This is a genomic window from Streptomyces sp. MJM8645, assembly GCF_001625365.1.
Lineage (GTDB): Bacteria > Actinomycetota > Actinomycetes > Streptomycetales > Streptomycetaceae > Kitasatospora.
The window spans coordinates 2612501-2670171 of record NZ_LJJF01000001.1; the positions used below are offsets into that span (position 1 = coordinate 2612501).

General features: G+C 72.2%; 50 protein-coding genes (1 of these 50 cut by a window edge). 7 read left to right on the plus strand and 43 right to left on the minus strand.

Going from position 1 to position 57671, the window contains the following annotated elements:
• From A6F73_RS11110 to A6F73_RS11150, 9 genes are all read right to left on the minus strand, one after another.
• Window positions 1-1428, minus strand: the 5' portion of a protein-coding gene (locus A6F73_RS11110) for a CoA-acylating methylmalonate-semialdehyde dehydrogenase (protein ID WP_063347648.1). The gene continues 96 nt to the left of window position 1, outside the view; 1428 of the gene's 1524 nt are visible here — the first part of the coding sequence; the start codon lies at window positions 1426-1428; the stop codon falls past the left edge of the window.
• Window positions 1429-1747: 319 nt separating this feature from the next.
• Complete coding sequence (locus A6F73_RS11115) at window positions 1748-2560, minus strand: nucleotidyl transferase AbiEii/AbiGii toxin family protein (RefSeq protein ID WP_063347649.1); 813 nt, start codon at window positions 2558-2560, stop codon at window positions 1748-1750.
• 71 nt (window positions 2561-2631) lie between these two features.
• Complete coding sequence (locus A6F73_RS11120) at window positions 2632-3063, minus strand: hypothetical protein (protein WP_063347650.1); 432 nt, start codon at window positions 3061-3063, stop codon at window positions 2632-2634.
• Window positions 3064-3244: 181 nt separating this feature from the next.
• Window positions 3245-4639, minus strand: a complete 1395-nt coding sequence (locus A6F73_RS11125; RefSeq protein WP_063347651.1) for an FAD-dependent oxidoreductase — start codon at window positions 4637-4639, stop codon at window positions 3245-3247.
• A 63-nt stretch (window positions 4640-4702) separates the two neighbouring features.
• Window positions 4703-5506 (minus strand): ABC transporter permease, encoded by an 804-nt coding sequence (locus A6F73_RS11130; protein ID WP_063347652.1) that lies wholly within the window; start codon window positions 5504-5506, stop codon window positions 4703-4705.
• Window positions 5506-6435, minus strand: a complete 930-nt coding sequence (locus A6F73_RS11135) for an ABC transporter permease (protein WP_063347653.1) — start codon at window positions 6433-6435, stop codon at window positions 5506-5508. Before A6F73_RS11135 ends, A6F73_RS11130 begins: the two co-directional genes overlap by 1 nt.
• Window positions 6432-7574 carry an ABC transporter ATP-binding protein gene (locus tag A6F73_RS11140; protein ID WP_063347654.1) on the minus strand — a complete coding sequence of 381 codons (1143 nt, stop codon included), beginning with the start codon at window positions 7572-7574 and terminating at the stop codon, window positions 6432-6434. The genes A6F73_RS11135 and A6F73_RS11140 overlap by 4 nt, the downstream gene beginning before the upstream one ends.
• 47 nt (window positions 7575-7621) lie before the next feature.
• Window positions 7622-8872, minus strand: a complete 1251-nt coding sequence (locus tag A6F73_RS11145) for a spermidine/putrescine ABC transporter substrate-binding protein (protein ID WP_063347655.1) — start codon at window positions 8870-8872, stop codon at window positions 7622-7624.
• A gap of 67 nt (window positions 8873-8939) precedes the next feature.
• On the minus strand, window positions 8940-10451 hold the full coding sequence (locus tag A6F73_RS11150; protein ID WP_063347656.1) for a gamma-aminobutyraldehyde dehydrogenase: 1512 nt from the start codon (window positions 10449-10451) through the stop codon (window positions 8940-8942).
• 356 nt (window positions 10452-10807) lie between these two features.
• On the opposite strand from A6F73_RS11150, the gene A6F73_RS11155 reads away from it, so the two are divergent.
• Complete coding sequence (locus tag A6F73_RS11155) at window positions 10808-12463, plus strand: PucR family transcriptional regulator (RefSeq protein WP_063347657.1); 1656 nt, start codon at window positions 10808-10810, stop codon at window positions 12461-12463.
• 60 nt (window positions 12464-12523) lie between these two features.
• Here A6F73_RS11155 and A6F73_RS11160 read toward each other — a convergent pair whose 3' ends face one another.
• From A6F73_RS11160 to A6F73_RS11170, 3 genes are all read right to left on the minus strand, one after another.
• Complete coding sequence (locus tag A6F73_RS11160; RefSeq protein ID WP_063347658.1) at window positions 12524-13723, minus strand: spermidine/putrescine ABC transporter substrate-binding protein; 1200 nt, start codon at window positions 13721-13723, stop codon at window positions 12524-12526.
• A 68-nt stretch (window positions 13724-13791) separates the two neighbouring features.
• A complete protein-coding gene (locus A6F73_RS11165; RefSeq protein ID WP_063347659.1) occupies window positions 13792-15150 on the minus strand; it encodes an aspartate aminotransferase family protein in 1359 nt (452 codons plus the stop codon).
• Window positions 15151-15371: 221 nt separating this feature from the next.
• Window positions 15372-16817: a gamma-aminobutyraldehyde dehydrogenase gene (locus A6F73_RS11170; RefSeq protein WP_063347660.1), complete on the minus strand. Its 1446-nt coding sequence runs from the start codon at window positions 16815-16817 to the stop codon at window positions 15372-15374.
• Window positions 16818-17118: 301 nt separating this feature from the next.
• Between A6F73_RS11170 and A6F73_RS11175 the strand changes: the two genes are divergently transcribed.
• The 4 genes from A6F73_RS11175 to A6F73_RS11190 all read left to right on the plus strand — a co-directional run bounded on the left by A6F73_RS11175 (window position 17119) and on the right by A6F73_RS11190 (window position 21136).
• On the plus strand, window positions 17119-17592 hold the full coding sequence (locus A6F73_RS11175; RefSeq protein ID WP_030243538.1) for an Lrp/AsnC family transcriptional regulator: 474 nt from the start codon (window positions 17119-17121) through the stop codon (window positions 17590-17592).
• Complete coding sequence (locus A6F73_RS11180; protein ID WP_063347661.1) at window positions 17589-18983, plus strand: aspartate aminotransferase family protein; 1395 nt, start codon at window positions 17589-17591, stop codon at window positions 18981-18983. The genes A6F73_RS11175 and A6F73_RS11180 overlap by 4 nt, the downstream gene beginning before the upstream one ends.
• 212 nt (window positions 18984-19195) lie before the next feature.
• A complete protein-coding gene (locus A6F73_RS11185; RefSeq protein ID WP_063347662.1) occupies window positions 19196-19951 on the plus strand; it encodes an ATP-binding cassette domain-containing protein in 756 nt (251 codons plus the stop codon).
• Between the two features lie 27 nt (window positions 19952-19978).
• The gene (locus A6F73_RS11190) at window positions 19979-21136 is read left to right on the plus strand and encodes a hypothetical protein (RefSeq protein WP_063347663.1); all 1158 of its coding nucleotides are present in this window, start codon (window positions 19979-19981) and stop codon (window positions 21134-21136) included.
• Window positions 21137-21198: 62 nt separating this feature from the next.
• On the opposite strand, the gene rlmN is transcribed toward A6F73_RS11190, so the two are convergent.
• The 6 genes from rlmN to rpsB form a co-directional block, all read right to left on the minus strand.
• Window positions 21199-22299 (minus strand): 23S rRNA (adenine(2503)-C(2))-methyltransferase RlmN, encoded by a 1101-nt coding sequence (gene rlmN, locus A6F73_RS11195; protein ID WP_063347664.1) that lies wholly within the window; start codon window positions 22297-22299, stop codon window positions 21199-21201.
• A 133-nt stretch (window positions 22300-22432) separates the two neighbouring features.
• Window positions 22433-23617: a phosphatidate cytidylyltransferase gene (locus tag A6F73_RS11200; protein WP_107453025.1), complete on the minus strand. Its 1185-nt coding sequence runs from the start codon at window positions 23615-23617 to the stop codon at window positions 22433-22435.
• 293 nt (window positions 23618-23910) lie between these two features.
• Window positions 23911-24468 (minus strand): ribosome recycling factor, encoded by a 558-nt coding sequence (gene frr / locus A6F73_RS11205; protein WP_063347665.1) that lies wholly within the window; start codon window positions 24466-24468, stop codon window positions 23911-23913.
• A gap of 98 nt (window positions 24469-24566) precedes the next feature.
• On the minus strand, window positions 24567-25331 hold the full coding sequence (gene pyrH / locus A6F73_RS11210; protein ID WP_063347666.1) for a UMP kinase: 765 nt from the start codon (window positions 25329-25331) through the stop codon (window positions 24567-24569).
• Window positions 25332-25592: 261 nt separating this feature from the next.
• A complete protein-coding gene (tsf, locus tag A6F73_RS11215) occupies window positions 25593-26432 on the minus strand; it encodes a translation elongation factor Ts (protein ID WP_063347667.1) in 840 nt (279 codons plus the stop codon).
• A gap of 129 nt (window positions 26433-26561) precedes the next feature.
• A complete protein-coding gene (gene rpsB, locus A6F73_RS11220; protein ID WP_063347668.1) occupies window positions 26562-27464 on the minus strand; it encodes a 30S ribosomal protein S2 in 903 nt (300 codons plus the stop codon).
• A 909-nt stretch (window positions 27465-28373) separates the two neighbouring features.
• Between rpsB and A6F73_RS43030 the strand changes: the two genes are divergently transcribed.
• The gene (locus A6F73_RS43030; protein ID WP_244293357.1) at window positions 28374-28721 is read left to right on the plus strand and encodes a M23 family metallopeptidase; all 348 of its coding nucleotides are present in this window, start codon (window positions 28374-28376) and stop codon (window positions 28719-28721) included.
• A 40-nt stretch (window positions 28722-28761) separates the two neighbouring features.
• On the opposite strand, the gene A6F73_RS11230 is transcribed toward A6F73_RS43030, so the two are convergent.
• The 18 genes from A6F73_RS11230 to proS all read right to left on the minus strand — a co-directional run bounded on the left by A6F73_RS11230 (window position 28762) and on the right by proS (window position 45674).
• The gene (locus tag A6F73_RS11230) at window positions 28762-29346 is read right to left on the minus strand and encodes a helix-turn-helix domain-containing protein (RefSeq protein WP_063351115.1); all 585 of its coding nucleotides are present in this window, start codon (window positions 29344-29346) and stop codon (window positions 28762-28764) included.
• A 286-nt stretch (window positions 29347-29632) separates the two neighbouring features.
• Complete coding sequence (gene whiG, locus A6F73_RS11235) at window positions 29633-30583, minus strand: RNA polymerase sigma factor WhiG (RefSeq protein ID WP_244293358.1); 951 nt, start codon at window positions 30581-30583, stop codon at window positions 29633-29635.
• Window positions 30584-30934: 351 nt separating this feature from the next.
• On the minus strand, window positions 30935-32104 hold the full coding sequence (dprA, locus tag A6F73_RS11240; protein ID WP_244293617.1) for a DNA-processing protein DprA: 1170 nt from the start codon (window positions 32102-32104) through the stop codon (window positions 30935-30937).
• Between the two features lie 5 nt (window positions 32105-32109).
• A complete protein-coding gene (locus tag A6F73_RS11245) occupies window positions 32110-33939 on the minus strand; it encodes a YifB family Mg chelatase-like AAA ATPase (protein WP_079135599.1) in 1830 nt (609 codons plus the stop codon).
• 1 nt (window position 33940) lies between these two features.
• A complete protein-coding gene (locus tag A6F73_RS11250; RefSeq protein ID WP_063351118.1) occupies window positions 33941-34423 on the minus strand; it encodes a YraN family protein in 483 nt (160 codons plus the stop codon).
• A gap of 252 nt (window positions 34424-34675) precedes the next feature.
• Window positions 34676-35002, minus strand: coding sequence for a DUF2469 domain-containing protein (locus tag A6F73_RS11255; RefSeq protein WP_030056781.1), 327 nt, complete (start codon window positions 35000-35002; stop codon window positions 34676-34678).
• 55 nt (window positions 35003-35057) lie between these two features.
• Entirely contained in the window at window positions 35058-35531 is a 474-nt protein-coding gene (locus A6F73_RS11260) for an NUDIX domain-containing protein (RefSeq protein ID WP_063347669.1), read from the minus strand.
• A gap of 112 nt (window positions 35532-35643) precedes the next feature.
• Window positions 35644-36399, minus strand: coding sequence for a signal peptidase I (lepB, locus tag A6F73_RS11265; RefSeq protein WP_063347670.1), 756 nt, complete (start codon window positions 36397-36399; stop codon window positions 35644-35646).
• Between the two features lie 145 nt (window positions 36400-36544).
• Entirely contained in the window at window positions 36545-37561 is a 1017-nt protein-coding gene (gene lepB / locus A6F73_RS11270; RefSeq protein WP_208869071.1) for a signal peptidase I, read from the minus strand.
• Between the two features lie 240 nt (window positions 37562-37801).
• Window positions 37802-38656: a signal peptidase I gene (lepB, locus tag A6F73_RS11275; RefSeq protein WP_063347672.1), complete on the minus strand. Its 855-nt coding sequence runs from the start codon at window positions 38654-38656 to the stop codon at window positions 37802-37804.
• A gap of 184 nt (window positions 38657-38840) precedes the next feature.
• Window positions 38841-39494: a signal peptidase I gene (lepB, locus tag A6F73_RS11280; RefSeq protein WP_279634895.1), complete on the minus strand. Its 654-nt coding sequence runs from the start codon at window positions 39492-39494 to the stop codon at window positions 38841-38843.
• Window positions 39495-39844: 350 nt separating this feature from the next.
• Window positions 39845-40195 (minus strand): 50S ribosomal protein L19, encoded by a 351-nt coding sequence (gene rplS / locus A6F73_RS11285; protein ID WP_063347674.1) that lies wholly within the window; start codon window positions 40193-40195, stop codon window positions 39845-39847.
• A gap of 154 nt (window positions 40196-40349) precedes the next feature.
• On the minus strand, window positions 40350-41168 hold the full coding sequence (gene trmD / locus A6F73_RS11290) for a tRNA (guanosine(37)-N1)-methyltransferase TrmD (protein ID WP_063351119.1): 819 nt from the start codon (window positions 41166-41168) through the stop codon (window positions 40350-40352).
• Window positions 41169-41203: 35 nt separating this feature from the next.
• Window positions 41204-41845: a ribosome maturation factor RimM gene (gene rimM / locus A6F73_RS11295; protein ID WP_079135601.1), complete on the minus strand. Its 642-nt coding sequence runs from the start codon at window positions 41843-41845 to the stop codon at window positions 41204-41206.
• A 130-nt stretch (window positions 41846-41975) separates the two neighbouring features.
• On the minus strand, window positions 41976-42215 hold the full coding sequence (locus A6F73_RS11300; RefSeq protein ID WP_063347675.1) for an RNA-binding protein: 240 nt from the start codon (window positions 42213-42215) through the stop codon (window positions 41976-41978).
• 2 nt (window positions 42216-42217) lie between these two features.
• Window positions 42218-42646 carry a 30S ribosomal protein S16 gene (gene rpsP / locus A6F73_RS11305; RefSeq protein WP_063347676.1) on the minus strand — a complete coding sequence of 143 codons (429 nt, stop codon included), beginning with the start codon at window positions 42644-42646 and terminating at the stop codon, window positions 42218-42220.
• Window positions 42647-43284: 638 nt separating this feature from the next.
• Window positions 43285-43863, minus strand: a complete 579-nt coding sequence (locus A6F73_RS11310) for a hypothetical protein (protein ID WP_063347677.1) — start codon at window positions 43861-43863, stop codon at window positions 43285-43287.
• A 398-nt stretch (window positions 43864-44261) separates the two neighbouring features.
• A complete protein-coding gene (proS, locus tag A6F73_RS11315) occupies window positions 44262-45674 on the minus strand; it encodes a proline--tRNA ligase (RefSeq protein ID WP_063347678.1) in 1413 nt (470 codons plus the stop codon).
• Between the two features lie 274 nt (window positions 45675-45948).
• On the opposite strand from proS, the gene A6F73_RS11320 reads away from it, so the two are divergent.
• A complete protein-coding gene (locus A6F73_RS11320) occupies window positions 45949-46773 on the plus strand; it encodes a class I SAM-dependent methyltransferase (RefSeq protein WP_079135602.1) in 825 nt (274 codons plus the stop codon).
• 182 nt (window positions 46774-46955) lie between these two features.
• Here A6F73_RS11320 and ftsH read toward each other — a convergent pair whose 3' ends face one another.
• The 7 genes from ftsH to A6F73_RS11355 form a co-directional block, all read right to left on the minus strand.
• Complete coding sequence (ftsH, locus tag A6F73_RS11325) at window positions 46956-48899, minus strand: ATP-dependent zinc metalloprotease FtsH (protein ID WP_063347680.1); 1944 nt, start codon at window positions 48897-48899, stop codon at window positions 46956-46958.
• 170 nt (window positions 48900-49069) lie between these two features.
• Entirely contained in the window at window positions 49070-49612 is a 543-nt protein-coding gene (locus tag A6F73_RS11330) for a GNAT family protein (RefSeq protein ID WP_063347681.1), read from the minus strand.
• A gap of 59 nt (window positions 49613-49671) precedes the next feature.
• The gene (gene ffh / locus A6F73_RS11335) at window positions 49672-51237 is read right to left on the minus strand and encodes a signal recognition particle protein (RefSeq protein ID WP_063351120.1); all 1566 of its coding nucleotides are present in this window, start codon (window positions 51235-51237) and stop codon (window positions 49672-49674) included.
• Window positions 51238-51436: 199 nt separating this feature from the next.
• Window positions 51437-53860 carry a [protein-PII] uridylyltransferase gene (locus tag A6F73_RS11340; protein WP_063347682.1) on the minus strand — a complete coding sequence of 808 codons (2424 nt, stop codon included), beginning with the start codon at window positions 53858-53860 and terminating at the stop codon, window positions 51437-51439.
• A gap of 201 nt (window positions 53861-54061) precedes the next feature.
• Window positions 54062-54400 carry a P-II family nitrogen regulator gene (locus tag A6F73_RS11345; protein WP_063347683.1) on the minus strand — a complete coding sequence of 113 codons (339 nt, stop codon included), beginning with the start codon at window positions 54398-54400 and terminating at the stop codon, window positions 54062-54064.
• Complete coding sequence (locus A6F73_RS11350) at window positions 54397-55824, minus strand: ammonium transporter (RefSeq protein ID WP_063347684.1); 1428 nt, start codon at window positions 55822-55824, stop codon at window positions 54397-54399. Before A6F73_RS11350 ends, A6F73_RS11345 begins: the two co-directional genes overlap by 4 nt.
• Before the next feature lie 309 nt (window positions 55825-56133).
• The gene (locus tag A6F73_RS11355; protein ID WP_063347685.1) at window positions 56134-57588 is read right to left on the minus strand and encodes a hypothetical protein; all 1455 of its coding nucleotides are present in this window, start codon (window positions 57586-57588) and stop codon (window positions 56134-56136) included.
• Between the last annotated feature and the right edge of the window lie 83 nt (window positions 57589-57671).

Here is a 57671-nt window from a genome sequence, read left to right on the forward strand (position 1 = left end):
GTCCGGACCGTACGCGTGGGCGTCGCCGAACAGGGAGGCCTTCCACCCGCCGAAGGAGTAGTAGGCGACCGGGACCGGGATCGGCACGTTGATGCCGACCATGCCGACCTCCACCTCGAACTGGAAGCGCCGGGCCGCGCCGCCGTCGTTGGTGAAGAGGGCGGTGCCGTTGCCGTACGGGTTGGCGTTGATCAGTGCCAGGCCCTCGTCGTAGGAGGCGACGCGCACGACGGAGAGGATCGGGCCGAAGATCTCGTCGTTGTAGACGGACATGCCCGGCTTCACGTGGTCGAACAGCGTGGGGCCGAGCCAGAAGCCGTCCGAGGTCGGGGCGCCGTTCTCGTCCTCGGCGGTGACCGGGTGCTTGCGGCCGTCCACGGCAAGCTCGGCGCCGTCGGCGACACCGGACTCGACGTAGGAGGTGACCTTGTCGCGGTGCTGGCCGGTGACCAGCGGGCCCATCTCGGAGTCGCCGTTGCAGCCGGGGCCGACCTTCAGGGTGGCGATCCGCTGCTTGATCTTGTCGACCAGCTCGTCGCCGATCGGGTCGACCGCGACCAGGACGGACACGGCCATGCAGCGCTCGCCGGCCGCGCCGAAGCCCGCGTTGACGGCGGCGTCGGCGGCCAGGTCGAGGTCGGCGTCGGGCAGGACCAGCATGTGGTTCTTGGCACCGCCCAGGGCCTGCACGCGCTTGCCGTAGCGCGTACCGGTCTCGTAGACGTAGCGGGCGATCGGGGTGGAGCCGACGAAGCTGACGGACTTGACGTCCGGGTGCTCCAGCAGGCGGTCCACGGCGGCCTTGTCGCCGTGCACGACGTTGAAGACGCCGTCCGGCAGGCCTGCCTCCTTCCACAGCCCGGCGAGGAAGTTGGCGGCGGACGGGTCCTTCTCCGAGGGCTTCAGGACGACGGTGTTGCCGGCCGCGACGGCGAGCGGGAAGAACCACATCGGCACCATGGCCGGGAAGTTGAACGGCGAGATGATCGCGACCGGGCCGAGCGGCTGGCGGATCGAGTAGACGTCGACGCCGGTGGACGCCTGCTCGGTGAAGCCGCCCTTGACGAGCTGCGGGATGCCGCAGGCGTACTCGACGACCTCCAGGCCGCGGGCGATCTCGCCGAGCGCATCGGAGTGGACCTTGCCGTGCTCGGACACGATGATCGCGGCCAGCTCGTCGCGGCGGGCGTTCAGCAGCTCGCGGAAGGCGAACAGCACGGTGGTGCGCTTGGCGACCGAGGCGGTGCGCCACTCGGCGAAGGCCGAGGCGGCGGCGGCCACGGCCTGGTCGACCTCGGCGATCCCGGCGAAGTCGACCTGGCCGGCGACCTGGCCGGTGGCCGGGTCGAAGATGTCACCGCGGCGGGGCGCCGCGCCGGCGGTGGCGACGGGCTCGCCGCCGATCCAGTGAGTGATGTGCTTGCTCAAGTCCGTCTGCCTCCGAAGTCCCGGGCGGCGTCCTGCCGCCGGTCCTGTCTGGCGCCGCCCGCGAGTGGGCCGGGCGACGGGATTCACGGGGCTACCGCGTTCGTCTCCAGTCTGGTGCCCGCCGCGCCAGGCCTCAACGAACAGGCTGACGGGGATCGCGGATTCAGCCTTACAGGTCGTCCGGTTGCTCGGCCGAATGCGTGAGGGGGCACGAACGAACGTGTGAAGCCGGACCCGCAAAGACGACCCCGCAAGACGAACGCGCCAGGACGAACGCGGCAGGACGAACGCGCGAGGACGAAGCGCCGCCACCCCGCGTTCAGGACTCCTCGTCCTCCAGGTACGGGTCGTGCAGACCGTCGGCCGCCTCCTGGGTCTCCAGCAGGTCCAGCCGCAGGTCCTGGGCCCAGGCGAGCGCCCACCGCTTCAGCCCGCCGACCGCGCGTGCCGCGACACCCCGGGCCCGGAACCGGCCGTCCGCCGCCTCGGCCAGCGTCTCCAGCCGGTCGGCGAGCGCCGCGGGCTGGAAGTCCGCATCCAATTCGCCTGCCAGCGCGATGAGTTCGCCCTCCCGGTAGCAGTCGGTGAGGGCGTGCACGTCGACCAGGTCCCGCGGCATGCCACGGTCCACCAGCAGCGCGGTGGTGAGCGCGGCGACGTCCTCCAGGGCGACGACCGGCAGCACAACTGGCAGGACGACCGGCAGCGCCACCGGCAGGGCCGCCGGCAGCGCCACCGCCGGCTCGCCGGGCGGGGGCGCGGCGAGGTCGAAGCGCACCGGCCGGTGGGCCAGCGGCTCCTTCCGCAGCTCCACCGAGTGCGACCGCCCGCCGAGCGCGAGCCGGACGGTGAGCTGCTCCAGCCGCGGCGTGCCCGGGCGTTCGGCGACCCCGCCGCCGGCCGCGCGGTAGGCCTCGCCCAGCGCGGCGGCCACCTCCGGCAGGTCGGCCCCGCCGGTCACCAGGGTGAGTCCGTCCTGCGGGCAGGCCGCGACACCGTGGGCGCGCAGCGCGTGCCCACCGGCCAGGGCGAGCCCGTACCGGTCGCAGACGGGGGCCGCCAGTGCGGCGAGGCGCAGCTGGGTGTGGCCCGGTCGAAGGGGCGCGTCGACGGCGTCCGGGGCGGTGGTCACGTTTCCAGTCTGACGCGACCGCCCGCTCCGCGCGCCACCGCCGGCCGGGGGCCGGAGTCCGGACCGGGGGATCACCAGCCGCTGAGCCCGGCCGCGGCCTCGTGCAGGGCGAGCTCCAGCAGCACCGGGTCGTTGAGCCGTCCGGAGCCGTCGGGCGGGACGAGCCAGCGCACCCCGCGGCTGCGGCGCTCGGGGTGCGGGACGACGATCCAGGTGCCCTCCCCCGCGCTGCGCACGCCCGTCCCGATCCAGCGGGCGGCGGTGCCGACGGGGACCAGGAAGCTGACGTGTTCGTCCCCGAAGTCGGTGAGGACGGGGCCGCAGGAGCCAGGGTCCAGGATCTCCAGGGCCGGGCGCCCGAGCCGTCCGGGGACGGAGAGGACGTCCCAGCGGCGGCCGGCCGGTAGCAGCATCAGCCCCAGCCCGGTGCGCTCCCATTGCTCCCGGAAGGCCTCCGGGTCCGCTGCCACCTGAGCGAGCCAGTGCAGTCCGGTGCTCTCCATGTCTGTCCCCGCTTCTCGCCGCTGGTTCCGGTCGGGTCGTCCTGGTCGGGACGCGGCGGGGAGACCGAGACCCGCCGTCACCAAGGAGAGGCGGACGGCGGGTCTCTCTTACACGGATAGCAGGGATAGCACGGATAGCAGGGATAACACGGATGGCGAGGTCAGCTCACGGACAACGAGGTCAACTGTCGAAGCCGAGCCCCATGCGGTCGAGCGTGCGCAGCCAGAGGTTGCGGTGGCCGCCGTTGCGGTCCGCGCGCTCCAGCGAGCGGGTGGTGATCTCGATCCCGGCCCAGCGCACCGGCTCGGGCGGGAACGGCAGCGGCTTGCTGCGCACCATGTCCAGCGAGGTGCGCTCGGTGCGCTCGCCGGACAGCAGGTCGAGCATCACCTCGGCGCCGAAGCGCGTCGCGCCGACGCCGAGCCCGGTGTACCCGGCCGCGTACGCGACCTTGCCCCGGTAGGCGGTGTCGAAGAACGCCGAGAACCGGGTGCAGGTGTCGATGGCGCCGCCCCAGGCGTGGGTGAACCGCAGGCCCTCCAGCTGCGGGAAGCAGCGGAAGAAGTGGTTCGCCAGCGTGCGGAAGGTCTCCGGCCGCTGGTCGTACTCGTGCCGGACGTGGCCGCCGTAGTGGTAGACGGCGTCGTAGCCGCCCCACAGGATCCGGTTGTCGGCGGAGAGCCGGAAGTAGTGGAACTTGTTGGCGCTGTCGCCGAGTCCCTGCCGGCCGCGCCAGCCGATCGCGGCGAGCTGCTCGTCGCTGAGCGGCTCGGTCATCAGCGCGTAGTCGTACACCGGCACGATGTACGGCCGGACCCTCTTGACCAGCGACGGGAACACGTTGGTGCCGAGTGCGACGCGCCGGGCGAAGACCCGTCCGTACGGGGTGCGGACGGCCATGCCGCTGCCGTACTCCCGCAGGTCGGTGGCCCGGGTGTGCTCGAAGATCCGCACGCCCTGGCCGAGGCAGGCGTCCCGCAGGCCCCAGGCGAGCTTGGCGGGGTGGACCATCGCCACGCCCTCCTTGTCCCAGAGGCCGCCGAGGAAGGTCGGCGAGTCGACCTCGGCGCGCAGCTCGTCGGCGTCCAGGACGGTGATGTCGAAGCCGTACCGGGCGACGGCCTCGGCGATCTCGTGGAGTTCCTCGACCTGGTGCGGCTGGGTGGCGACGTCGATCTCGCCGGTGCGCTCCCACTCGGCATCGATGCCGTAGCGCTTGAGGGTGGCCTCGATGCCGTCCAGGTTGGCGGCACCGAGGCGTTCCAGCTGGGCGAGTTCGGCGGGCCAGCGTTGCAGGCCGTTGCCGAAGCCGTGGGTGAGGCTGGCCGCGCAGAATCCGCCGTTGCGCCCGGACGCGGCCCACCCGACCTCGTTGCCCTCGACCAGCACGACGTCCAGCGAGGGGTCGCGTTCCTTGGCGATGAGGGCGGTCCAGAGGCCGGAGTAGCCGCCGCCGACGACCAGCAGGTCGCAGGTGGTGTCGCCGACCAGGGCGGGCAGTGCCGCCGGCCGGCCCGGATCCTCCAGCCAGAAGGGGGTGGGCCTGGCGTCACTGAGTGCGCGGGCGGAGTCCATGCATTATCAGCCACTTTCTGTACTTAGGCGATGGTTTGTTCGGCCACCACACCCGACCGTACGTCAGGCGGTGGCCTTCCGGCGGTTGCCCAGCCACTGGCCGGCGACGGTCAGCGCGACGGCGGCGATGAACATCGCGGTGCCGATGACGTTGACCTGTACCGGGATGCCGCGCTGCGACGCGCCCCAGACGAACATCGGGAAGGTGACCGTGGTCGGGCCCGAGTTGAACTGGGTGATGATGAAGTCGTCGAAGGAGAGCGCGAAGCTGAGCAGCGCTCCCGCCGCGATGCCGGGGGCGGCCAGCGGCAGGGTGACCCGCAGGAAGGTCTGGGTGGGGGTCGCGTAGAGGTCCTGGGCGGCCTGTTCGAGCCTCGGGTCCATGCTCATCACGCGGGCCTTGACGGCCGTCACCACGAAGCTGAGGCAGAACATGATGTGCGCGATGAGGATGGTGGTGAAGCCGAACGGGATGCGCATGTTGAGGAACAGGGTCCCGAGCGAGGCGGCCATGACCACCTCGGGCATGGCCATCGGCAGGAAGATCATCGCGGTGGTGGCCGAGCGGCCGCGGAAGCGGTAGCGGGCCAGTGCGAAGGCGACCATGGTGCCGAGCACGGTGGCGCCGATGGTGGCGAGCACCGCGATCTGCAGGCTGAGCGAGAGCGACTGGCACATGTCGGCCACGCCGCAGGGGTTGGTCCAGGCGTCGGTGGAGAACTCGTTCCACTCGTAGTTGAACTTGCCGACCGGCTTGTTGAACGAGAAGGCGAGCACGACCAGGTTGGGCAGCACCAGGTAGGCGAGGGCCAGCACGCCGGCCAGCACCACCAGGTGGGCGCGTATCCACTTGGTAATCCGGGACATCAGACCAGTTCCTCCGTCCCGGCCTTGCGCATGTAGACCGTCACCATGCCCAGGATCAGGGCCATCAGGATGAAGCTCAGTGCGGCAGCCGTGGGGTAGTCGAGCACGTTCAGGAACTGCTTCTGGATGCCGTTGCCGACCATCTGCTCGCTCGGCGAGCCCAGCAGCTGGGCGTTGATGTAGTCGCCGGAAGCCGGGATGAAGGTGAGCAGGGTGCCGGCGACCACGCCGGGCAGCGAGATCGGGAAGGTGACCTTGCGGAAGGTGGTGAACGGCCGGGCGTACAGGTCGCCGGCCGCCTCGTGCAGGCGGGGGTCGATCCGCTCCAGCGAGGTGTACAGCGGCAGGATCATGAACGGCAGGAAGTTGTAGGTGAGACCGCAGACCACGGCGAGCGGCGTGGCGAGCACCCGGTCGCCGGAGGTGAGGCCGAGCGCGTTGGTGACGTCCAGGACGTGCAGGGTGTTGAGCACCCCGACCACCGGCCCGCCGTCGGACAGGATGGTCTTCCAGGCCAGCGTGCGGATCAGGAAGCTGGTGAAGAACGGCGCGATGACCAGGATCAGGATGACGTTGCGCCAGCGCTTGCCGGCCTTGAAGGCGATCGTGTACGCGAGCGGGTAGCCGACGGCCAGGCAGAGCACGGTGGCGATGCCCGCGTAGGAGAACGAGCGGACGAAGTGCCACTTGTACTCGACCAGGGCGTCCCAGTAGGTCGCGAGGTGCCAGGTGACCTTGAAACCCGCTTCGAGCGAGCCGGTCTGCAGCGAGGTGGACGCCTGGTAGACCATCGGGACGGCGAAGAAGACGACGAGCCAGGCGATGCCGGGCAGCAGCAGCCAGTACGCGGTGAGCTTGCGCTTCGGCTTCCGTGCCGGTTCCGCGAGCGGTATGACCTGTGACGGAGCGGCCGGGGTGGTGGTGGTCATGCGGCCTCCTCCGCGGTGCCCGCGTCGATCGCCTGCGCGGCGTCCAGGGCGAAGGAGTGCGCCGGGTTCCAGTGCAGCAGGACGGACGCGCCGGGGACGATCCGGGCGTCGCGCTCCATGTTCTGCTCGAAGACGGTGACCTCCTGGCCGCCGTCGGTGCGCACCACGTACTGGGTGGAGACGCCGATGAAGCTGGAGTCGAGGACGGTGCCGGCCAGCCGGTTGCGGCCGTCGGCGACCTCGGCGGAGGCGTGCGCGATGGTGATCTTCTCCGGGCGCACGCCCAGGTGGACCTGCCTGGCCTCGGTGGCGCAGCGCGCCTTGGGCACGGCGAGGCGGACGCCGGCCGCGGTGAGCAGCAGGTCGCCGCCGTCGGTGCCGGTGACCTCGGCGGGCAGCAGGTTGGACTGGCCGAGGAAGTTGGCCACGAAGGTGGTGGCGGGGTTCTCGTACAGCTCGGCGGGGGCGCCCAGTTGCTCGACCCGGCCGCCGTTCATCACCGCGATGGTGTCGGCCATCGTCATGGCCTCCTCCTGGTCGTGGGTGACGTGCACGAAGGTGATGCCGACCTCGGTCTGGATCCGCTTGAGCTCCAGCTGCATCTGGCGGCGGAGCTTGAGGTCGAGTGCGCCGAGCGGCTCGTCGAGGAGCAGCACCTGGGGGTGGTTGATCAGGGCGCGGGCGACGGCGACGCGCTGCTGCTGGCCGCCGGAGAGCTGGTGCGGCTTGCGCCGGGCGTACTGGCCGAGTTCGACCAGCTCCAGCATCTCCTCGACCTGCTTCTTGACGTCCTTGCGGCCGCGGCGGCGCAGGCCGAAGGCGACGTTCTCGAAGATGTCGAGGTGCGGGAAGAGCGCGTAGCTCTGGAAGACGGTGTTCACCGGCCGCTTGTACGGGGGCAGGGCGGTGACGTCCTGGCCGCCGATCAGGACGGTGCCGCTGGTGGGCTCCTCCAGGCCGGCGATCATGCGCAGGGTGGTGGTCTTGCCGCAGCCGGAGGCGCCGAGCAGGGCGAAGAAGGAGCCCTGCGGGACGGTGAGGTCGAGCGGGTGGACGGCGGTGAAGGCGCCGTAGGTCTTGCCGATGCCGGTGAGGCGGACGTCGCCGCCGGCGGCCGCGTCGCGCTGCTGGTCTGTCATGGGTGTCTTCCTGGGTTCTCTGCCGGGAGTGGGCCGCGCGTGGGGGGTCAGGCGCCGATGAGCTTGGAGAACTTCTGCTCGAAGTCGCTCTCCTCGGTCTCGGTGAGGGTGCGGAACACGTGCGACTTGGCCGCCATCTCGGGGGTGGGTACGACCAGCGGGTTGGCCGCGCTGTCCGGGGCGAGGGCGGCGAGTTCGTCCTTCATCCCGGTGACGGCGGAGACGAAGCCGATGCCCGCGACCAGCTGCGCCGCGATCTTCGGCTGATAGTAGAAGTCGATCAGCTTTTCCGCGTTCGCCTTGTGCTGCGCCCGGGCCGGGATCAGCATGTTGTCCGTCGAGGAGACGTAGCCCTTCTCCGGGATGACGAACTCGATGTCCGGGTTGTCGGCGCGCAGTTGGATCAGGTCACCGCCCCAGGCGACGCAGGCCGCGATGTCGCCGGAGGACAGCTCCTGGCCGTAGTCGTTGCCGGTGAAGCGGCGGATCTGCTTGCTGTCGACGCCCTTCTGCAGCCGGGCGACGGCGGCGTCGTAGTCGTCGGCGGTGAACTTCGCCGGGTCCTTGCCCAGGTCCAGCAGGGTGATCCCGATGCTGTCGCGCATCTCGGAGAGGAAGGTGACCCGGCCCTTGAGGTCGGGGTCGTCCAGCAGTTGGGAGACGCTGGTGACCTCCTTCCCCTTGGTCGCCTTCTTGTTGTAGGCGATGACGACCTGGATGCCGGCCCACGGGTAGGAGTACAGCCGGCCCGGGTCCCAGTCGGGGGCGCGGAAGCGGGAGTCGATGGTGGTGATCGCGGTGGTGACGTTCGCCGGGTTGAGCTTCTGCGCCCAGCCGAGCCGGATCATCCGGGCGGCCATCCAGTCGGTGAGGACCATCAGGTCGCGGCCGGTGTCCTGGCCGGCCGCGAGCTGCGGCTTGACCTTGCCGAAGAACTCGACGTTGTCGTTGACGTCCTCGTTGTACCTGACCTTGACGCCGGTGGCCGCGGTGAAGGCGTCCAGGGTGCCGTGCTTCTCCTTGTCCTTCTCGTCGGTGTCGATGTACAGCGGCCAGTTGGAGAAGTTGACCACCTTCTCGGTGTCCGAGAGGTCCTTGGCGGCGTTGGCGGTCGAGTCGCCGCCGACGGTCCTGGCCGCCGGGATCCCGCAGGCGGCCAGCGTGCCCGCACCGGCGGTCAGCGCGGCGGCCCGCAGCAGGGTGCGGCGGCCGATCGCGGCCCGGCCGCTGGTCAGGCTGCGTTCCCAGGCCTTGCGGACCGGTTCGGGCAGACCGTCGGTGAACTCGTTGAACGCCATGGAACGGGCCTCCTGGGGGTAAGAGGTCGAATCGGGGCGCCCTGAGGGCGGCGCCCCTGGGCAGGGGTTATCTGTCTCCGAAGACGGTGCGGTGCCAGTCCTTGCGGGCCACCGCGGTGGTGTCGAACATGACGTGCTTGACCTGGGTGTACTCGTCCAGCGAGTACTGGGACATGTCCTTGCCGTAGCCGGACGCCTTGTAGCCGCCGTGCGGCATCTCGCTGATGATCGGGATGTGGTCGTTGACCCAGACGCACCCGGCCGCGATCTCCCGGGTGGCGCGCAGCGAGCGGTGCACGTTGCCCGTCCAGGCGGAGGCGGCCAGGCCGTAGGGGGTGTCGTTGGCCAGCCGCAGGCCCTCGTCGTCGGTGTCGAAGGGCAGCACGACGAGCACCGGGCCGAAGATCTCGCCCTGGACCACCTCGCTGTCCTGGGCGGCGCCGGTGATCAGGGTGGGCGCGTAGTACGCGCCGCGGGTGAGGTCGGTGCCGTCGTGGCCCTTCTCCGGCGCGCGGCCGCCGGTGACCACGGTGGCGTAGGAGCGGGCGCGTTCGACGAAGCCGGCCACCCGGTCCCGGTGGGTGTACGAGACCAGCGGGCCGAGGTCGGTGTGCGGGTTGAGCGGGTCGCCGATCCGGATCGCGGCGTACAGCTCGGCCACGCCGGCCACGAACGCGTCGTACAGCGGGCGCTGGACGTACGCGCGGGTGGCGGCGGTGCAGTCCTGGCCGCCGTTGATCAGCGAGGCGGCGACCGCGCCGTGCACGGCGGCGTCGAGGTCGGCGTCGTCGAAGACCACGAACGGGGCCTTGCCGCCGAGCTCCAGGTGGGTGCGCTTGACGCTCGCGGTGGCGAGTTCGGCGACCCTGCGGCCGACCGGAGTGGAGCCGGTGAAGGACACCATGGCGACGTCCGGGTGCGCGACCAGGTGCTCGCCGGTGGTGCGTCCGGCGCCGGTGACCACGTTGACCACGCCGTCGGGGATGCCCGCCTCGGTGCAGGCCCGGGCGAACATCAGCGAGGTGAGCGGGGTCAGCTCGGACGGCTTGAGCACGATGGTGTTGCCCGCCGCGATCGCCGGCAGGACCTTCCAGGCGGCCATCTGCAGCGGGTAGTTCCACGGCGAGATCGAGCCGACCACGCCGATCGCCTCGCGGCGCACGTAGGAGGTGTGGTCGCCGGAGTACTCGCCGGCCGCCTTGCCCTCCAGGTTGCGGGCGGCGCCGGCGAAGAACGCCACGTTGTCGATGGTGCCGGGGACGTCGAACTCGGTGGCCAGCTTGACCGGCTTGCCGGTCTGCGCGGTCTCCACCCGGGCGAGGTCGGCGCTCGCCGAGGTCAGGACGGCGGCCAGTGCGGTCAGCGCCTCGGAACGGGCGCCGGGGGTGGCGCGGGACCAGCCGGGCAGGGCCGCCTTCGCGGCGGCCACGGCCGCGTCGACCTCGCCGGTGGTGGCCAGGGCGACCTGCTCGACCACGCTGCCGTCCGCGGGGTTGACGACCTGGAAGGGCTCGCCGCTCCCCCGGGTCTGACGGCCCGCGATGTACTGCGCGCCCGCGCCGAAGTCGGTCAGGTCCATCTGGTTCCTCCAAGTGCCGGTGGGTCGACTGCCACGGCGATTCTCACGGTTGTGCGGTGGGGGAATCCGACCGGCTGATCACCGGGGTTGCGCGATCCTGGCAGTCCGGCGGACTCCGGACAAGGGATTCCGCTGTTGCATTCCGGCAACGCGATGGATTCCGGCGTGAGGTCTGTTTTTCGCCACAGCCGACCCGCTGACCATGCCCGGTGCCGCCCCGGCGTGACAAGGGTCACTCCGACAACCTCGGTGGGTAGGGCCTTACAGGGTGCAAGGGTTCACCGAGGGCGACAGGTCGTCGCCGCGATGGATGATTTACCTGACACTCTGGTCCCTCAAGGCCCTGGAGGCCCGCGATGCTCCCCACCGTCGCCCGCGTGCTCGACCTGGAGGTGATGCGGCGCGGCCTGCCCCAGGTCGTCGCCGGCGCCGACCACCTGGAGCGGCCGGTCCGCTGGGTCCACGTGAGCGAACTGCCCGACGTCGCCGGGATGCTCCAGGGCGGCGAACTGGTGCTCACCACCGGCATCGCGCTGCCCGACGACCGCGAGGGCCTGGCCCGCTACGTCCGCGAACTGGACGAGGTGGGGGTCGCCGGACTGGTCGTCGAGTACGGCCGGCGCTACTTCGACTCGCTGCCCCGCGCCCTGGTGCACGCCGCCGAACAGCGCGGCCTGCCGCTGATCACGCTCCGCCGCGAGCTGCGCTTCGTCGCCGTCACCGAGGCCGTGCACGCGCTGGTGGTCAACGCCCAGCTGGAGCAGCTGCGCGTCTCCGAGGCCGTCCACCAGGTGTTCAACGAGCTGGTGGTGGAGGGCGCCGAGCCGCCCGAGGTGATCCGCCAGGTGGCCCGGATGGCGGGCGCGCCGGTCGTCCTGGAGAACCTCGCGCACCAGGTGCTCGCCCACGACACCGCAGGCCGCCCGGAGGTCGAACTGCTGGAGGACTGGGAGCGCCGCTCCCGCGGGGTCCGCCCGCCCGGCCGCACCGGGCACGACCCGCGCAGCGGCTGGCTGGTGACCACGGTCGGCGCCCGCGGCCAGGACTGGGGCCGGCTGGTGCTGGTGCAGGATCCGGGCCCGCTGCCCGAGAACGAGGCCCACCCGCACACCATGCTGCTGGAACGCGGCGCCTCCGCCCTGGCGCTCAACCGGCTGGTGGTGCGCGACCGGGAGAGCCTGGAGCGGCAGACCCACCGCACCCTGCTGTCCGGCATCCTCACCCACGCGCTGACCGTCTCCGAGGTGGCCCTGCGCGCCCAGGCGCTCGGCGTCCCGCTGGAGGGCCGCCGGCTGGTCGGAGTGGTGCTGCGGCAGCGGCGCGGCCCGATCCCGGCCGCCCTGGAGGCGCAGGCCCGGCTGCGGGACTTCACCGAGCTCGCCGCGGGAGCCGTCCGGGCCTGCCGGCTCTCCGCCCTGGTCGGCGCGCTGGACGACGAGGGCGTCGGCGTGCTGATCACGCTCGGCACCCAGCAGGACGAGCACGCCGCCCTGGACGCCTTCTCGGCCACGCTGCGCCGGATGTCGGCCGAGGCCGGCCGGGACGACGCCGCCGCCGCACCCGCCCCGGTGGTCGCGGTCGGCTCCTCGGTCGGCTCCGTCCGGGACGCCCGGCGCACCCTGCTGGAGGCCACCCAGGTCGCCGACGCGGCCCTGCACGACGCGCCCGGCGGCCGGGCCGCCTCGTACTACCGGCTGCCGGACGTCCGGCTGCGCGGCCTGCTCCACCTGCTGCGCGACGACGCCCGGCTGCAGACCTACGTGGAGCGGGAGCTGGGCCCGCTGCTGGCCCACGACGCCGAGCACAACGGCCAGTTGGTGCAGATGCTGCGGATCTACCTGGAGCAGGGCCGGAACAAGTCGGCGGCGGCCGACGCCGCGCACCTGTCCCGGCCGTCCTTCTACGACCGCCTGCACAAGGTCGAGCGGATCCTCGGCGTCGACCTCGACCAGGTGGAGTCCTGCCTCTCCCTGCACGTGGCGCTGCTCGCCCTGGACGCCGTCCGCCGCTGACCGCCGACCGCTGACCGCCAACCGCTGACCGCTGACCGCTGACCGCTGACCGCCGGTGGCCTACACGCCGGTGATGCGCCCCCAGACCTTGTGCAGTTCGGGCCGCTCCGCCGAGGTGACGTCGCGCATGGTGTGCAGCCGGGCGCGCATCTCGTCGGTCGGGAAGAGCAGCGGGTTCTCCGCCAGTTCGGCCTTGTCCTTGTCGCCGCTGGCCGCCAGCACCTCGCGGGCGGCTGGCACCGGGCAGATGTACTGGACGAACGCGGCGAGTTCGGCGGCCACCTCGGGCTGGTAGTAGTGGTCGATCAGCAGCTCGGCGTTGCGCTTGTGCCGGGCCCGGTTGGGGATCATCAGGCTCTCCGCCCACAGCTCGCCGCCCTCCTGCGGCACCACGAACTCGATGTCCGGGTTCTGGGCGGTCAGTTGGACGGCGTCGCCGGAGTAGGCCTGGCAGGCGACGGCGGCACCGGAGGCGAGGTCGCTGGTGTAGTCGTTGCCGGTGAAGCGGCGGATGTGGCCGGTGTCGACCATCTTCTGCACGGTGTCCATCGCCCGGTGCGCGTCGTCCTCGCCGAACCGGGAGACGTCCGCACCCTGGGCGAGCATCAGCAGCCCGAGCGCCTCGTCCAGCCCGGCGAACAGGGTGACCCGGCCCTTGAGATCGGGCGCCCAGAGGTCCGCGGTCGACTTCAGCTCCCGGCCGAGCGCCTTGCGGTTGTACGCGATGCCGGTGATCCCGGACTGCCAGGGCACGCTGCGCCGGCGCCCGGGGTCGAAGGCCGGGTCGGCGAGCTGCGGGTCCAGGTTGGCGGTGACGTTGGGCAGGTTGGCCCGGTCCATGGCCTGCACCCAGCCGAGCGAGACGTACCGGCCGGCCATCCAGTCGCTGACCACCATGAGGTCCCGGCCGGGGTCGGCGCCCTGGGTGAGCACCGGGCTGATCTTTCCGAAGAACTCGTCGTTGTCGTTGATGTCCTCGGTGTAGGTGACCGCGATGCCGGTCCGCTCGGTGAAGGCGTCCAGGGTCGGCCGGTGGCCCTGGTCGTCGGTGTCGATGTACTGGGTCCAGTTGGAGAAGGCGAGCCGCTGCTCGCGGTCCGAGCGGTCCTGGACCGAGCGGCGGTCCTCGGCGACGTACGCGGACGGGATGCCGCAGCCGGTCAGCGTGCCGGCGCCGAGCAGCGCGGCCCCGCCGAGCACCGAACGCCGGCGGATCGTACGGGAGTTGTGGGGGCGGGTCGGGGTGGTGCTGCTGGGCATGGGGAAGGCCTCCGGAGCGTGGGACGGCCCCGGGCGTGCGCGACACCCGGGGCCGTCCGGTCGGTACGTCAGACGGTGTGCGCGTCGGCGAGCGACAGCACCTCGTCGAGCACCGCGAGACCGGTCTTGGCCTCCTCCTCGGTGACGGTGCACGGCGGGACGACGTGGAGGCGGTTCATGTTGACGAACGGCCAGAGCCCGCGCTGCTTGCAGGCGGCGGCCAGCTCGGCCATCGGCGCGTTGGCGGGGCCGGCCGCGTTGTACGGGACCAGCGGCTCGCGGGTCCCGCGGTCCTTCACCAGGTCGAGCGCCCAGAACACGCCGAGGCCGCGGACCTCGCCGATCGAGGGGTGCCGCTCGGCCAGCTCCCGCAGGCCGGGGCCGAGCACGGTCTCGCCGATGTGCTTGGCGTTCTCGACGATGCCCTCCTCCGCCATGGCGGTGATGGTGGCGACGGCCGAGGCGCAGGCCAGCGGGTGGCCGGAGTAGGTGAGCCCGCCAGGGAACGCCCGCTCGGCGAAGGTGGCGGCGATCTCGGCGCTGATCGCCACGCCGCCCAGCGGGACGTAGCCCGAGTTGACGCCCTTGGCGAAGGTCAGCAGGTCCGGGGTGACGCCCCAGTGGTCGGCGGCGAACCACTCGCCGGTGCGGCCGAAGCCGGCCATCACCTCGTCGAGGATGAACACGATGCCGAAGCGGTCGCAGATCTCCCGCACCCCGGCCAGGTAGCCCGCCGGCGGGATCAGGATGCCCGCGGTACCGACCACGGTCTCCAGGATGATCGCCGCGATCGTCCCGGGGCCCTCGAAGGCGATCACCTGCTCCAGGTGCTCCAGCGCACGCTCGCACTCCTGCGCCTCGTTCTCGGCGTGGAAGTTGGAGCGGTAGGCGTACGGGCCCCAGAAGTGCACCACGCCGGAGACGCCGGTCTCGTTGGCCCAGCGCCGCGGGTCGCCGGTGAGGGCGATCGCGTTGGCGGTGGCGCCGTGGTACGAGCGGTAGGCGGACATGACCTTCTGCCGGCCGGTGTGCAGCCGGGCCAGCCGGACGGCGTTCTCGACCGCCTCGGCGCCGCCGTTGGTGAAGAAGATCTTGTCGAGGTCACCGGGGGTGCGCTCGGCGATCAACCGGGCGGCCTCGCTGCGCGCCTCGACCGCGAAGCCGGGGGCGATGGTGCAGAGCTTCGCCGCCTGCTCCTGGATCGCGGCGACCACCTTCGGGTGCTGGTGGCCGATGTTGGTGTTGACCAGCTGCGAGGAGAAGTCGAGGTAGCGGTTGCCGTCGTAGTCCCAGAAGTACGAGCCCTCGGCGCCGGCCACCGCGAGGGGGTCGATCAGCGCCTGGGCGGACCACGAGTGGAAGACGTGCGCGCGGTCGGCGGCCTTGACCGCCTGGCCGGCGGCTGAGTCAGCGGTGGGGATGCTCATGCCGGTAAGGCTAGGGAGTCGCGGCCCCGAAGTGCAGTTTCATCTTGTCAGCCGGTCACGCGAACGGCCGACAGGATGCAAAGACACCGGGCCCGGGTCGAAAGGACCCGGGCCCATTGTCCGTTCACACGATGGACGTGCGATCAGATCGCGGTCATACAGCGCCCGACCGTCACGACCCGCTAGATCGCGGTCATACAGCGCTCAACCGTCACGACCCGCTAGATCGCGGTCATGACGTGCTTCACCCGGGTGTAGTCCTCGAAGCCGTACGCGGAGAGGTCCTTGCCGTAGCCGGACTTCTTGAAGCCGCCGTGCGGCATCTCGGCGACCAGCGGGATGTGGGTGTTGATCCAGACGCAGCCGAAGTCCAGGCGGCGCGACATCCGCATGGCGCGGGCGTGGTCCTTGGTCCACACCGAGGAGGCCAGCGCGAAGTCGACGCCGTTGGCGTAGTCGACGGCCTGGTCCTCGTCGGTGAACTTCTGCACGGTGATGACCGGGCCGAAGACCTCGTTCTGGATGATCTCGTCGTCCTGCCGCAGGCCGGAGACGACGGTCGGGGCGTAGAAGTAGCCCTTCTCGCCGACCTGGTGGCCACCGGCCTCGATCTTGGCGTGGGTGGGCAGCCGCTCGATGAAGCCGGCCACCTGCTTCAGCTGGTTGGCGTTGTTCAGCGGGCCGTACAGCACGTCCTCGTCGTCCACGCCGCCGGTCTTGGTCTCGGCCGCGGCCTTGGCCAGCGCCTCGACGAAGGCGTCGTGGATCGACTCGTGCACCAGCACGCGGGTGGCGGCGGTGCAGTCCTGGCCGGCGTTGAAGTAGCCCGCGACCGAGATGCCCTCGACGGCCTCGGCGATGTCGGCGTCCTCGAAGACCACGACCGGGGCCTTGCCGCCCAGCTCCAGGTGGACGCGCTTGACGTCCTTGGAGGCGGACTCGGCGACCTGGATGCCGGCCCGGACCGAACCGGTGATGGAGGCCATCGCCGGGGTCTTGTGCTCGACCATCAGCCGGCCGGACTCGCGGTCGCCGCAGATCACGTTGAAGACGCCGGCCGGCAGCTCCAGGTCCTTGAGGACGCCGCCGATGATCTCGGCGAGCAGGACGGTGGAGGCCGGGGTGGTGTCCGAGGGCTTCAGGACGACGGTGTTGCCCGCGGCGATGGCCGGGGCGAACTTCCAGACGGCCATCATCATCGGGTAGTTCCACGGTGCGACCTGGGCACAGACACCGACCGGCTCGCGGCGGACGATCGAGGTCATCCCGTCCATGTACTCCCCGGCGGCCTTGCCCTCCAGCATGCGGGCGGCACCGGCGAAGAAGCGGATCTGGTCCACCATCGGACCGATCTCCTCCGAGAGGGTCAGCCCGCGCGGCTTGCCCGTGTTGCGGACCTCCGCGTCGACGAGCTCGTCGGCCCGGGCCTCGACCGCGTCGGCGATCTTGAGCAGCAGCTTCTGGCGGGTGCTCGGGGTGGCGTCGCGCCAGATCGGGAAGGCGGCGGCGGCCGAGGCCATCGCGGCGTCCACATCGGAGGCACCGGACAGCGGGGACGTCGCGTAGGCCTCACCGGTGGTGGGGTCGACGATGTCGAGCGTGCGGCCGTCCGCCGCGTCGACGAACTCACCGTTGATGTAGTTGCGCAGCGTGCGAAGGTCGCTCACGGGGTCTCTCCTCGGTCTGGGCCTGCGGCGTTGCAGATTCCGGCGCCATGGTACGTCGGCGGGTCCGGCGCACGAAGGGTGTCGGGTGGCCGGGCCCTGGACGGCGCGGTCCACTGGTTTGGGGGAACGCGCGCTGCGCTGCGGGGCTGCGCGCGTACCGTGCCAGGGTAGCCGCATGACTGCCGGTATCGACAGGTGCAGTGCATGTAGGCGATGAAATCCGTACGCGGATTCCAAGATCGCGACGAAATCAGCAGATTCCTCGCTTGCGAACAGGGGAACGATCAGGCACAGTGGCGGCGTGGCCAACCGCGACCGGAACGCGAGCGTTCCCCTCGATGCCGCCTCCAAGGCGATCATCGAGCAGCTCCAGGAGGACGGACGCCGCCCGTACGCCGCCATCGGCAAGGCCGTCGGCCTGTCCGAGGCGGCCGTGCGCCAGCGCGTCCAGAAGCTGCTCGACCAGGGCGTGATGCAGATCGTCGCCGTCACGGACCCGCTCACCGTCGGCTTCACCCGCCAGGCGATGGTCGGCATCCGGGTCGAGGGCGACATCGAGCCCGTCGCCGACGCGCTGGCCGCCCTCGACGAGGTCGACTACGTCGTCTGCACCGCAGGCTCGTTCGACCTCCTGGCCGAACTGGTCTGCGAGGACGACGAGCACCTGCTCGAACTGATCAACAAGCGCATCCGCGCGCTTCCCGGCGTGCGGAGCACCGAGAGCTTCGTCTACCTGAAGCTCCGGAAACAGACCTACACCTGGGGCACCCGATGACAGCCGACCCGGCGCAGAAGGACCTTTCCAAGACCGCCTACGACCACCTGTGGATGCACTTCACCCGCATGTCGTCGTACGAGAACTCCCCCGTGCCGACGATCGTCAAGGGCGAAGGCACCTACGTCTGGGACGACAAGGGACGCAAGTACCTCGACGGCCTCGCCGGCCTGTTCGTCGTCCAGGCCGGCCACGGCCGCGAGGAGCTGGCCGAGGCCGCCGCCAAGCAGGCCAAGGAGCTCGCCTTCTTCCCGGTGTGGAGCTACGCCCACCCGAAGGCCGTCGAGCTGGCCGAGCGCCTGGCCAACTACGCCCCGGGCGACCTGAACAAGGTCTTCTTCTCCACCGGTGGCGGCGAGGCCGTCGAGACCGCCTGGAAGCTCGCCAAGCAGTACTTCAAGCTGACCGGCAAGCCGACCAAGTACAAGGTCATCTCGCGCGCCGTCGCCTACCACGGCACCCCGCAGGGCGCCCTGTCGATCACCGGCCTGCCGGGCCTGAAGGCCCCGTTCGAGCCGCTGGTGCCGGGCACCCACAAGGCCCCGAACACCAACATCTACCGCGCCCCCGCCTTCCTCGAAGGCCCGGACGGCACGGTCGACCCCGAGGCCTACGGCCGCTGGTGCGCCGACGAGATCGAGGTGGCCATCCTCAACGAGGGCGCCGAGACCGTCGCCGCCGTCTTCGTCGAGCCGGTGCAGAACGCCGGTGGCTGCTTCCCGCCGCCGCCCGGGTACTTCCAGCGCCTGCGCGAGATCTGCGACCGCCACGACGTGCTGCTGGTCTCGGACGAGGTCATCTGCGCCTTCGGCCGTCTGGGCACCATGTTCGGCGCCGACAAGTTCGGCTACCAGCCCGACATGATCACCTGCGCCAAGGGCATGACCTCGGGCTACTCCCCGATCGGCGCCACGATCATCTCGGACCGCCTCGCCGAGCCGTTCTACAAGGGCGACAACACCTTCCTGCACGGCTACACCTTCGGCGGCCACCCGGTCTCCTCCGCGGTGGCGCTGGCCAACCTCGACATCTTCGAGCGCGAGGGCCTGAACCAGCACGTCCTCGACAACGAGGCCGCGTTCCTGGGCACCCTGAACAAGCTGCGCGACCTGCCGATCGTCGGCGACGTCCGCGGCAACGGGTACTTCTACGGCATCGAGCTCGTGAAGGACAAGGTCACCAAGGAGTCGTTCAACGACGACGAGGTCGAGCGCGTCCTCTACGGCTTCCTGTCGAAGGCCCTCTTCGACAACGGCCTGTACTGCCGCGCCGACGACCGTGGCGACCCGGTCATCCAGCTGGCCCCGCCGCTGATCTCCAACCAGTCGACCTTCGACGAGATCGAGCAGATCCTGCGGACCAGCCTCACCGACGCGTGGGCGAAGATCTGACCCCCTGATCCTCCTTCCCCACCCTCCGCCGAAGGGCGGTCCCACTCCCCCGGGACCGCCCTTCGGCATTTTTCCGGCGCTGCCGGCCGATCAAACATGCCTGATTGCGGGTGATTTGCCCGCGATGGACCAGAGCGCCGCAACCGCACCAGGCCCCAGTCGTTCTAATCTGACGACTGTCATATCCCTGCGGCCACCCAGGATGGAACCTCATGTCAGCGGCACCGCCTGACAACGACGTGCTGTGGGCCCGGGGGATCGTCAAGTCCCATCACGGCACCCCCGCCCTGCGGGGCATCTCGATCGGCGTCCGCGAGGGCGAAGTGCTCGCCGTCACCGGCCCGCGCGGCTCCGGCAAGAGCACCCTCCTCGGCTGCCTCTCCGCCCTCCTCCCCGTCGACGAGGGCGAGGTCTGGTTCAACAGCGCGCCCGTCCACACCCTCGGCCGGGCCGGGCGCGAACGGCTGCGCCGCGACCGCTTCGGCTTCGTCGGCTCCGAACCCCACCTGGTGCCCGAACTGACCGCCCGGGAGAACGTCGCCCTGCCGCTGCTGCTCGCCGGCGCCGGCAACAAGGCCGCCTACACCGCCGCCGACGAATGGCTGGAACGCCTCGACGTCGGCGAGGTCGCCCGGCAGCGCCCCGACCGGCTGCTCCAGAGCCAGCGCCAGCGGATCGCCGTCGCCCGCGCCCTCGCCCCGCTGCCGCCCGTCGTCTTCGCCGACGACCCCACCGCCCCGCTCCACCGCGAGGCCGCCGACCAGGTCCTGCGGATACTGACCAGCGCGGCCCGGTCGCACCAGCTCACCCTCGTCCTGGCCACTCACGACCCCGAGCTCGTCCGGTTCGCGGACCGCGCCGTCGCCCTCGTCGACGGACGGCTCACCGCCCCCGCCGCCCCCGTCCCGCGCGGGCACGCCGTCCCGGGGGCGGCCGGCGCGTCCGCCGTCTCGGGCACCCGCCGCTGACGACGCCGAGCCGCTGAAAGAGTCGACGTGTTCTATCTCCGTCTGGCCCGGGGCTACCGGGTGCCCGACCTCGGCCGCTGGCTGCTCACCGTGCTGGCCGCCGCCGTGGTCTCCGCCTTCCTGCTGCGCTCCCTCGGCCGGGCGATGAGCGACCCGCTCGGCGGCGAGGACGCGCTGGTGCGACTGCTCTGGTGCCTGCCCCCGCTCGCCGCCGTCGCCTGGTTCGCGGCCGTCGCCGCCCGCGCCGTACCCGCCCAGCGGCCCGAACGGATCACCGGCCTGCGCGCCGCCGGAGCCGGCTCCGGCCGGATCCGCACCCTGATCGCCGGTGAGGTCGTGCTCGCCTGCACCCTCGGCAGCGTGCTCACCCTGCTGGTCTTCCTGGTCCTGCGCAACGACATCGCCGGGCCCGCGCTCGCCCCCGACCTCGGCATGGGCGTACCGCTGCCGGCCGTCGCGCCGGTCGCCCTGCTCGCCCTGGTCCCGCTCACCGCCGGGATCGCCGCCGCCTGCGCCGTCCCGCCCACCGAGTACCTGCCCGGCGGCCGCACCCGCACCCGCGGCGGCACCGGCTTCGGCGCCCTGCGGGTCGCCCTGCCCGTCGGGCTCGCCGTGATCGGCCTCGCCCTCGAACTCATCGCCCTGCGGCCCGGCGCCGCCGCCGACGGCCGGCCGATCCACCTGCCCGCCGGGCTCGGCAGCACCAGCACCGCCGCACTCGGCGGCTGGGCCGCCAGCGCGGTCGGACTCGCCCTGCTCACCGGCCCGTTGCTGTCCTGGACCGGGCGGCTGCTCGCGCTCGGCCGGCCCACCCCGCTGCGGCTGCTGGCCGGCCGCGGACTCACCGCCCAGGCCCGCCGCCTCGGCCCGCCGCTGGCCGTGCTCACCCTCGCCCTCGCGCTGGTGCTCACCACCATCCGCTACTGGATCGGCACGCCCGACAGCGCCGACGCGCTGCCCGCCGTCGAGGCCTGCCTGGTGCTCGGCTGCGCGGCCGCCGCCGTGGTCACCCGGCTGGCCGAGGTCCGCACCGACCGCCGGGACGTCACCGACGTGCTGCTGCGCCTCGGCACCTCGCCCCGGCTGCTGTTCGGCGCGGTCGCGCTGCGCACCCTGGCGGTGGGCACCACGCTGCTGGTGACCGGCGGGGCGACCGCCGCTCTGGCGGCCGCCGGCCTGCGCTGACCTTGCGGCTTGCGCTGACCTGCGGCTGTCGCTGACCTGCCGGTTTGCGTTGGCCCGCCGGCTCAGCCCGCCGCGGCGAGCTGACCGCAGGCGCCGTCGATCTCCTGGCCCCGGGTGTCGCGGACGGTCGTCGGCACCCCGTGCGACTGGAGCCGGCGGACGAACTCGCGCTCGTCCTCGGGCCGGGAGGCGGTCCACTTGGAGCCCGGCGTCGGGTTCAGCGGGATCAGGTTGACGTGCACCCGGTGGTTCTTGATCAGCCGGCCGAGCAGGTCCGCCCGCCATGCCTGGTCGTTGATGTCCTTGATCAGCGCGTACTCGATGGAGATCCGCCGGCCGGACTTCTCCGCGTAGTTCCACGCGGCGTCCAGCACCTCGGCGACCTTCCAGCGGGTGTTCACCGGCACCAGCTCGTCGCGCAGCTCGTCGTCCGGGGCGTGCAGCGACAGCGCCAGGCGGCAGCTGAGGCCCTCGTCGGCCAGCCGGTTCATCGCCGGGACCAGGCCGACGGTCGACACCGTGACACCGCGCTGGGACAGGCCGAAACCGTCCGGCGCCGGGTCGGTCAGCCGGCGGATCGCGGCCAGCACCCGGTTGTAGTTGGCCAGCGGCTCGCCCATGCCCATGAAGACCACGTTCGACAGCCGCGCCTCGCCGCCCGGGATCTCGCCGGCCTTGAGCGCGCGCATCCCGGCGGCGATCTGCTCGACGATCTCGGCGGTGGACAGGTTGCGGGTCAGCCCGGCCTGGCCGGTCGCGCAGAAGGGGCAGTTCATGCCGCAGCCCGCCTGCGAGCTGATGCACATGGTGACCCGGTCCGGGTAGCGCATCAGCACCGACTCGACGAGCGTGCCGTCGAAGAGCTTCCAGAGCGTCTTGCGGGTGGTGTCGTCGTCGCAGGACACGTGCCGCACGACCGACATCAGCTCCGGCAGCAGGCTCCCGGTGAGCTTCTCCCGGCTGGCGGCGGGGATGTCCGTCCAGCCCTCCGGGTCGTTCGACATCCGGCCGAAGTAGTGGTTGGAGAGCTGCTTGGCGCGGAACGGCTGCTCGCCCAGCTCGGCGACGGCCTCCTTGCGCTCGGCGGGGCTCAGGTCGGCGAGGTGTCGCGGGGGCTTGGCGCCGCGCGGCGCGACAAAGGTGAGTTCTCCGGGCTTAGGCATGGTTCATCCAGTGTCGCAGACGCCGGGAGCAGGCCAGGACGTGCGAGGGCCCCGGACGCGCAGGCGTCCGGGGCCCTTCCACCACTCGCGGCCGGAGGACAGGTTCTGAGGCGTCCTACGGCCGGACAAGGCCCTAACTGCCGACGAAGGCCGCCAGCAGCAGCCAGACCACCGGGGCGGTCGGCAGGAGCGAGTCCAGCCGGTCCATGATGCCGCCGTGGCCGGGCAGCAGCGTGCCCATGTCCTTGATGCCGAGGTCTCGCTTGATCATCGACTCGCCCAGGTCGCCCAGGGTCGCGGTGACCGCCGCGCAGCCGCCCAGGATCAGGCCCTGCCACCAGCTGCCGCCGTCGATGATCAGCTCCATCAGCACGGCGCCCGCCAGCATCGACAGGCCGATGCCGCCGGCCAGGCCCTCACGGGTCTTGCCGGGGCTGATCGTCGGGGCGAGCTTGGTCTTGCCGAACTTGTAGCCCACGGCGTAGGCGCCCGTGTCGCTGCAGATCGTGACGATCAGGAACAGCACGATCCGCTGGGGGCCGTCGTCGGCCGCCAGCATCAACGCCACGAAGGTGGCCAGGAACGGCACGTAGAAGGCGGTGAACACCCCGGCCGTTATGTCCCGCAGGTAGTCCTCCGGCGGCTCGGCCATCCGCCAGACCATCACCGCCAGCCCGGTCAGCGCGAGCGAGGCCGCGGCCCACTGCACCCCGGCCCAGTAGCCGGTGGCGATCATGGCGATGCCGCCTGCGACCAGCGGCACCAGCGGCGCCTTGATCTGCTTGCGCTCGGCGAGCCGGCTGGTCAGCTCCCAGATACCGACCGACACCGCGGCCATCACGACGAACAGGAACAGCGCCTTCACCACGAACAGCGAGGCGATGATCACCACACCGAGACCGACCCCCACGCCTATCGCGGCCTGGAGGTTACGGCCACCGCGCTGCTTGCGCGGCTGCGGCTGCGGGGCGGACTGGGCGGCCACGGGTGTCTCCTGCCCTGGATGGGACGACGGCACGAAGTGGGGCTGCCCGGCCGCCGGGTAGGTCGACGGCGGCGCGGGAGGCACCGGGGCCCCGGGGCGCGGCGGGGCGCCGCGGCCGGGGGTGGCGTCATCGGTTATCGCGCGCAGCACGACCGTCTCCGTCACACCCGGCACCGCCGCCTCGGACCGGTCGTCCCGGAACAGCGGGCCACTCAGCCGACCGGCCTCCCGGGACTGACCGGCGGCGGGGTCACCCGGCCGGCCGGAGCCCGCCGGCGGGCCCTGGTCCGGCACGCCGGGGAACGGGCCGGGGCCCGCCGGTACGGGAGGCATGACCTGAGTCTCCTCCGCGTCGCCGCCCCAGTACACCGGAGGCTGCTGCGAGTGATCCGAACGGTGGCCGGGGCCACCCGGCACGCCGCCCGGCGCACCCGGGTGGGCCGCCCAGCCGCCCGGGTGACCGGGGTAGCCCTGGGCCTGCGGCGGCGCCGGGTACTCGCCGTACCCCGGCGCCGGGTGCGCCTGCTGCAGAGGAGCCTGCGGCCGGGGCTGCGGCGCCGGGCGGTAGGGCTGGAACTGCTGGTCGGACGGGCCCCAGTAGCCAGGGGCGTCAGGGGCGTCGTTCATCAGACTTCGAGCAGCTCGGCTTCCTTGTGCTTCAGCAGCTCGTCGACGGCGGCCACGTACTTGGCCGTGGTGTCGTCGAGCTCCTTCTCGGCGCGGCGGCCGTCGTCCTCGCCGACCTCGCCGTCCTTGACCAGCTTGTCGATGGCGTCCTTGGCCTTGCGGCGCACCGCGCGGATCGAGACCTTCGCGTCCTCGCCCTTGCCCCGGGCCACCTTGATGAACTCCCGGCGGCGCTCCTCGGTCAGCTCGGGCAGCACCACCCGGATGAGGGAGCCGTCGTTGGACGGGTTGACGCCCAGGTCGGAGTCGCGGATCGCCTGCTCGATCGCCTTCAGCGCGGTCTTGTCGAACGGCGAGACGACCGCCATCCGGGGCTCCGGCACCGAGAACGAGGCCAGCTGGTTGATCGGCGTCACGGTGCCGTAGTACTCGGCGACGATCTTGGCGAACATCGCCGGGTGGGCACGGCCGGTGCGGATGGCGGCGAAGTCGTCCTTGGCGACGGCGACGGCCTTCTCCATCTTCTCCTCGGCTTCGAGGAGGGTCTCTTCGATCACTGTGATCTCCCTGTCCGGTTCATCTGCGATTGTCCCGACCGGTGTCGGCGTCGAGGCCGGTCACGGCGACGGCGCCGTCCCGTACGGCTGATTGCTGCTCAGGCCCGGACAGAATCCTGGCTGATGAGTGTGCCGATCTTCTCACTCTTCACCGCGCGCGCGATATTGCCCTCCGCCAGCAGCTCGAAGACCAGCATCGGGAGGTTGTTGTCCTTGCACAGCGTGATCGCGGTGAGGTCGGCGACCTTGAGGTCGCGCGTGATGACCTCGGAGTACTCCAGCGCGTCGAACTTCACCGCGTCCGGGTTGGTCCGGGGGTCCGAGTCGTAGACACCGTCCACGCCGTTCTTGCCCATCAGCAGGACGTCGGCGTGGATCTCCAGGGCCCGCTGGACGGCGGTGGTGTCGGTCGAGAAGTACGGCATGCCCATACCGGCGCCGAAGATCACCACACGGCCCTTCTCCAGGTGCCGGACGGCCCGCAGCGGCAGGTACGGTTCGGCGACCTGGCCCATGGTGATCGCGGTCTGGACCCGGGTCTCGATGCCTTCCTTGACCAGGAAGTCCTGCAGCGCCAGGCAGTTCATCACGGTGCCGAGCATGCCCATGTAGTCGGAGCGCGCCCGGTCCATGCCGCGGACCTGCAGCTCGGCGCCCCGGAAGAAGTTGCCGCCGCCGATGACCACCGCGACCTCGGTACCGGCACGGACGACGGTGGCGATCTCCCGGGCGATCGCGTGCACGACGTCCGGGTCGACGCCGAGTCCGCCACCACCGGCAAAGGCTTCACCGGACAGCTTGAGCAGCACCCGGCGGCGCGAGCCGGCCTTGGGGTCCTGCGCGGTCTCCTGCGTCTCCTGCATGGACTTCTCCTTTTTGCACCTACTGGCTCACAGGCGCGGGTGTGCGGATGCCCGGCCTGCGCGTACGCGAGAGGAGGCCACTGCCGCGGGAACCGGTTCGGTGTCCTGCACGGCAATGGCCTCCTCGTCGTTCATGGTGCCGACGCGGCCCGCCCGTGGACGGTTGGCACTGGGTGAGCCCGTTCGGCGTTCCGCCCGCCCTGGTCAACGGGCGGGGGCGGTTCCCAGCGTAAGGGTGCCGGGGACCAGGTGGAACGTGGCTCAGGCGCCGACGCGGAAGCGGGCGAAGCGCTTGAGGGCGACGCCGTTCTCCTCGAGGACCTTGGCGACGGTCTTCTTGTTGTCCTTCGCGAAGGCCTGCTCCAGGACGGAGTTCTCCTTGACGAAGCCGGTGACGCGACCCTCGACGATCTTCGGCAGGGCAGCCTCGGGCTTGCCCTCCTCACGCGCGGTGGCCTCGGCGACGCGGCGCTCGTTCTCGAGGTCCTCGGCCGGGATCTCCTCGCGGGACAGGAACTTCGGCGCGAACGCGGCGATGTGCTGCGCGACGTCCTTCGCGACCTCGGCGTTCTCCTTGTCCAGCTCGACCAGGACGCCGACGGCCGGCGGCAGGTCGGGGCTGGTCTTGTGCAGGTAGACCGCGACGAAGCCGTCACCGTCGAACTGGGCGAAGCGACGGAAGACGATCTTCTCGCCCAGGGTCGCGTTGGCCTCGTCGACGAACTGCTGGACGGTCTTGCCGGCCTCGATCTCGGACGCCAGGGCGGCATCCAGGTCGGCCGGGGCGGTCTTGGCCACGTGAGCCGCGATCGCGTCGGCGACCTTGACGAAGTTGTCACCCTTGGCGACGAAGTCGGTCTCGCAGTTCAGCTCGACCAGAACGCCGGACTTCTTGTCCTCGGCGATCAGCGCGGCGACGGCGCCGTTGGAGGCGTCACGGCCCTCGCGCTTGGCAACGCCCTTCTGGCCCTTGATGCGCAGGAGCTCGACGGCCTTCTCGACGTTGCCCTCGGCCTCGTCCAGGGCCTTCTTGCAGTCCATCATGCCGGCGCCGGTGAGCTCACGGAGCTTCTTGACGTCCGCGGCGGTGAAGTTCGCCATGGTGTGAATCTCTTCTCGCGTCTCGCGTGTCTGCGTGGGGAGACGCCGGGACCGATGATTCGGTCCCGGCGCGGGAGAGAGGGGCACCTACCGGTGTCGTACCGGCGGGTGCCCCTCACCCTTGGTACGTCAGGCCTGCTCGGCCGGCGCCTCGGTGGCCTCAGCCTCAGCGGCGGGGGCCTCGACGGCCTCAGCCTCGGCGGCGGGGGCCTCAGCGGCCGGAGCCTCGGCGGCGGCGGGGGCCTCCTCGGCCTTCTTCTCGCCCTCGATGAGGTCCTTCTCCCAGTCGGCCAGCGGCTGGTCGGCGCCCGGCTCGGCCTTGACGTCGCCCTTGGCGACACCGGCGCGGGACTTCAGACCCTCGGCCACGGCGTCGGCGATCACGCGGGTCAGCAGGGTGACGGAGCGGATCGCGTCGTCGTTGCCCGGGATCTTGTAGTCGACCTCGTCGGGGTCACAGTTGGTGTCGAGGATGGCGACGACCGGGATGTTGAGCTTCCGGGCCTCGCCGACCGCGATGTGCTCCTTCTTGGTGTCCACGATCCACACGGCGCTGGGAACGCGCTGCATGTCGCGGATACCGCCGAGGGTCTTCTCCAGCTTGTCGTGCTCGCGCTGGAGGACCAGGAGCTCCTTCTTGGTGAGGCCGGAACCGGCCACGTCCGAGAAGTCCAGCTCGCCGAGCTCCTTCAGGCGCTGCAGGCGCTTGTAGACGGTCGAGAAGTTGGTCAGCATGCCGCCGAGCCAGCGCTGGTTCACGTAGGGCATGCCCACGCGGGTGGCCTGCTCGGCGATGGCCTCCTGGGCCTGCTTCTTCGTGCCGACGAAGAGGACGCTGCCGCCGTGGGCAACGGTCTCCTTGATGAACTCGAAGGCGCGGTCGATGTAGTTCAGCGACTGCAGGAGGTCGATGATGTAGATGCCGTTGCGCTCCGTGATGATGAAGCGCTTCATCTTCGGGTTCCAACGGCGGGTCTGGTGACCGAAGTGGACGCCGCTCTCCAGCAGCTCCCGCATCGTGACGACGGCCATAGCCGTGCTCCTCAGGTGTTACGGCCCGGCGGTCGCGCAACGGACGGCGGGTTCGCGCGGTGGCGCTCCCCGCTCGCGCGGTGCGTCCGGCCGGGTCAGGCTCGGTTTGTCCGTGGCAGCCAGGTGACAGCCACGCCTGACGCCCCGAACGTGCCGAGCCGCTTGAACCCGCACGGTCCGGGGACCAGGCGGGCTCGGCGGACCGAGCGGCACTCGCACCTGGCGGGGGCAGCGGCCGGGCCGCGTCCGTCCACCGGTGGCGGGGCGTGCGAAGTCGACCCGGCGGACCGGGTCGCGTGTGAAGTGTACGGGAAGCGCCGCGGAGCGGGCGACTCCGCGACTGGCGGAGGCCCTGGACGGGCGGGTCCGCGCTGGCGGGAGCTGGGCGGGGGCGGGGCGGCCGGGCCTTGGGAGTGCTGCTGCTGCGGTGCTTGTACACCGGATGGCGGCATCCGTACACCCGCTGGAGGGACGGGATCAGGCCACGAGGGCGGTTTGTCCACAGGAGTCCGGAAGTGGGTGGCGCCGGGGCGGCGGCGCAGCAAGCCTCGGGGCATGACCGCTCGCGCCGAATGCCTGGCTCCGCCCGCCGTCGGTCCGGCCTGCTCGGGGCCGGACCGGTTGAGGCTTGACCGATTGGGGCCGGGCCGGTTGGGGCCGGGCTCGTTTCGTGTGCTGCGGGGGCTGGTCGCCGTGCTGGCCGCGCTGGTGCTGCTGGTCTCGGGCGGTGCGGGGCGGGGCGCCGCTCTCAGCGGGGGTGTCGGAGGTACTGGCGGGGGCGGAGTAGGTACTGGCGAGAGCGGCCGGACCGGTTCGGGCGATGCGCGGGCCTGGCCGGTGGGCGGGCCCGGCGGGGTGCTCCGGCGGTTCGAGCCACCGGCCACGCCATGGGCCGCCGGACACCGGGGAGTGGACCTCGCCGCCGCGCCCGGGGCGGAGGTGCGGGCGGCTGCCGCCGGGGTGGTCACGTTCTCCGGGCTGGTGGCGGGGCGCCCGGTGGTGACCGTCACCCACCCCGGCTCGGGGTCACCCCCCTTGCGGACCACCTACCTGCCCGTCGCAGGCACCGCCCCGGTCGGCACCGAGGTACCCGCCGGACAGGTGATCGGGCGGCTCGCCCCCGACGGACGGCACTGCCCAGCACGGGACTGCCTGCACTGGGGGCTGCTGCGCGGCGGGCGCTACCTCGACCCGCTGGCCCTGTTCGGCGCGGGAGCGGCGCGGCTGCTGCCGCTGGGCGGCGCCGGGCGCACCTGATGAATTCAGATGAACCGAACGAACCGGGCCGGACGGCGGCTCAGGCCCGGTCGAGGCCGTGCAGGGCCATGGCCACGGCGGCGTCCGCGATCAGTTCGGGACGCTCGGCCGCGCACCCGGCACGCTCCCCCGCGGCCACTTGCTCGGCCCGGCGCACGGCCGCCTCCACGACCCCTTGGAGCAACGCCGCAGCGAGCCGGGGCTGCGCGTGACCGAGATCCTCCAGGGCCCGGACGACCAGGCCGACCAGCTTGCCGTGCGCCGCCCGGATGCGCTCGCGCGCGGCCTCGTCGAGTTCGAGCGCGGAGATCGCCACCACCGCCCGGTGGCGCGGGTCTGCGGCCAACGCCAGCTGGCCACGGACATACGCCTCGATCCGGTCGGCCGCGCTGTCGCAGCTCTCCATCCCGGCCTCGATCTCGGCCGCCCAGAGCGGGAAGTCCACCTCGCAGAGCGCCTCGACCACGGCGGCCCGGGAGCGGAAGTACTCGTAGACCGAGGAGCGCGCCAGGGAGGTGCGCGCAGCGAGCGCGGGGAAGGTCAGCGCCTCCATGCCGCCCTCCGTGAGCAGGGTGCGGGCAGCGTCAAGGAGGGCTGCACGCTGCAGCTGGCGATGCTCGGCCACCGTGGCCGCTCGGATCTTCGGCACGCTCCCACTGTACGGAGCCCTACCTGCGGCCGGTACGGCGCCGCGCATTTGAGCGGGGAGCGAGAGCGCGCAGGCGTGCGGCGAGGCGTGCGAGCGGGCGCGCAACCCGGGGATCCGGCCCGGAGTAACGGCCCAGGGTTACAGCCGGGCAGGTACGGCCGGGCAGGTGCGGCCCGAGGATGCGGCCGGGCAGGCGCGGACCGGCAACGTGGCCGGGGTCGCGACCCGGAGGTCGGCCGGGACGGGACGGTCCCGGACCGCGCTACCGGATGTCCGACAGCTTGGCGCGCAGCTGGAGGACGGACTTGGTGTGGATCTGGCTCACCCGGCTCTCCGTCACCCCCAGCACCTGGCCGATCTCGGCGAGGGTGAGGCCCTCGTAGTAGTAGAGCGTCACCACGGTCTTCTCCCGCTCGGGGAGGGTGTTGACCGCCTGGGCCAGCAGCCTGCGCAGCTCGCGGTCCTCGGCCACCTCGACCGGGTTGTCGGCACCGTGGTCCACCAGGGTGTCCATCAGGCTCAGCCGGTCGCCGCCCTCCCCCACCGGGTGCAGCAGTTCGTCCAGGGCCACCACGTTGGCCAGGGACAGCTGGCTGAAGATCGCGTGCAGATCCTCGATCGCGATGCCCATCTCGGCCGCGACCTCGGGTTCGTGCGGCGTACGGCGCAGCCGGGCCTCCAGCGTCGCGTACGTCCGCTCGACGGCCTTCGCCTTCTGCCGCACCGAGCGCGGGATCCAGTCCAGGGCACGCAGTTCGTCGATGATCGCGCCGCGGATCCGGCTGATCGCATAGGTCTCGAACTTGATGGCGCGGTCGATGTCGAACTTCTCGATCGCATCGATCAGCCCGAAGACCCCCGAGGAGACGAAGTCGGCCTGCTCGACGTTGGAGGGCAGGCCGACCCCGACCCGCCCCGCCACGTACTTGACGAGCGGCGAGTAGTGCAGGATCAGCTGCTCGCGCAGCCGCTGGTCGCCGGTCTCCTTGTAGGAGCGCCAGAGCTCTTCGAGCGCGGTGCGCCCCTGGGCTCCGGGGCCTGGACCGCCCGGCCCCGGTCCCTGCTCCGGGCCGGGCGGGGGGGTGCCGTCCGGCGGCAGGGCACCGGCAGCGATCGGGCGGGCTGCGCCGTCGCCGGTGGCGGCGCCGACCGCGTCGGCGGGCTGGCCCGGCACCGCCGTCGGCCGGCCGCCCTGGCGCGACAGGCCCCCCATTGTCCCCGTCGCCTTGGGCGGGAACTCAGTCACGGGGCGCCGCTCGGTCCGCGGCCCTCCCGAGGACCGGGCGCCACCGGTCACTCTGTGTCCGGGAATGTGTGTGGGCATGCGTTGGTCTGCGCCGTTCTGCCGAGTCATGTGCTGATAGGGAAGGCATGTGGAGCGTAGCGTGACCGACTCGCTGCAATGCGCTACCGCCACTCGGTCGTCCCCCGATCCGGTGGCGTTCGCGTCACCGGATCCGGGCACGCGAACGGACGAACCGGATCAGCAGGTCAACCGGGCGATTCCGACACTCCCTCCCCACGACCCCTCCCCACGACACGGATGTGCGCTTCGTTCCGACCGTCACCTCCTCCGCACCAGGCGCCAGTGCGCGCCGTGCCGCTCGACGTAACCGAGCGAGCCCAACTCGTAGAGCCGCTGCAGCACTTCGTCCGGCGGGAGTCCGGACTGCCGGGCCAACCGCTCGATCGGCGCGCCCTCCGCCGTCGCCGGGACGGCCTCCAGCACCCGGGCCACCGCCGGCTCCAGCAGATCCCGGGGCAGGACCGGGCCGCTGCGCTGCGGCGCCAGGTCGTCCCCGATCGCCCCGATCAGTTCGGCGATCTCGGCGGAGTCGGTGACCAGCGTGGCGCCGCCGCTGCGGATCAGGGCGTGCACCCCGGCCGAGAGTTCCGAGGTCACCGGGCCGGCGACGCCCATGGTGTGGCGGTTGAGGTCCCGCGCCCGTCTGGCCGTGCTCAGCGCGCCGCTGCGCATCGCCGCCTCGACCACCACCGTGCCCCGGGTGAGCGCCGCGATGACACGGTTGCGGAGCACGAAGCGGAAGCGGTTCGGGTGTTCCCCGGGTGGGAGTTCACTGACCAGCAGTCCCTGGGCACCGATCCGCCGGATCAGTTCGGCGTTCCCTTTCGGGTAGGCCACGTCGACCCCACAGGCGAGCACCGCGATCGTCATCCCGCCGACGGAGAGCGCCCCTCGGTGGGCGGCCGCGTCGATCCCGTAGGCGGCTCCGGACACCACGACCCAACCTCGCTCGGCCAGTTGGGCCGACAGCTCCCCCGCGACGTGGGCGCCGTAGGCCGTGCAGGCTCGGGAGCCGACCATCGCCACCGAGCGGAGCGCGAGCAGCCGCAGCGAACCCGTGCCGGTCGTCCAGAGCCCGATCGGGCGCCCGTCGCCCAGATCGTCCAGTTGGCTGGGCCATTCCGTGTCCCCCGGAATGATGAAGCGTCCACCGACGGCTCGTACCCGTTCAAGGTCCTCGGCCGGGTCCAGACCGGGGAGTCTCGCCTGGTAGCCGGCCAGCCGGGGCCCGTCCAGCCCGGGGTGTGCGGGCACCGTCCCGTCACGGATCGCCCGGACGGCGTCGACTGCGGAGAGCTGACCGAGCCACCGGCCGACCACCGCGTCCCCGGGCTCGCTCAGCCGGCTGAGCACGGCGCGGGCGAGGCGCTCCGGATCGGGACCGGACTCGGACTCTGCCCGGCCGGGCGGCTGAAGGTGCATCATCATCGGGTTCATGCCTCACCGCCCTCGTCCGCCCGATGCTGGTCGCGCTTCCCGGACCGCTTGGCGGAGCCGGACCGGGTGGATCGGCCAAGGGCATCGGGGCGGTCCGGCGGACCAGGACTCTCCGGGTCGGGACAATCGGGCTTCTCGAACCGGCCCGACCGGCTCTGCCCTTCGGGCGGCTCGTCGACCGGGCCGACGCGCTGGGCCGGGATGCCACCGAGTCGGCCGTAGACCCGCTCGGCCAGCGGCAGCCCCTGCTCGACGCCGGTGCGCAGGACCAGTGCGGTGCGGACGTCCCGCTGGTCCGGCCGGTCGCGACCGGCGAGGTCGGCGACCGTCCAGGCGACCCGGAGCACCCGGTCCAGGCCCCGGGCGGTCAGCAGCCCGCGCTCCAACTGGCGGGCGACATCGTTCAGTGCGCCGGGGGCGAGCTGCCAGCGGGTCCGCAGCTCGTGGCCCGGGACTTCCGCGTTGGTCCGCCACGGGGTGGTCGCCAGCCGGGCCGCTGCCCGTTCCCGCGCGGCCAGCACCCGGGCCGCGACGGTCTCGGTGTTCTCCGCCGTGGTGTCCCGCTCCATGAGTTCGATCCTCGTCACCGGGGCGACCTGGACCTGGAGGTCGACCCGGTCCAGCAGCGGCCCGGAGAGCCGCCCCTGGTAGCGGCTGACCATCGCAGGGCTGCACTCGCACCCCTCACCCCGTCGTGAATGGCGGCCGCACGGGCAGGGGTTGGCGGCCAGGCAGAGCAGGAACCTGGCCGGAAGCCGGAGCGAGCCGGCCGAGCGGGCGATCACCACCTCGCCCGACTCCAGCGGCTGGCGCAGCGAGTCGAGCACCCGGACCGGAAACTCCGGCGCCTCGTCCAGGAACAGCACGCCCCGGTGGGCCAGCGAGACCGCCCCCGGTCTCGGCAGGCCACTGCCGCCGCCGACGATCGCCGGCATCGTCGTGGAGTGGTGCGGGGCGCAGTACGGCGCCGTGTCGATGAGCGGGCGCCCGACCGGGAGCAGCCCGGCCACCGAGTGCACGGCGGTGACCTCCAGAGCCTCCTTCTGGGTCAGTGGCGGGAGCAGCGAGGGCAGCCGCTCCGCCAGCATCGTCTTGCCCGCGCCCGGTGGGCCCTTGAGGTACAGGTGGTGACCGCCGGCAGCGGCGATCTCCAGGGCGCGCCGGGCCTCGTACTGTCCGGCCACGTCGGCCAGATCGAGGCGCGCCGCCTTGTCGTCGACCAGCCCTCGGACGCCGGCGCTGGGCAGCATCAGGCCGGCCATCAGCGGATCCGGCCGGCCGGCGATCGGGTCGGGCGGCTCCTCCGGCGCGGACGCGCCGGTCAGGACGGCGACCAGCTGCCGCAGGCTGCGGACGCCGATCACGGTCACGCCAGGGACGAGCGAGGCCTCGGGCGCGGTCTGCTCCGCGACCACGACCCGCTGGTATCCCGCGTCGGCCGCGGCCAGCACCGACGGCAGCACCCCGCGGACCGGCCGCACCCGGCCGTCCAGACCCAGTTCGCCGATGATCAGCAGCTCGGCGATGGAGGAGGGGTCGAGCCGTTCGGCCGCGGCCAGGACGGCGCAGGCCACCGCGAGGTCGAAGCCACTGCCGCTCTTGGGCACCGAGGCCGGGCTGAGCCCGACGGTCAGCTTGCGCTGCGGCCAGGCCTCACCGCTGTTGACCACGGCCGCGCGCACCCGGTCGCGGGCCTCGGACAGCGCCTTGTCGGGCAGGCCGACCAGGGCGAACGCGGCCACCCCGGGCTCCAGATCGGCCTGGACCTCGACGATCACTCCGTCGACGCCGACCAGCGCGACGGAACAGGTACGGGCGAAGGCCATCTCAGACCACCCCCCGCAGGTGGTCGACCAGGGCCGCACCCCGGGCCCGGTTGACCACGGCCACCAGGTCGATCCGCACGCCCCCGGGCGGAGCGGGCGGCCAGTGCGGGTCCGTGGGCCCGGGGTCGTACCCGGGACCGGCCAGCCGTGCGAAGTGGCCGGGCCAGCGCTCGGCCATCCAGCGCTCCGCCAGGCGTTGCAACCGGGCGGCCTTGGCCTGGCCGATGGCCTCGCTGGGTTGTTGGAAGCCCCGCTCGGAGCGGGTCTTCACCTCGCAGACCGCCACGGTGTCGCCGTCGAGGGCGACGATGTCCAACTCGCCCTCGACACAGCGCCAGTTGCGGTCCAGGATGCGGAGCCCGGCCTCCGTGAGACGGCGGGCGGCGACCCGCTCGCCGTAGCGGCCGAGCCCGTTGTTGGTACTGCGACCGCCGGTACTGCGACCCGGGCCCGGCCCGGTGCCGTCCCTCGTGCCGTCCCGCACGGCTCCGGCCGCTGTGGCCGCTGCGGCCTGGTCCAGTACGGCCGCACCCGGTACGGCCTGGTCCTGCGTGATCGTGTTCTGCACGGTGACCACCTCCGCCGTGGAGGTTGCACCGTCGCGCACGGCGAGGCCGGGAATTTCCGTTTCCCTGTGGATAACTCGGGCCTGTGGATAACTTTTGTCACCCGCAGGAGTGAGACGCCCCGATCGCGCGAAATTCCGCTGGACAACGCGGGTCCGAGCGGTCCAACGTCAGTTCCCGAAGCCGGACTCGTCCGAGGGCAGCTCCAGATCGCTCTTCGCGAGTTCCTCGATGTTCACGTCCTTGAAGGTCAGCACCCGGACCTTACGGACGAACCGGGCCGGCCGGTACATGTCCCAGACCCACGCATCCGCCATCGACACCTCGAAGAAGACCTCGCCCTGCACCGAGTGCACCTGCAACTCGTAGTCATTGGTGAGGTAGAACCGTCGCTCGGTCTCGATCACGTACTTGAACAGGCCGACGACGTCCCGGTACTCCCGGTAGAGCTTGAGCTCCATCTCGGTCTCGTACTTCTCGAGATCTTCGGCACTCATCCAGGCGTCCCCTCAACTTGTCACGTCCACCCATTGTGGACCACCGCACCCACGCTCAGAGCCGTACCGGGGCGACCGGCGGGCCCTCGGCCAGCAGTCGCTCCAGGAAGTCCGCCAATCCGACCGGGTAGACCGTGTCGGCGGTCCCCCTCAGCTCCTCGACCGTCCACCAGCGCGCCGCGAGCAGTTGGGCGTGTTCCTCCTCGCCCATCCCCGAGTGGTCGAGACCCGTCTCCGTGGTCCGGGCCAGATGGAACCACTGATCCTGCTCGTAACGCCGTCCCTGAAAGGAGAACGACACCGTGCCGTACGCCACCAAGGGCCCCAGGTCCACACCCCGCAGGCCGGTCTCCTCCGCGAGTTCCCGCGCGGCGGCCTCCCGCACGTCCTCCCCGGGCTCCAAGCCGCCGCCGGGCGTGAACCACCACGCCTCCCCCGGCGTCGCCGGGTCGGAGCCCAGGAAAAGAAGGATGCGGTCCTGCCCGTCCAGCAGCAGGATCCGCGCCGCCCTGCGCCGTTGTGCCGTCATGGCAGCGCTCCACGCTCCTTCCGTTCGCGTCGGTGGCGCTACCGATCCTGCCACCCGGCGCCGCCGTCCGGGGCGATGTTCGGCAGAGCGGCCCGGGCCGCGACGACCGCGATCAGGAGCTGCGCCCCCGGCTGAGCCGGCGGGCCAGGCCCGCCACCCCGCCCACCGCCGAAGTCACGAGGATCAGCGCCGCGCCCGCAACGGTCGCGAAGGCGGCCGGTTGCAGCGGCCCGGGCGCACCGGCCTTCGGTCCGGGAAGCCCGTCGAAGGCCGCGGTCCGGCCGAGGTCCCCCGTCCTGCCGAACGGCATCAGGGTGGCCTCGACCCTGGCCTCCACCGCGCCGGCCGGGACGGTCCCGCCGTCGACCTCCAGGTGGGTGCGGGAGTCGAGCGAGCCCAGCCGGTTGTCGCCGAGCAGGAACAGCCGCCCCGGCGGCACCGTGACGCTGAACGAGGAGCCTTGCGGGCCCTGCGCCGCGAGGTACGGCTCCTCCACCACCTGTCCGTCGACCGTCAGCCGGTGGTCGTCGCCGGTGGCCGCGACGGTGTCCCCGCCGACCGCGACCACGCGCTTGACCATGAGCTCCCCACCCCAGTCCTGGTCCCGGAAGACCACCACGTCCCCCCGGCCGACGGCCCCGCCGCCGATCTTCCGGGCGAGCACGGTGTCCCCGATCCGAAGCGTGGGGGACATCGAGGCGGTCGGGATGCTGTACGGCCGGTAGTCGATCGCGATCAAGGCGAATCCGCCGATCATCAGCACCAGCCCGAGCGCGAGCGCGACGCCCTGCAGCACCGCCGCGGGCCGGCGGCCCGAACGGGCGGGCGAAGCCGGGTGGTCGGCCGCCTGCTCAACGACACCGCTCATCGAAACCGTCCACCTCTGGCCGACCGGAGAACACCAATGGCACGCCGGGGGCACCGGCAGAAAAGCCGACGGGCCGTGGCACGTCCGAGCAGATTACTCGTCGGTACCACGGCCCGCGCAAGGGCTGAGGAGAACCCGGTGGAGCTCAGGAGTCCTTCCGGCCGTCCCTCCGCTCCCGCACCCGACGCACCAGCGGAAGCAGCGCGACCGCACCCACCGCGCCAGCCACGGGAGGCGCCAGAGGCGCGGCCGCCGCCAGGCCCTTCTGGTCGAAGGTGTTCGGCACCGAGAGCGTCGACCAGTGACCGACCGGCCAGGCCACGACGAAGGCCCGCCCGATCACGTTGCCCACCGGAACGGTGCCGCCACCCGGCTGGTCCATGTGGAAGCGGGAGTCCAGCGAGTCGGCACGGTGGTCGCCCATCACCCAGATCCGGCCGTTGGGCACCTTCACCGGGTCGAACGGGTGGTCACCGCAGGGGGTGTTGCCCTGGTAGACGTACGGCTCGTTGAGCGCGACGCCGTTGACCTTCACCGGCCCGGTGCCCTGGCACTCGACGGTGTCCCCGCCGACCGCGATGACCCGCTTAATCAGGTCCTTCTCGTTGGCCGACGGCATCAGACCGACGAAGCTGAGCACGTCCTGGACGCCCCGGACGAAGGAGTTGCTGCTCTGCGGGGTCGGCTCGTCGTTCAGCCAGCCGCCCGGGTCGTGGAACACCACGACCTCACCCCGCTCGGGCTCCGCGCCGAACCAGGGGGTCAGCTTGTCCACCAGGACACGATCACCGACCTGCAACGTGTTCTGCATCGACTCCGACGGAATGGAGAAGGCCTGGACGAAGAAGGTCTTGATCACTAGCGCCAGGACCAGCGCGATGCCGACCAGGATCGGCAGTTCCTTCCAGAAGGAACGCTGCTTGCGCTGCTTGCCGGGGGCCTGCGACTCCGACTGGTCCGCCGACTCTGCGTCGGGCCGGTGGGACTCCGAAGAGCCCCCGGTGGGGCCCTCCGTCCCGTCGCCATGCTCGTCGGCGGTCTGGGCCGCCGCGTCCTCGACCGAGGCCGAGGACGCACCGGACTCAGCGGACCGGGCCGCTCGACCGCCAGAGCCCTCGGGCTCGCCGGCACCTGAGCGGGCGCCGATCACCACATCCCCCACAACGTCTCCTCCCTGCTGTGCGGACGCCCGAGCGCCCGCGCTCACAGTGCCGCACAGCGGGCACCACGCTCACCACGACCATGGACGCTTCGGGACTGCCCATCGCGGGCTCCCCTGACACCAGCACAGCCTCGACGCACGACCAGGACCTCCCGGCCGCACCTGCACTTCTCTATCACTCCAAGGCATCCGGCTCGCGGTCCCACGCGCGCGGCCCGGCCGCGAGACGCCCGGCCCGGCTCACTCGGGCGGCCGCCCTGACCGGCGAACGACGGCCGGAAAGATGCCCAACACACCCATAACGAGCGGAGGTTCCATCGGAACCGGCCCAACGCCCACGGATTCCGGCGCAGTTCCGCGCGCCTGCGGAGCCCGCGCCAACGAGGAGAGTGAACTCGGCACGTCAAGTTGATGGAGGCGGTCCAGCGGCCAGGCGTTCATGAAGGCCCGGCCGACCACACCGCTCAGCGGGATGGTCCCCTGCCCCGGGTTCCCCATGTGGAAGCGGGAGTCGGCGGACACGTCCCGGTGGTCGCCCATGACCCAGAGCCGACCCTGCGGCACCTGCACCTTGAAGGGCTGCCGGGACGGCGGGTTGGCGGGCGCGAGGTACGGCTCGTCCACCGGCGTGCCGTTGACGCTCAACCGCCCCTGCGCGTCGCAGCACTCCACGGTGTCCCCGCCGACGCCGATGACCCGTTTGATCAAGTCCTGCTCGCTGTCCGACGGCAGCAGCCCGACGAAGGTGAGGACCTGCTTGGCCGCCCCCAGCACCGGACCGTCGTCGGACGGCTTGTGGTCGCTCTCCAGCCAGCCGCCCGGATCCTTGAACACCACCACGTCGCCGCGCTGCGGCTCGCTGCCGAACCAGGGGGTCAGCTTGTCCACCAGCACCCGGTCCCCCACCTGGATGGTCTGCTCCATCGAGCCGGAGGGGATCACGAACACCTGGAGCAGGAAGGTCTTCATCACCAGCGCGACCAGCAGCGCCACCACGATGATCAGCGGGAACTCCCGCAGCAGCGACCGCTTGCGCCGCCGGGCCGCGCGTCGGGCGCTGCGGCGGCGATCGGCCCGGCCCCGGACGGGCAGCACCGCGGCCGGGCCCGCACCCCCGGGGGAGGCGCCTCCTGGCCCGGCACCGTCAGATCCGGCACTCACGGATCCGGCACTCGCCGATCCGGCATCCGCGGGTCCGGCACCTGCTGATCCGGCGCCGCCAGGTCCGCCGGCGTCCGGCTCCGGAGCCGGGCTTTCCGCCAGCCGGTCCCTGCCTCTGCTACCCCTGCTCCCCATGACCGCCCGTTCCCGCAGTCGCGGCGAAGGCCGCGGGCCGGTCCAGGCCGGTCAAGCGCGAGAACGGGTAGACCACCCAGTCCGCCCGGCCGATCACCCTGCTCTCGGGCACGAAGCCGCCGCCAGGCTCGCCGAGGTGGTCGCGCGAGTCACGGGAGGCGCTGCGGTGGTCCCCCATCACCCAGAGCTTGCCGGTCGGCACCACCACGTCGAAGGCCACGCTCGATGGCTGGTCCCCCGGGGCCAGGTAGGAGGACTCGTCGATCGGCACCCCGTTGACGGTGATCGACCTGCCCGGGCCGGTGCTGGTCACCCGGTCCCCGCCGACGCCGATCACCCGTTTGACGTAGACCGTGTTCCCGGCCGGGGCCAGCCCGAGGTCCCGGCCGAGCGAGCTCAGCCCGTCCCGGAAGCCGGTCGGCCCGCCCGACTCCGGAAGGAAGGAGCCCGTCCCGTCGAAGACCACGACGTCGCCCCGCTGGGGGTGGCCGCCGAAGGCGTAGGCGAGCTGGTTCGCGATCAGCCGGTCGCCCGGACGCAGGGTCTCCTCCATCGATCCGGACGGCACCGAGAACGGGCGCGCGACGAAGGCGTTCACCAGCAGCAGGGCCAGCAGGCAGATCCCCACGAGCAGCAACAGGTCCCGCGAGCGCGAGTGGCCCGGCTCCTCATCCCCCGGTGCGCTCTCATCCCCCCGTGCGTTCTCACTCTCTGGTGCGCTCTCGTCCTCGGACGCGACCTCGCCCTCCGGCGCACCCCCGGCGTCCGCCCGCGGATCCCCACCGGGGCCGGATCCCTCCCCGCCGGGCCCCGGGACGACCCCGGAAACGACCGCGGACCGCGACAGCGAGTCCGCACCGGTGGGTGCGGGACTGCCGTCGCGGTCCGCGGGTGGTTCGTGCGTGCTCATCGGGGGCTGAGCTTACCGTGCGGTGGCCCGGCCCCTCGGAGCGATCCGATCCCCCGGCGAAGCCGGGGGACGGTGGATCAGCGGTCGCGCTTCTCCTTGATCTTCGCGGCCTTGCCGCGGAGGTCACGCAGGTAGTACAGCTTGGCGCGGCGAACCGCACCGCGGGTCACGACCTCGATCTTCTCGACGACCGGGGTGTGCACCGGGAAGGTGCGCTCCACGCCGACGTTGAAGCTGACCTTGCGAACGGTGAAGGTCTCACCGACGCCGGCGCCGTGGCGGCGGATGACGACGCCCTGGAAGACCTGGACACGGGAGCGGTTGCCCTCGATGACCCGGACGTGGACCTTCAGGGTGTCACCGGCGCGGAAGGCCGGAATGTCGCTACGCAGCGAGGCCGCGTCGACAGCAGCGAGCTTGTTGCTCATGTTGCTCTCCATCGCAGGCGCCACGGGCCGCCCACGGAAGTTCGTCACAATGGGGTTTGCTGCGGGCCGCATCGGCTGACGGCGATCCCCCCGTGGCGAGGGCGCCGGTCCACGTGGCCCCTACGAAGGGGGCCCAGCGACAGACAACAGCGGCCTATTCTTCCACACCAACGGCCACGGACCGAAATCGGCCGAGCTCCTCGTCCCAGGCCAGGCCGAGGATGCTGAGCGCCTCCCGGTCCTTCTTGTCGAAGGCGCCGTAGCGCCAGCGCTCGACCAGGTCGGTGCGGTTCGCCAGGGTCCGGGCGAAGGCCTGTTCCCGCCGCCAGCGGGCGATCCGGCCGTGGTTTCCGCTGAGCAGCACGTCCGGCACGGTCCGGCCGCGCCACTCGGCGGGCTTGGTGTAGACCGGGCCCTCCAGCAGGTCGGCCATCGCGCCGGGCGCGAAGGAGTCGTCCCGGTGGGACTCGGCGTTGCCGAGCACCCCGGGCAGCAGCCGGGCGATCGCCTCGACCATCACCAGCACGGCGACCTCGCCGCCGGCCAGCACGTAGTCGCCGATCGAGGCCTCGACCACCGGCATCCGGGTGGCCGCCTCCTCGATGACCCGCCGGTCGATGCCCTCGTACCGGGCGGGGGTGAACGCCAGCCAGGGGCGGCTCGCCAGCTCCTGGGCGAGTTCCTGCGTGAACGGCCGCCCGCTGGGGGTGGGCACGACGAGCGTCGGCAGCTGGCCCTCGGGCCCGCCGGCGACCACTGCGTCCAGCGCCTCGCCCCACGGCTCGGGCTTCATCACCATGCCGGGGCCGCCGCCGTACGGGCTGTCGTCCACCGTCCGGTGCACGTCGTGGGTCCACTCGCGCAGGTCGTGGACGTGCACGTCCAGCTGGCCGCGGGAGCGGGCCTTGCCGACCAGCGAGATGTTCAGCGGTTCCAGGTACTCGGGGAAGATCGAGACGACGTCGATCCGCATCCCGTTCTGGACCTGCGCGACGCCCTCCTCCACCGTCACTTCGACCCCTCCGCGCCCTTGGCACCGGCCGCGCCCTCGGCGCCGTCGACAACCTCGGCGCCCTCAGCGCTCTCGGTGTCCTCGGCGTCCTCGCCCTCGGCGGAAGCGCCACGGGCGACCTCGGCCTGTTCGGGTTCGATCAGGCCTACCGGCGGGGTGATCACGGCGCGCTGGTTCTCCAGGTCGATGGTCGGCACGATCTGGCGGACGAAGGGCACCAGCACCTCCGTCCCGTCGGCCTTCTCCACCGTGAGCAGGTCCTGGTACGGCAGGTGGACGACCTCGGTCAGCTCGCCGACGAGGGTGCCGTCGAGCAGCACCACGTCCAGGCCGATCAGCTGGTGGTCGTAGTACTCCTCCGGGTCCTCGGGGCTCTCCTCCGGGTCGACCTCGGAGATGAGCAGCGTGCCCCGCAGCGCCTCCGCCGCGTTGCGGTCCTTGACGCCGGCGAAGCGCAGCAGCAGCCGGCCGCTGTGCACCTTGCCGGACTCGATGGTCAGCGGTCCCACCGACGCGGGGTCGGTGAACAGGACGGCACCGGGGCCGAGCCGGAGCTCCGGCTCGTCGGTGCGGACCTCGACGCTGACGTCCCCCCTGATGCCGTGGGCGCGGCCGATCTTGCCGACGACGAGCTGCACGGTGATCGTTCTCCTGGAGTTCCTAGAGCGGGACGGAATGCGGAAAGCGCGAGAAACGCGAAAAGGCCGACCGGGACGACATGCGTCCCGGTCGGCCTCACAAGCCCTGACGGCTGAACGAGCAGCTGTGTCAGCGAATGTTGTCCACGTCGACCAGGTCGACCCGGACGTTGTGACCGCCGAGGGCGCCGACGACGGTGCGCAGTGCGCGCGCCGTACGGCCACCCCGGCCGATCACCTTGCCGAGGTCATCGGGGTGCACTCGCACCTCGATGGTGTTGCCCCGACGCAGGTTGCGCGAGCGCACCTGCACGTCGTCGGGGTGCTCGACGATGCCCTTCACCAAGTGGTCGAGGGCGTCCTCGATCACGCTCAGGCCTCGGCGGCGGCGTCGGCCTCAGCCTCGACCTTGTCCGACTTCTTGGCCTTCGGGGTGATGGCAACACCGGTGGTGGCGTCCTCGAAGCCGGCGACGGCCTTCGCGAACAGGTGCGAGAAGTCCTCGACCTTGGGCTCGGCAACCAGCAGCGGCGCCGGGGCCGGGAGGCCCTTGAACTTCTGCCAGTCGCCGGTCAGCTTGAGGATGGCGAGCACCGGCTCGGTCGGCTGGGCGCCGACGGACAGCCAGTACTGGGCGCGGTCGGTGTCGACCTCGATCTTCGAGGGGTTGTAGGTCGGCTGGTAGATGCCGATCTCCTCGATCGCGCGGCCGTCACGCTTGGTGCGCGAGTCGGCGACGACGATGCGGTAGTGCGGGGAGCGAATCTTGCCGAGACGCTTGAGCTTGATCTTGACTGCCACGGGAGTGGATTCTCCTGGTGTTGACGTGGGTGAGCGGCCGCGCCGTCGCGTGGGGTTGCGCCGTGGGCCGTTCAAGGGACACGCCAGCCGTAGGAGAGAGGGGTCCTGCTCGGCTGCCGAGTACTCAGCTGTCCATTCTGCCATACCGGCGCGAACCGCCTTCGCTCGGCCATCCGCAGGACGCATCCCGGCCGCTTCTCAGCCGTACCCGGCGTCGCACGCCCGGCTGTCCGCGGGCCGCGCGAGACCCTCCGGAGGCCGCCCCCCGACTGCCTCCGCAGGCCCGTTCACAAGGCGCGACCGGGAGCCCTCGCTCCCGGTCCGCCCACGAACTCACCGATGTACCGCTCGTTCCGGCCGGATCCGCTGCCCGCACAGCCGTCCGCCGGCCTTCCCCGTCTTCTGGTGTTCTGGCCTAGCCGATCTCTCGGTCCAACCGATCTCCCGGCCTGACCGATCTCCGGGTCCAACCGATCTCCCGGCCCAACGGTCTTCCGGTTCAGCGATCTCCCGGTCCAGCAGTCCTCCGCCGCACCGGTCGCCCGGCAGGACGGTCTTCCGCCACCCCGGTCATCCGACGCGCCGGTCGTCCGATCCGACGACCGCCCGGTCCTCCGGTGTCCCGGTGGACCGATCGGTCACGAGATCTTGAACGGCTGCTGGCACGCGCCGCAGACGATGGACGCCTGGGCGAGCACCGACGGCACGACCCGGACGTTCCGTCCGCAGCCGCACACCGCCTTGACCCGGACGCCGCCCCCGGAGGAACCGTGCCGGGCGGCCGGGCCGCGGAAGGCCCGCGTCGTACCGTCGCCGGCCACCGCCTCCTGGTGCGCGCCGAGGGCGCGGTCCAGTCGCTCGATGGTCTCCGCGTAGCGCTCCTGGGTCTCCTTGAGCATGGTCACCTGGGAGAAGCCGCTGCTCGCGTGCGGTTCGACCGGGTGCGCCAGGCCGAGCTCGGAGGCGAGCAGCAGGAAGCGCCGGTTGTGGTAGCGGCCGGCTCGCGAGGTGTCCCGGATGTCCCGGGCCGCGGCCAGACCGTGGGCAGCCTCGTGGAGGAGCCGCTCGAAACCGAGCCGGGTGCCACAGGCCGAGGAGGATTCGCCGATCAGGGCCTCGGGCGAGGCCAGGTCGGGGAGGTCCTGGTGGTGGGCCTGGATGTCACTCCAGGCGGCGGCCAGTTCGGCCGCGAGGACGAGGGGCTGTGTCGTGCTCACGCTAGACCAACGATGGAGTGCGAGCCGATGTTCCGCATGTTCTCGTTCTTCGGGAATTCCCAGGGAACTCCCAGGAATGCATGGTCGCGCGCGAATTGCGCGTTCCGGATCTGATGCAAGACCAACCCCCTGCCGGTTTCGGCCCGCCGCAGCTCGGCGGGCCTCGTGAATTCCGCCCGGGGGCGGGCTGTCGCCCCCTGGACGTACGGCCCGTGGGCCCGTCGAGTTGACAGGGCCACGGGCCGTACACCGTACCGCTATTGCGTTAATACCGGCAGTTGACCGGCCAGTAGGGATGTCCGCGGTCGGGGCGCCTCTCGGACAGTTACCGGATTCTTACTCATCCGCATTCCGGGCAAATGTCGCCGCCAACGGTCATTACCTGCTGGTAACAGGCATCAGTACGCGCGGGCGACGATCGCGATATTGCCGTCCTGGTCGTCCGCCAGCGGCACCGAGCCGTCGGCCGCGACAATGCAGCGCACCGAAACGCCCTGCTCGGCGAGCTTGGCCTCGCCCTCCGGACCGAGGTCGGCCCAGGAGATCCGGCCCCAGCCGGTCGCGGCGGCCTCGGCGGCCTCCTCGATGGTCTTGACGTCGACGGTACGGGCCTCGCGGCGCTCGCGGGACTGGCGCAGCAGCAGCGCTTGGTCCTCCTCCAGGATGCCCGGGACCAGCGCGGCCAGGGAGTCGATGGAGACGGGCTCCTTGCCGCCGGGGATCCGGCGGGCCAGCATCGCGGTGCCGTTCTCGAGGTCGCGCGGGCCGACCTCGATGCGCAGCGGCACGCCCTTGAGCTCCCAGTCCACCGCGCGGCGGCCGAACGGGGTGTCGGTGCGGTCGTCGACGACCACCCGGACACCGGCGGCCTCCAGCGTGGCGCCGATCTCGCGCACCTTGGCGATGACCGCGTCGTCGCCCTTGATGGCGAGCACGACGGCCTGGACGGCGGCCAGTCGCGGGGGCACCCGCAGGCCGTTGTCGTCGCCGTGGGACATGATCAGGCCGCCGACCATGCGGGTCGAGACGCCCCAGGAGGTCTGCCAGACGTGCTCGCGCTCGGCGCCCTGGAGCTGGTAGGTCGTGTTGAACGCCTTGGCGAAGTTCTGGCCCAGCTCGTGGCTGGTGCCCATCTGCAGCGCCTTGCCGTCGCCCATCATGCCCTCCAGGGTGAGGGTGTTGATGGCGCCGGCGAACCGCTCCTTGGCGGTCTTGCGGCCGAGCACGACGTCGATGCCGAGCACGTTCGTCATGAAGTCGCCGTAGACCTGGGTGTGGATCATCGACGCGTACGCGCGGGCGTCCTCGTAGGTGGCGTGGGCGGTGTGGCCCTCCTGCCAGAGGAACTCGGTGGTGCGCAGGAAGACGCGCGGGCGCAGCTCCCAACGGACCACGTTGGCCCACTGGTTGATCAGCAGGGGCAGGTCGCGGTGGCTCTGCACCCACTTCGAGAAGTACTCGTTGATGATCGTCTCGGAGGTGGGCCGGACGACGACCGGCTCGTCGAGCTGCTTGCCGCCGCCGTGGGTGACCACCGCGAGCTCGGGGGCGAAGCCCTCGACGTGCTCGGCCTCCCTGGTCAGGTAGGACTGCGGGATGAACATCGGGAAGTAGGCGTTCTGCGCGCCGGCCTTCTTGATCCGCGCGTCCATCTCCTGCTGCATCCGCTCCCACAGGCCGTAGCCGTACGGTCGGATGACCATGGTGCCGCGCACCGGACCGTTGTCGGCCAGCTCGGCCTTGTTGATGAGGTCCTGGTACCAGCGCGGGAAGTCTTCCGCCTGAGGGGTGAGAACGGGTGCCTTAGCCATGGCCCGAATGGTACGGGGCGCGGCCCCCTGACTTCGAATCGATAACACGCCGGCGGCCGCCGGACGGACGACCACCGCACCCGCCGGACGGACGACCGCGCACCCGCCGGCAGCAGACGGCGGCACCCGCCGACCGCAGGGGGCGCACGACCGCGACACGCGCGCACCACCCTGCACCCCTCTGGACGCCGGGCCCGACCCGCTGTTCGCTGGAGTGGGGCGGGACTTTGGGGGAGCCGTAGCAGCACACCGAAGGACCGGATGGGAGGCCGCGATGGCTTCAGCTCGGACGACCGGCACGACCGTACGACCGACAGGCGCACGACCGCACCACCCGCAGCCCGGGGCGGCGCGGCCCGCGCGGGCGCGCGACTGGGCGGAGATCCAGGAGCGCATGCTGGTGCCGCTCTACGAGGCGGTCCACGACCGGCTGGAGGTCGGCCCGGCGACCAGCGTGCTGGGCCTGGGCTGCCGGTCCGGGCTGGCGCTGCTGCTCGCCGCCGGGCGCGGTGCCCAGGTCACCGGCCAGGAGCCGCGGGACGAGCTGCGCGAGCTGGCCCGCGGCCGCCGGCTGCGGGTGTGCGCGGGGGCCCGGCCGACCGCGGCCGTCCCCCGCTCGGCCCATTCGCTGGTGACGGTCTTCGAGCAGTTGCCCGGTTGCGCCGAGCCGGGTCCGGTGGTCGTCGAGGCCGCCCGGCTGACCCTCCCGGGCGGGCACGTGGTGCTGGCCGCCTGGGGCCCTCCGGAGCGCTGCCAGAGCGCCCCGGTGCTGGACGTGGCGCGGCGGCGGGCGGGCCGGACCACCGCGCGCGACCCGTTCGAGCTGAGCACGCCCGGCACGCTGGAGGACCTGCTCGCCCCGGCCGGCCTGCGCCCGGCCGGCAGCGGGCGGGTGAGCTGCCCGTTCGCCTACGCGGACCTGGACAGCGCGGTGCGCGGCCTGCTCTCCACCGGTCTTTTCGAGGCGGCCGAGGAGTTCTCCGGCGCGTCGCTGGTCGCCAAGGAGTTGGAGGAGGCGCTGCAGCCGTACCTGCGCGCGGACGGCTCGGTCCGGATGGAGAACGTCTTCCGCTACCTGGTCGCCGAACGGCCCCGGTAGCGGCGGCCGACCGGCCCCGACGGCGCGGGGAACGGGGCCCACGGCGACGCCCGAAGGAGCCCCCGGCGGCACCGGGAACGAGACCCCCCGGCAGCAATCGGACGGGCCCGGGCGACAACAGATCCGACAGCGACGAAACCGGGGGCGCCCGCCCGCACGGCGAGCGCCCCCGGCCCGCCGTTTCACGCCTGGTCGAGCGACTTCCCGTCGGACCCGGAACCCTTCCGCGGCACCCCGGCCGCCCGGTACGCCTGCTCCTCGTCCAGCGTCTCCGCCTCCAGCAGCGCCGCCGCCAGCGCGTCCAGCCGGGCCCGCTCCTCGGTCAGCAGCTGTACCGCGTGCTCGTAGCACTCGGCGACGATCCGCCGGGCCTCCTCGTCCACCGCGTCGAGGGTGGTCGGCGCGGCGGAGAGCCCGTAGGCGCCCTGCGGGTCGGCGGGCACCGCGGTCAACCGGCCGACCCGCTCGCTCATCCCCCACCGGCCGGCCATCCCGCGGGCGATGTTGGTGACCTGCTCCAGGTCGCTCTCCGCTCCGGTGGTGATCACCCCGTAGACCACCTGCTCGGCCGCCATCCCGCCGAGCGCGCCGATGATCCGGCCGCGCAGGTAGGGCTCGGTGTACGAGTAGCGGTCGTTCTCCGGGGTGGACAGGGTGACGCCGAGCGCCCGGCCGCGCGGCACGATGGTGATCTTGCGGACGGGGTCGGCGCCGGGCTGCAGCATGCCCAGCAGCGCGTGCCCGCTCTCGTGGTAGGCCGTGCGCTCGCGCTCCTCCTGCGGCATCACCAGCGGCCGGACGGCGCCGAGCTGGACCTTCTCCAGGGCGTCCGAGAGGTCCCGCTCGTTCACCGCGTCCTGCTTGCGCTTGACGGCCAGCAGGGCGGCCTCGTTGACCAGGTTGGCGAGTTCGGCGCCGGTCATCCCGGGGGTGACCTTGGCCAGCCGGGTGAGGTCGGCGTCGCCGGCCAGCGGGACGGTCCGGGTGTGGATGCGCAGGATGGCGGCGCGGCCGTCCCGGTCGGGCGGGCTGACGGTGATCCGCCGGTCGAACCGGCCGGGGCGCAGCAGCGCCGGGTCGAGCACGTCCGCGCGGTTGGTCGCGGCGATCACGATGACGCCCTCGGAGCCGGTGAAGCCGTCCATCTCGGTGAGGATCTGGTTGAGCGTCTGCTCGCGCTCGTCGTGCCCGCTCATGCCGCCGCCCGCGCCGCGCTGGCGGCCGATGGTGTCGATCTCGTCGATGAAGATGATCGCCGGGGCGACCTTGCGGGCCTCGGCGAACAGTTCACGGACCCGGCTGGCGCCGACGCCGACGATCATCTCGATGAACTCGGAGGCGGAGGCGGAGAAGAACGGCACGTCCGCCTCGCCGGCGACGGCCCGGGCGAGCAGGGTCTTGCCCGTCCCGGGCGGGCCGCTCAGCAGCACGCCGCGCGGCATCTTGGCGCCGAGCCTGCGGTACTGCTGCGGGTTCTTCAGGAAGTCGACCACCTCGGTGAGTTCGGCCTCGACCTCGTCGATGCCGGCCACGTCGGCGAAGGTGGTGCGCTTGCCCTGGTCGGCGGTGACCGGCTTGGGCGGGGCCTTGCGGCCAAGCGCGCCGGCGCCCAGCCCGCCGGCCATCCGGCGGGCGAGCAGCACCCAGATCAGGATCAGCAGGACCATGGGGGCCAGCGAGATCAGCAGGTTGGCGAGGAAGCTGCGCTGCTGGACCACCGGGGAGGTGGCGGTGACCTCGACGCCCTGCTGCTGCAGCGTGGTCCACAGGTTGTCGTTGGCGAAGGACGGCCGCTGGGTGGCGAAGTCGGTGTAGTCGCCCTTGCCGCCGTCCGGCTTGGGCTGGGCGCTCTTGAGGGTGCCCTCGATCGCGTCGCCCTTGGAGTAGATCTTGGTGATGTTGCCCTTGTTCAGCTGGTTGTTGAACTCGGTGTAGGAGATCGTGGTGGCGCCGGCGTTGCCGAAGTAGGACAGCAGCAGGTCGGAGATCAGGAACACCACGAGCGCGGTGAGGGCGAGTCCCATCCAGCCGCCGGGCATCCGGCGGCGGGGCGGCGGCGGGGGCGGGGCGCCCTCGGACCGCCAGGGCTGGTCGGGGGTCTGGCGCGGCGGCACGGGTTCGGTCACCCATCGGACGATACGGACGCGGGCTCGGGCGAGCCACCCGAAACGCCGCGCCGAGCACGCCCCTGACCAGCCGCGACGGGGCCCCGTCAGTGCCTGATCCCCGCCGCCCCGTCAGTGCCTGATCCCGGATCCCCACCCGTGACTCAGAGGCCTCGGCGCCCCGCCCGTGGCTACGCCTCGGCGCCCGGCCACTCCTCGGCGGTCAGCGCGAACCGCTCGTGGTCCCGCCAGTCGCCCTGGAGGAACAGCATCCGGGGGGTGAAGCCCTCGTGCCGGAAGCCCAGCCGCTTGGCCATCGCCACCGACCGCTCGTTGTCCGGCTGCACGTTGATCTCCAGCCGGTGCAGGCCCAGCCCGCCGGCCGGCTGCGGGGCGAAGCAGCGGTCCAGGACCAGCCGCAGCCCCTCCGTCATCCGCCCGGTGCCGGCGAACGGCAGGTACGCGTCGTAGCCCAGCGCGCCGTTGCAGAACCGGCCCATCACGATGTTGGCGACATTCACCTTGCCGACCAGCCCGCCGGTCTCCCGGTCGACGATCAGAAAGGTACGCAGGCCCGGCCCCTGGCGGTCCAGCAGTTCGGCCAGGCCGTCCGGCTCGACCGGGTTCCACCGCCCGATGTGGTCGGCGGACCGTCGGACCGCCTCGGCGTACACGTCCTTGTCCTCGGCCCGCGGGGCCCTGATCGTCACTCGCACACCACCATCATCGGGCATGCGAGCGGCCCGCCGCCCGGAAGATCCCGGACGGCGGGCCGCTCGAACGACGGACCGGTCTACAGCAGGTCCTTGAACTCCTTGGGCAGCTCGAAGTCGGCCGGGCCCTTGCCCGCGCCGAGGCCGAACGCGCCGCCGCCGGCCGGGTCCTGGTCGCCGCCCGGGCCGAGCGCGCGGCGCTGGGCGGCCGCGGCCTCCTCCTGCGCCCGCTTGAGCGGGTTGCCGCTCTTGCGCTTGCCCTTGGCCTGCGGGGCCTTCTTGCCGGACTTCTTGGCGCCGCCGCCCATGCCCGGGATCCCCGGCATGCCGGGCACGCCCTTGCCGGAGGCCATCGCGGACATCATCTTGCGGGCGTCGAAGAACCGCTCGACCAGGTTCTTCACCTCGCCGACCTGGACACCCGAGCCCTTGGCGATGCGGGCCCGGCGGGAGCCGTTGATCAGCTCCGGCTCGGCGCGCTCGGCCGGGGTCATCGACTTGATGATCGCGCCGACCCGGTTGACGTCCTTGTCGTCGATGTTGTTGATCTGGTCGCGGATCTGACCCATCCCGGGCAGCATCCCCAGCAGCTTGGAGATCGAGCCCATCTTCTGGACCTGCTCCAGCTGCGACAGGAAGTCGTCCAGGGTGAACGCCTTCGGACCGCCGCGCAGCTTGGCGGCGATCTTCTCGGCCTCCTCCTGCGAGAAGGTCTGCTCGGCCTTCTCGATCAGCGAGAGGACGTCACCCATGCCGAGGATGCGCGAGGCCATCCGGTCGGGGTGGAAGGCGTCGAAGTCGTCGACCTTCTCGCCGTTGGAGGCGAACATGATCTGCCGGCCGGTGACGTGCGCGACCGACAGGGCGGCACCGCCGCGGGCGTCGCCGTCGAGCTTGGAGAGCACGACACCGGTGAAGTCGACGCCGTCGAGGAAGGCCTGCGCGGTGGTGACCGCGTCCTGGCCGATCATCGCGTCGACGACGAACAGGACCTCGTCCGGGTTGACCGCGGCGCGGATGTCCGCGGCCTGCTGCATCAGCTCGGCGTCGATGCCCAGGCGTCCGGCGGTGTCGACGACGACGACGTCGTACTGCTTCTGCTTGGCGTACTCGATCGAGTCCTTGGCCACCTGCACCGGGTCGCCGACGCCGTTGCCCGGCTGCGGGCCGTAGAAGGCCACACCGGCGCGCTCGGCGACCACCTGGAGCTGGTTGACGGCGTTGGGCCGCTGGAGGTCGCAGGCGACCAGCAGCGGGGTGTGCTTCTGGCTCTTCAGCCAGTGGCCGAGCTTGCCCGCGAGGGTGGTCTTACCGGCACCCTGCAGACCGGCGAGCATGATCACCGTCGGGCCGCTCTTGGCGAACCGGACCCGGCGGGTCTCGCCGCCGAGGATCGCGATGAGCTCCTCGTTGACGATCTTGATGATCTGCTGCGCGGGGTTGAGCGCGCCCGAGACCTCGGCGCCGGCCGCCCGCTCCTTGACCTGCTTGATGAAGGCCCGCACGACCGGCAGCGCGACGTCCGCCTCCAGCAGCGCGATGCGGATCTCGCGGGCGGTGGCCTCGATGTCCGCCTCGCTCAGGCGGCCCTTGCCCCGGAGGTTCTTGAACGTCGCTGCGAGGCGATCGGAAAGAGTGTCGAACACGTCGTCGCGGGTCCTCTGCGGCATCGGTATCGGTACGGTCGTCGCCCACCAGGGTATCCGGCCGCCCCGGGTATGGTCTCCACCCGGGTTGCCACGACCTCGGAACGGGCCTCGGAACAGGCCTTGGAACGGACCTCGGCAGGCGTCGGCGGACCCCGGCGGACCGACCCCGGCGGAATCCGGCGGGCCCCGGCGCGACTCAGCCCAGCGCCGCCCGGACCGCCGCCGCCACCTCCCCCGCCCGCCCGGCGGCGAGCGGCCGGCCCGCCCCGTCGGTCAGGTAGAAGGAGTCGACGGCCTCCGCGCCCAGCGTCGAGACGTGCGCCGTCCGCACCCGCACGCCCGCCCCGTCCAGCGCCCGGCCGATCCGGTGCAGCAGCCCCGGGGCGTCGTGCGCGCGGACCTCCAGGACGGTCGCGGTCGCCGAGGCCACCGCGGGCGCCACCGCGACCACCGGCGGCGGGGTGGGGATGCCCCGGCGGCGCGGGGCGGCGGCGTCCCGCTCGGCCAGCCGGCGCGCGACGTCCAGCGAGCCGTCCAGCGCCCGGCGCAGGTCGGCCCGCAGCCGGGCGGCCTCCGGCAGCTCGCCGAACTCGGCGGCCACCCGCCAGGACAGCAGCAGCACCGGGCCGGCGCCGATCGGGTCCAGCTCGCGCAGGCCGGCCGAGCGGACGGCCAGCCGGTGCAGCGCGAGCACCCCGGCGACGGTGCCGAGCAGTCCGGGCCGGTCCGGGACGGCCAGCGTCAGCTCGACGCCCATCGGCTCGGCGCCCGGGTCCGCCCCCTCGGACTGCGCCAGCAGCGACAGGGCGGGCCCGCCGGTCCGGGCGGCCTCCACCGCGAGCCGCTCCTGCCCGGCGGTCGGCGCGGCCTCCACGGGCGCGGCGTAGGCGCCGGCCAGCCGGGCGGCGACCCGGGCCGCCAGGCCGTCCACCAGCGAGGCCCGCCAGCCGCTCCACGCGGCCGGGCCGGTGGCCAGCGCGTCCGCCTCGGTGAGCACGTGCAGCAGCTCCAGTTGTGCCGCGGTGCCGACCACCTTGGTGATCGCCTCGACGGTGGCCGGGTCGTCCGGGTCCCGTCGGGTCGCGGTGTCGACCAGGGTCAGGTGGTGGCGGACCAGCACCGCCAGGGTCTCGGTGTCCTCGGGGCCGAAGCCCATCCGGGCGGCGATGTCACGGACGATGACCTCGCCGGCCTCGCTGTGGTCGCCGGGCCAGCCCTTGCCGATGTCGTGCAGCAGCGCGGCGACCAGCAGGAGGTCCGGCCGGGCCACCCGGCGGGTCATCGCCGCGGCCCGCACCGCCGTCTCCACCAGGTGCCGGTCGACCGTCCAGCGGTGCACGGCGTTGCGCTGCGGACGGCAGCGCACCCGCTCCCAGTCCGGCAGCAGCCGGGTGACCAGTCCCTCCGCCTCCAGCGCCTCCCACACCGGGACGGCCGCCTCGCCCGCGCCCAGCAGGGTGACTAGCTGCTCGCGCGCCTCGTCCGGCCAGGGCACCGGCAGCGGGCGGCACTCGGCGGCCAGCCGGCGCACCGTCGCGTACGAGACGGTGAGCCCGTTCTGCGCGGCGGCGGCCGCGGCGCGCAGCGGCAGCACCGGGTCGGCGGCCGGGCGGGCGCCCTGGGCGAGCACCGCCTCGCCGTCCTGCTCGACCACGCCCTCGGCGAGCGGCCGGCGCGCGACCGTGCCCCGGGCCACCGCGCCCGCGCCGCGCCCGGCGCCGGTGAACGGGAAGGCCGGCCGGGCGGCCCGGCGGCCCCGGCCGGACCGGGCGGCGAGCACCCGGTCCACCGCCCGCCAGGTGACGTCACTCGCGTAGGCGATGGTGCGGGCGGCCTCGTAGACCTTGCGCAGCAGGGTGTCGGCGTCCAGCACGCCGAGCCGTTCGGCGACCTGGTCCTGGTCCTGGAGGCCGAGCCGCTCGGTGGCCCGGCCGGTGGCCAGGTGCAGCGCGTCGCGGACGTCGGCGAGCCGCAGCGCGGCGGCGTCCAGGCCGTCCCGGGGGGCATCGGCGAGCCAGGTGGCGGCGACGGCGTTGAGCGCGACGGCGTCGCGCAGGCCGCCGCGGGCCTCCTTGAGGTCGGGCTCCAGCAGGAACGACAGCTCGCCGTGCCGCTCGGCCCGCTCCCGCCCGAGGTCGCGCAGCTCCGGCAGGCGCGCGGGGGCGCTCGCGCGCCAGTCGGTGAGCACGGCGGAGCGCAGGGCGGCGGTGAGCGCCTGGTCCCCGGCGAGGTGGCGGGCGTCCAGCAGGCCGAGCTGGGCCTTGAGGTCGGCGGCGGCGACGGACCGGGCCTCGGCGACGGTGCGCACCGAGTGGTCGAGCGCGGCGCCCGCGTCCCAGACCGGGTACCAGATCCGCTCGGGCAGGTCGGGGTCGAGCCGGCCGTCGTGCAGCAGCAGGACGTCGAGGTCGCTGCGCGGGGACAGCTCGCCGCGCCCGTAGCCACCGACCGCGACCAGCGCGACGCCGGGCGGGCCGCCGGCGGCCGCGAGCAGACCGGCCAGCCAGTCGTCGGTGAGCCGGGCGAGAGCCGCGCGGCGGGGCCGCCCGGCCGGGCCGGGGCCGGCGAGCAGCGCGGCCCGGGCGGCGCCGTAGTCGGGAGGGCTGGTCTCGGTGGTCATGGCGTGGTCCCGTCCGTCGTGCGGTTGAGCGGGCGGCGCCGGACGGCCTGCGGGCGGCCGCGGGGAGGTCCCGGGCGGCCTGGGGGCGGCCCGGCGCCGATGCGCCGTCGGCGGACCCGCGACCCCTCGGGGGCGGCGGGCCCGCCTGCGGCGCGTCCTACGGTTCAGGGCCCTCGACGAAGGGCCCTCGGCGAAGGGCCCTCAGAGGGCGTCCGGCCCGCGCTCGCCGGTGCGGACCCGGACGGCGGTGTCGACCGGGACGCTCCAGACCTTGCCGTCGCCGATCTTGCCGGTCCGGGCGGCCTTCACCAGGACCTCGATCAGCTCGTCGGCGTCCTCGTCCTCGACCAGCACCTCGATTCTGACCTTGGGGACCAGGTCCACGGTGTACTCGGCGCCCCGGTAGACCTCGGTGTGGCCGCGCTGGCGGCCGTAGCCGCTGGCCTCGGTGACGGTCAGGCCGTGCACCCCGAAGGCCTGTAGGGCGGCCTTCACCTCGTCCAGGCGGTACGGCTTGATCACGGCGGTGATGAGCTTCATCGGGCGTCGACCTCGGTCTTCTCGGCGGGCTCGGCGGTGGTCTTGTCGGCGGCCTTCCCAGCAGCCTTGGCGGCGGTCTTCCCGGTGGCGGTCTTCCCGGTGGCGGGCTTCTCCGCGGACCTCGCGGCCGCCGCGGCACCGACCAGGCCCGGCAGGGCCCGCGCCAGGCCCGCGCCCACCGCGCTGAAATCGTAGGCGGACTCGGCGTGTTCGGCCTGGTCGATGCCGGCCACCTCGACCTCCTCGGCGACCCGGAAGCCGACCGTCCTGTCGATCGCCTTCGCCAGCAGCCAGGACAGGACGAAGGAGTACGCCGCGACCACGGCCACGCCCATCGCCTGCTTGCCGAGCTGCGCCGGCCCGCCGCCGTAGAACAGGCCCTTGGCGGTCTGGCCGACCCCGCCGGTGGCGAACAGGCCGATCAGCAGCGAGCCGATCGCGCCGCCCACCGCGTGCACGCCGACCACGTCGAGCGAGTCGTCGAAGCCGAGGCGGTACTTGAGGCTGACCGCGGCGGCGCAGACCGCGCCGGCGATCAGGCCGATCGCCACCGCGCCCAGCGGGCTGACCGAGCCGCAGGCCGGGGTGATCGCGACCAGGCCGGCCACCGCGCCGGAGGCGGCGCCCAGCGTGGTGAACGCGCCGTGCCTGAGCTTCTCGTAGACCAGCCAGCCGACCAGCGCCGCACCGGTGGCGACCTGGGTGTTGACCATCGCCATCGCGGCGACGCCGTTGGCGGCCAGCGCCGAGCCCGCGTTGAAGCCGAACCAGCCGAACCACAGCAGCCCGGAGCCGAGCATCACCAGCGGCAGGCTGTGCGGGCGCATCGGGTCCTTCTTGAAGCCGACCCGCTTGCCCAGCACCAGGCAGAGCGCGAGGCCGGCCACGCCCGCGTTGATGTGCACGGCCGTGCCGCCGGCGAAGTCGATCACGCCGTTGCGGTCGCCCAGCCAGCCGCCGTGGCCGCCGTCGAAGAAGAACACCCAGTGCGCGACCGGGAAGTAGACGACGGTCACCCAGAGCGCGATGAACAGGCCCCAGGCGCCGAACTTGGCCCGGTCCGCGATCGCGCCGCTGATCAGCGCCGGGGTGATGATCGCGAACATCAGCTGGAAGGTGGCGAACGCGGTGACCGGGATGGTCCCGGTGAGGTCGTTCAGGCCGATGCCGCGCATCCCGAGGAAGTCCAGGTTGCCGATCAGACCGGCGAAGGAGTCGCGTCCGAAGCTGAGCGAGTACCCGTAGAGGACCCAGAGCACGCTGACGATGCCGAGCGAGAGGAAGCTCATCGCCAGCATGTTCAGGGTGCTCTTGGCCCTGACCATGCCCCCGTAGAAGAAGGCCAGGCCCGGGGTCATCACCATGACCAGGGCCGCACTGATGAGCACGAAGGCGGTGTCGCCCGCGCTGAAGCCGTCCGGCATCGGCGTCTCCTCTGCGTGGAAGCCGATCCAAACCCGGATTACCCGTCCCGTGCCACCCGGGGTGTCGGCGATGAAGAGGAGAGTGCCGAAGGCTGGTTTCGGCCAGTGCGGCTCGTTGTTTCGCGGCCGTGACGCGTGCGACGCCCGGGTTACACCTGCGTGAACGACGGCCGTGCCGCAGGGCCGAACGGGTTACCGTGCCGCCGAACGGGACGGCCGGTGGCACGACGGCCACCGACCGTGGCGGCGGCGGCCGTCACGGTCGGCGGGGTCCTCGGGCCGGGTCCGCGGCCCACGGGCTCGGGGTGCTCAGACCACCGAGACGTACTCGGGGATGTCCTGGACGACGCGCTCCTTGAGCCGGCTCACCGCGTCCACGCCCTTGAACCGGGCAGCCGCGGCCTCGGTGGTCTTGCGGACCCGGGAGTTCAGCCGCTCCGAGCGCACCTTGGTGGCGATGTCCACCGCCTGCTCGGCCATCACCGCGGCCTGCTCGGCCTCCCGCTGCAGCAGGTGGACGCTGGCCATGCCGATCAGGTTGAAGGCGTACGAGCGCACGTGGTCGCCGTCCTGGCGGAACAGGTCGACCGCGCGCTCCATCACCGGCGCGGACATCGAGGCGTACAGCTGGGCGTTGTCGGAGTGGTACGCGAGGTCGCGGAAGGAGTGCGCGTTCTCGGCGTTCAGCTCGGCCGGAGAGAAGAACTTCAGCCAGTCCGGCTCCGCCTCCCCATCGCGGATGTCGGTGAAGGTGTCCTCGGCCAGCCGGACGGCCCGGGCGCAGCGGTTCACCTCGCCGATGGTGGCGTAGGCGCGCGCCTCCATCGCGTACAGCAGGGACTGCTGGCGCGCGCTGGCGGTGTCCCGGCTGCCGTACTGCGCCAGGTGGATCAGCTCCAGGGCGTCCTCGCCCCGGTTGAGGTGGATCATCTGGCGGCTCATGTCGGTGAGGATGAGTGCGCCGAACGGGCGGTCCCCGGCCTCCTTGGCGGCGTGCAGGGCCAGCACGTAGTACTTCTGCGCGCTCGGGTGCATCCCGACGTCGTACGACATCCACCCGGCCAGGTGGGCGAGTTCGGCGGTGAGCCGGAACAGCCGCCGGGTGGTGTTCTCGTTGTACGTCTCCTGGAGCAGGTCGGTGACCTCGTGGAGCTGGCCGACGACGGCCTTGCGGCGCAGCCCGCCGCCGTTCTGCGCGTCCCACTGCCGGAACATGACCGTGGTCTGCTCCAGCAGTTCGAGCTCGGGCTCGGACAGCCGGCCGGTGAACGGGTCGCCGCCGTTGGCCGCGGCGAGGATCGGGGTGGGGGCGCCGGTCGGGCCGGGGGTGAGCCAGCGCTGCATGGGCTCGATCAGCGCGGCGCCGGCGGTCAGCGCGAGCGAGGTGCCGAGGAAGCCCCGGCGGTTGAGCATCAGGTCGCTGCGGGAGTAGTCGCTGATCAGCTGGACGGTCTGCGGCGCGCTCCACGGCAGGTCGACGCCGCCGCCCACGGTGGAGACCGGGATCGCGGCGCGCAGGCCGAGGTCCTCGATCGAGACCACCGAGCCGAAGCGCTCGGAGAAGAGCTCCGACATGATCTTGGGAATCGGCTCGCGGGGCTGTTCGCCGTCGAGCCAGCGGCGCACCCGCGAGGTGTCGGTGGACACGTGGTGGGCGCCGATCTGCCGGGCCCGGCGGTTGACCTGGCGGGCCAGCTCGCCCTTGGACCAGCCGCTGCGGGCGAACCAGGTGGTCAGCTTCTCGTTGGGTTGCTTCTCTGCCATGGGAACGTCCCCATCCCGCCCGGCCCCCTCGGGGCCCCGATCGTGACGCCCGACGGTTTCGGGCCCTTGCCAGACGTGCCGTG

Bases quoted from the DNA above. Each gene is read 5' to 3' on its own strand.
- A6F73_RS11330 (WP_063347681.1), bottom strand. From the start codon at position 49,612: ATGCCCGATGATGGTGGTGTGCGAGTGACGATCAGGGCCCCGCGGGCC.
- A6F73_RS11125 (WP_063347651.1), bottom strand. From the start codon at position 4,639: ATGGACTCCGCCCGCGCACTCAGTGACGCCAGGCCCACCCCCTTCTGG.
- A6F73_RS11145 (WP_063347655.1), bottom strand. From the start codon at position 8,872: ATGGCGTTCAACGAGTTCACCGACGGTCTGCCCGAACCGGTCCGCAAG.
- dprA (WP_244293617.1), bottom strand. From the start codon at position 32,104: ATGATGATGCACCTTCAGCCGCCCGGCCGGGCAGAGTCCGAGTCCGGT.
- lepB (WP_063347670.1), bottom strand. From the start codon at position 36,399: ATGAGCGGTGTCGTTGAGCAGGCGGCCGACCACCCGGCTTCGCCCGCC.
- A6F73_RS11260 (WP_063347669.1), bottom strand. From the start codon at position 35,531: ATGACGGCACAACGGCGCAGGGCGGCGCGGATCCTGCTGCTGGACGGG.
- A6F73_RS11150 (WP_063347656.1), bottom strand. From the start codon at position 10,451: ATGGACCTGACCGACTTCGGCGCGGGCGCGCAGTACATCGCGGGCCGT.
- pyrH (WP_063347666.1), bottom strand. From the start codon at position 25,331: ATGCAGGAGACGCAGGAGACCGCGCAGGACCCCAAGGCCGGCTCGCGC.
- A6F73_RS11200 (WP_107453025.1), bottom strand. From the start codon at position 23,617: ATGCCTCCCGTACCGGCGGGCCCCGGCCCGTTCCCCGGCGTGCCGGAC.
- A6F73_RS11355 (WP_063347685.1), bottom strand. From the start codon at position 57,588: ATGGCAGAGAAGCAACCCAACGAGAAGCTGACCACCTGGTTCGCCCGC.
- proS (WP_063347678.1), bottom strand. From the start codon at position 45,674: ATGGCTAAGGCACCCGTTCTCACCCCTCAGGCGGAAGACTTCCCGCGC.
- A6F73_RS11180 (WP_063347661.1), top strand. From the start codon at position 17,589: ATGACAGCCGACCCGGCGCAGAAGGACCTTTCCAAGACCGCCTACGAC.
- rpsB (WP_063347668.1), bottom strand. From the start codon at position 27,464: ATGGCCGTCGTCACGATGCGGGAGCTGCTGGAGAGCGGCGTCCACTTC.
- A6F73_RS11185 (WP_063347662.1), top strand. From the start codon at position 19,196: ATGTCAGCGGCACCGCCTGACAACGACGTGCTGTGGGCCCGGGGGATC.
- A6F73_RS11120 (WP_063347650.1), bottom strand. From the start codon at position 3,063: ATGGAGAGCACCGGACTGCACTGGCTCGCTCAGGTGGCAGCGGACCCG.
- whiG (WP_244293358.1), bottom strand. From the start codon at position 30,583: ATGGGGGGCCTGTCGCGCCAGGGCGGCCGGCCGACGGCGGTGCCGGGC.
- A6F73_RS11255 (WP_030056781.1), bottom strand. From the start codon at position 35,002: ATGAGTGCCGAAGATCTCGAGAAGTACGAGACCGAGATGGAGCTCAAG.
- A6F73_RS11340 (WP_063347682.1), bottom strand. From the start codon at position 53,860: ATGACCACCGAGACCAGCCCTCCCGACTACGGCGCCGCCCGGGCCGCG.
- A6F73_RS11345 (WP_063347683.1), bottom strand. From the start codon at position 54,400: ATGAAGCTCATCACCGCCGTGATCAAGCCGTACCGCCTGGACGAGGTG.
- A6F73_RS11135 (WP_063347653.1), bottom strand. From the start codon at position 6,435: ATGACCACCACCACCCCGGCCGCTCCGTCACAGGTCATACCGCTCGCG.
- A6F73_RS11165 (WP_063347659.1), bottom strand. From the start codon at position 15,150: ATGAGCATCCCCACCGCTGACTCAGCCGCCGGCCAGGCGGTCAAGGCC.
- rlmN (WP_063347664.1), bottom strand. From the start codon at position 22,299: ATGCCTAAGCCCGGAGAACTCACCTTTGTCGCGCCGCGCGGCGCCAAG.
- A6F73_RS11130 (WP_063347652.1), bottom strand. From the start codon at position 5,506: ATGTCCCGGATTACCAAGTGGATACGCGCCCACCTGGTGGTGCTGGCC.
- A6F73_RS11155 (WP_063347657.1), top strand. From the start codon at position 10,808: ATGCTCCCCACCGTCGCCCGCGTGCTCGACCTGGAGGTGATGCGGCGC.
- A6F73_RS11140 (WP_063347654.1), bottom strand. From the start codon at position 7,574: ATGACAGACCAGCAGCGCGACGCGGCCGCCGGCGGCGACGTCCGCCTC.
- trmD (WP_063351119.1), bottom strand. From the start codon at position 41,168: ATGCGGATCGACGTCGTCTCGATCTTCCCCGAGTACCTGGAACCGCTG.
- A6F73_RS11320 (WP_079135602.1), top strand. From the start codon at position 45,949: ATGGCTTCAGCTCGGACGACCGGCACGACCGTACGACCGACAGGCGCA.
- A6F73_RS11350 (WP_063347684.1), bottom strand. From the start codon at position 55,824: ATGCCGGACGGCTTCAGCGCGGGCGACACCGCCTTCGTGCTCATCAGT.
- rplS (WP_063347674.1), bottom strand. From the start codon at position 40,195: ATGAGCAACAAGCTCGCTGCTGTCGACGCGGCCTCGCTGCGTAGCGAC.
- A6F73_RS11245 (WP_079135599.1), bottom strand. From the start codon at position 33,939: ATGGCCTTCGCCCGTACCTGTTCCGTCGCGCTGGTCGGCGTCGACGGA.
- A6F73_RS11160 (WP_063347658.1), bottom strand. From the start codon at position 13,723: ATGCCCAGCAGCACCACCCCGACCCGCCCCCACAACTCCCGTACGATC.
- tsf (WP_063347667.1), bottom strand. From the start codon at position 26,432: ATGGCGAACTTCACCGCCGCGGACGTCAAGAAGCTCCGTGAGCTCACC.